Raw genomic sequence first — 42,275 nt, forward strand, 5'->3', positions numbered from 1 at the left:
CGAATTGAACTACTCGTTTGCGTGCAATCGATTTGAATATGCCCACCTTCGTTTGTATACTTCATCGCATTATCTAACAGTATGACCATCATTTGATGAATCCGCTCTCTATCCCCCATAAAAGATACACCACGTTCTACTTTTAGCATCATTTCTTTTTCTTGATAAGAAGCAATCTCCTTATATGGAGCTACTATTTCTTCTAACAATTTATCAAGTTCAAATGTTTTCTTATCCATCTCAATTTGATTAGAATCAGAACGTGCTAACAATAATAAATTACTAACGAGTTTCGATAACCGCCTACATTCTTTTGAAATTGTAGAAATATCCATCGCTTTTTCTTCTATCGTAGCGGATGGTGACTGGAATAAAACATCCGTTTTTGATTGAATAACTGCAAGTGGTGTCCTGAGTTCATGTGATGCATCAGAAACGAATTGCTGCTGTTTCTCCCATGAATTTTGAATAGGTACGAGTGCCCTACCAGCTAAGAAAAAGCCGATTCCTATTGCACATAAACTTCCTATGCTACAACCTATAATAAGAATTAAAAATAAAGTATTTAACATTCCTTCTTCCGCTGTTATATCTCGCACGATTTGAACTATTTCTCCATCTTTTTGAAGCGAAAATGCTCTAAAATATCGTCCTTGTACTTTGATATCTTGTAACTCCCCTATTTTTTCCGGAGAAAACTTTTCCAAATTCTCTTCAAAAATAGAACGGAATTTACGGTTATCGCCCTCTATTTTCACTATTTTCCCATTCCAAGTTATTCTAGTTACTCGCGGATCTCCAATTTGGATATTCTCCATACGTTTTCTTGGTGGTATTTTAACATCTAATTTTTCTCTATACTGAGCCATCATTTTTATAGATTGATCCACTTCATTATAAATACGCTTATATGTGTATGAATAAATAATACTACCTAATATACCTATTAATAGGATAAATACTAATGAATTCACTATAGTCAAACGAATGCGTGTCTTTTGAAACATACTTCCCTTTTTCATTGTTCTTTTAATATATATCCAATACCTCGAACGGTTTGAATATCTTTCTGATAACCGAATGGTTCTAATTTTTTACGCAAATGATGCACATACACTTCCACAATGGCTACTGTCGTATCTGAATCAAATCCCCAAACACGATCAAAAATTTGTTCACGCATTAAAATCTTCCCGCTATTTTGAATGAGATACTCTAGTAGCTCATATTGTTTCAATGTCAACTTAATACTTTGTCCATCTACTTGAACGTCTTTATCTTTTCCGAACAATTCAATCCCTTTATAACGAATCGTTTGCTGGGTTGTTAAACTACCACTTCTGCGTAGTAAAGCGCGAATTCTCGCTTTTAATTCAGGGGCCTGGAATGGCTTAACTATATAGTCATCTCCACCAAAATCCAATCCCTTCACCCGATCTTCTAAAGAATCTCTCGCTGTCAAAAACAGGACTGGTGTTTCAATCTTTTCATCACGTATTTTTTGAATTACTTCAAATCCGTCCATCCCTGGCATCATCACATCCAGCAAAATTGCATCATATATATTTTGAAGCGCTAAAAACAATCCATCTTCTCCATTTATTGCCGTATCTACTTCAAATTCATCACGCAAAATTTGTACGATAGACTCTAATAACGAGGCATTATCTTCTACTACAAGTAATCGCATGCTCTCACCTTCCATCAAATAGTTCAATTCTATTTATTATTACATTTCTTCTCTTCATAACAAAAGAATGTAGTTACATTACGTATTTTCATTTTTAACTATTTCCTTCTAAAATTTTGAAGTTTTATTATAAAAACTTTGTCTTAAATTTAGCTTAATAAAAAATTGAAAGAAATAAGATTCCTCTTATCTCTTTCAATTTTTTATTACATATACCTTTTTACTCGGCAACTCCAAACAATTTAGCTGACCACCATACACAGCCCCGCCATCAATTCCAATAATACGATTACTCCCAAAATACACTCCGCAATCCTCACTACCATGAAGCGTTTTTGTTTCCGTATGCCCAAATACAACAACCTTTTCACCACTATATCCATTATGAAATTCATTACGGATCCACATTAACGTATATGGTTCAGATTCAGAAACTCGTTTCATCGGTTCAACCCCAGCATGTACAAATATATACTCTTCTGTTTCAATGTAATGATCTAATTCTTGAATAAACTTTATATGTTCCTCTAATACACGAGATTGTAACATCGGTTTTTGGAAGTCTTTCTCATTAACCGCAATATCCTCTTCTACAAATCCATAGCTATATAATGTCTTATCTCCACCATTTCTTTTTACCCAATGGTTCCATGAACGTTCCTCATTTGTCGTTAACGCCTTAATCATCATATCTTCATGATTTCCTTTTAAAATGAGTGCTCCCTCTTCTTTCAATTCTCTTACCTTTTCAATTACAGCACGCGCATTTGGACCACGATCTACATAATCTCCCAGTAAGATTAATTGATCCTGTTTCGCATCATATTGAGCTTCTTCCAATAACTGTTCGAACTTTTCTATCTCTCCATGAATATCACTAATAACAAGAATTCTTTTCATATTATCCCCCCTCTTTCTAATTATAGTTCAAAACGACAGAAAGTTCAGAATTGAAATCCCGCATTAACGGGCAGTAAGCCCCCCACTGATTACAGTTTCACTTTATTACAAACTAAACTATTATCCTTACAACAATGTAAGTCTCTTGTCATCCAATTCGATAGTTGTAATTACTGTATTTCCTTATACTGAGAGTAAGAAATGAAACAAAAAATAAGGAGAGATGAGAGATGAAAAAAGTAATGGAAGTTGTAGTAGCGGTAGTAGAGGTTTTCGTAAATGGTAAACAAGTCGCAATGGAGTTAAATAAATAATGAAAAGGACAACATTCACTCTAGACCCTTTACTCATATAAAAGAGATAAGACTTCATCATTTCTTTGATCCCTTATCTCCCTATAGAGAAAGCCGTATCCCTTTTAAGGATACGGCTTTCTCTTATTTTTGACTCGTACGAGCTGAAATGCTAATTGCTCTATCTGTTGCTTTGGCAGCTTCATCTAACGCTTCTTTACTATTCTTCCCGTCATACATTGCTTCTAATGCTTTTACAACTGCATCTCTTGATTCTGGGAATACACTAATTAAAGCACCTTGTGTTGCCGGAGTTTGCTTCGTCGCTTGCAGTTGATCTACTGTTACTTTCAACTGCGGATATTTTTCATATTGCTCTTTTACTAATGGCTCATTATATGCATCTGGATTAATTGAGAAATAACCTGTTGCAGTATGCCATTTTGCTTGTACGTCTGGCTTCGTTAAATATTTCATAAAGTCCCAAGCACCTTGTTGCGTTTCTTCTGAAACCATATTCGTCATCCATAATGATGCTCCACCAATAACAACACCATTTTGTTTCGAATCCTCTGGATACGGAATATATGAAACACCTACATTAAACTTAGATGCATCAATTAAATCACGAACACCTGCTGAAGAATCTAAATACATAGCAACTTGTCCAGACTGGAACGCGGCACGAATATCATCCCAACTTGCTCCATACTTTCCAAGTGCGCCAGCTTTATTTAAATCATCTAACATTCCAAATACTTTCTGTCCTTCTTTACCGTTAAATACCGCCTTCTTTGCAGCATCTTTACGGCCGTTTTCGTTATCTACATATAAAGCACCTTGTGTCGCTAACAATTCTTCAAAGAACCAACCGTAGTTAAGCATGGAGAATCCATATTGTTTTACATTTCCGCCTTCTTTAATCGTTAACTTTTTCGCTGCTTCTTGTAATTCCGCATATGTTTTCGGAGCTTTCTCTGGATCTAAGCCCGCCTTTGCAAAAGCATCTTTATTATAAATTAATACTGGTGTAGATGAATTAAATGGCATAGAATACATTTTTCCATCAACTGAATAATAATTTGTAATTGCTTTTTCTAATTTTGACGTATCGTACTTATCTTTTTTTATCCAGCTATCAATTGGTGTGATTTTTTTGCTATCAATCATATATTTCGTTGTAATTTCACTCGATTGAACAAGAGCTGGTGCTTCTTTCGTTGCAGACATCGTTCTAAATTTTGTTAAAGACTCTTCATATGTTCCTTGGAACTCTGCCTTTATCTCGTATTTATTTTGTGACTTATTATAGTCTGCAACAAGACCATCTAGTACCCCTTGTGTTTTTCCACCCATCGCATGCCAGAAGCGAATTACAGTTTTATCACCATTTTTTTCAACTGGTGCTACTTTTGCCTGCGCTTCAGGTTTTCCCTCTGTTTTACTATTTGAACAAGCGGCACTAGATAATGCCATTGTTGCTGCCATTAATAGGGCAGCACCTTTTTTTACTAAACTCATTTTAAGCTCACCTTCTCTTAGTTATTTAATTGCACCTTTTGTTAATCCTTGTTGTAATTGCTTTTGTCCTAAAAATAGTAAAATCAATGTTGGAATAACGATAACCGTAACACCGGCCATTACGCTTCCCCAATCAGTTGCAACTTCTTGAGACTGAAGCTGCTTTACACCGATTTGCACTGTTCTTACTTTTTCATCAGTGGTCACTAAAAGTGGCCATAAATACATATTCCATGTTGTTAAAAAGCTATATACTCCAAGCGTAATAAAACTCGTTTTACAATACGGTATTACAACGCTGAATAAAAATCTTATATTTCCAATCCCTTCAATAAAAGCAGCTTCTTTCAGTTCATTCGGGAGTGTCATAAAATGTTGGCGTAACAAGAAAATACCGAAAGCTGTTGCAAAAAACGGCACTGTCATCCCAGCGAAACTATTGATCCAGCCAAAGTTTTGAATCGTTAAAAAGTTAGGTACCATCGTTGCTTCCCACGGAATAAGCATCGTTGAAATAAACAGGAAGAAAATTAAGTTTCTCCCTTTAAATTGAAGAAAAACAAAAGCATACGCCGCTAAGCTTGATACGATAAGTTGTCCAATCATAACGACTGTCGATACAATTAAACTGTTATATAAGTATGTAAAAAGTGGTACTTTTTGAAAAATATTAATGAAATTATCAAAAGTAAATTGAGTTGGAAATAACCTTCTCATTTGAATATCGTCTGGTGTCATAAAGCTTATTAAAAACGCATACAGTACAGGAAAAAATACCATTACTGCACTAATTATGAGCAGCATGTATAATAGGAAATTTTGCTTCCACTGTTTAACAATCATTTATAATGCACCTTTCTCTCAGCAAACTTAAATTGAAGTAATGTAGCAATGAAAATGAAAACAAATAATACCATCGCTTGTGCACTTGCTGTTCCAAATTGATGATTCACAAACGCCTCTTTGTAAATCGAGTACACAATTAAATTCGTTGCATCATTTGGTCCACCGTGCGTTAAAATATCAATTTGTCCAAAGCTTTGGAACGCACTAATTAATGTTACTGTTACAATAAAGAATAAAGTTGGCGATAGCATCGGTAATGTAACACGGCGAAGCTTATATAAATAACTAGCACCATCTATAGATGCACTCTCATATAAAGACGTATCAATATTTTGTAAACCACCTAATATAACTAAAAATGCAAAACCTGTATTCACCCAAACTGTTGTAACTGATACAGAGAATAGTGCCCAGTCCGGACTCGTTAACCATGCGATTGCAGGAAGGTTCATAGAGGCTAATATATTATTAAATAATCCTACACTTGGATGAAATAAAAATAGCCAAATCACTGCACTAGCAGCTACTGATATTCCCATCGTCGAAGAAAACAGAACTCGGAATAACCCAATACCTCTTACCTTTCCATTTGCAATCAATGCAAGAAACAAAGCAAATATAATACTCGTAGGAACTGTATATAAAACAAATAATAAAGTTGATTTTATACTTTTGTAGAAGGCTGGATCAGAGAATAAATATTGATAATTTTCTAAGCCAACGAAGAGATTAGCTTCTCCATGTATATCGGTTAAATAAAAACTATAATAAATCGTCCTAAACAATGGATAGAACAGAAAAATCGAAAATAGCAAAATAGATGGCGCCAAAAACAATAATCCTATTCTTAAATCTTTCGTTCTCTCCCATAATTTTTTCTTTTTTGACACCTTTGTTTGAACTGGTAACTTACTTACTTCGATCATTATTTCGCCACCACTTTCAACTCTTCTTCAGCTACCACTTTTAAGCGTTCATTCGTGTTTTCGTTAAAGAAGCATAACTTTTCTTGCGAGAATAATAATTTTACTTTGTCACCTTTGTTCAGGAGTAACTGTCCGATAACTTTCGCACTCCAAGTTGTTCCATTTACCGCAAAGTTCAATATAGATTCATTCCCTAATACTTCTACAGATTGCAACGTCACTTCTTGTCCCTCCTCAGACAGTGCAATATGCTCAGGGCGCATGCCTATGCGAATTGTTCCTTCTGGTAATTGCTTTAACTGTCTAATAGATAATGGAATTTGCAATTTCCCTATATGTAATACACCTTTTTCTTTATCCACTTCTCCATCATTTATATTCATAGAAGGAGAACCTATAAAGCTTGCAACAAATTCGTTTGCTGGTTCGTTATATATGTCAAGTGGTGTTCCAACTTGCTGTATACTTCCTTTATTTAAAACCATGATACGATCTCCCATAGTCATCGCTTCTATTTGATCGTGGGTAACGTAAATCATCGTAATTCCTAATCGCTGCTGAATTTCTCTAATTTCAATTCTCATTTGCGCACGTAATTTCGCATCTAAATTCGAAAGTGGTTCATCCATTAAACAGATTGGTGCTTGACTCACGATCGCCCTAGCAAGCGCAACACGCTGTCTTTGTCCGCCTGATAATTGACCTGGTTTCATTTTCACATACTCTTTCAGTCCTACCATTTCAATAGCTTCCATTAGTCGCTTTTGTCGCTCTTCTTTTTGTACTTTTCTTACCTTAAGTCCAAATAAAATATTTTCTTCTACAGATAAGTGTGGATATAATGCATAATTTTGAAATACCATTGATAGATTACGGTCTTTCGGCTCTAGATCATTTGCAACACGTTCATTAATAATTAAATCTCCCAAAGAAATCTCTTCTAAGCCAGCGATCATTCGTAATAATGTGCTTTTCCCGCATCCCGAAGGCCCAACTAAAACAAAAAATTCGCCCTTCTTAATATGAACCGATACGCCTTTAACCGCTGTCTCTTCTGCATTTTTATATACCTTTGAAACATTTTTCAATTCAATCACAAAGTTGCACTCCTTTTTTCTTCATGTATCCATACTTCATAATGACTTGTTGAAATCGCACTTGCTCCTGCACGAATTGCAATTTCCGCATCTTCTCGCGTTTGAATCAACCCGCCTGCAATAATAGGAAACTCTATTTCCTCTACTAGCTGTTTAATTATAGAAGGCATAATCCCCGGCATAATCTCTACTGCATTTGGTTTAGTCGTTTTACAATTTTCAATTGATTTAGTAAGAGATAAAGTATCTACAATAAAAATACGTTGAATTGTTTTCAATCCAATTTTATTAGCATTTCGAATTGTCGAACCCTTTGTTGAAATAATACCTTGTGCTCCGATAACATCTTGAATATACAAAAGCGCTTCCTCTGTATTCGTATTTAAACCTTGTATAAAATCACAATGAAGAAATACATCATGTCCATGTTTCTGCAATTCATATACACGCTCTGGTAATTCCAGCATTGAACCAGTCATAAGAAAAACTGTTTTCGGCAATTTTTTGTATGCTTTGTATCCTTTCCAATCCTTTATCATCGCAATATAAGGTTCTTTAAACATTCATTCCACCTAACTGTTCTATTTTTATCCAAACTAAAAACACCTACTTACATAGAACGCCTTTCTCCTTATTTGAACTCTAGGGAATAGAGCACACCTAAGAAAGTGGCACATTATATGTAAGTGGGTGTTCTCAAATATTCTCTACCCTAGTTATTTTGTTACCTTTACTATATTACGCATTTATTAAGTCAGTTTTGATAGATTGTTAATTAGGTGTTAATCGAATGTTAATATTCACCACATCATTTTTTACATTAATCTAGATATTAAAATATAAATAAATAGAACGAAACAATACTTAAAATTCAATCAATATGTAAATTCATTCCATAGTTAATGATTTTTAGTTTGCTTGCCACTGCTTGCAAACTAAAGTTATCCCAAGCGGTACTATAAAGTGGAATGCGCCTTTTCTCTTGTATTGATATGGCCCAGGCTGTAACAACATCAGTACCATATCCGTTCCCTTGAAACTCCGCTAAAGTTTCCACACTTGCCTCAGCAGCTACGGGCGTACTTCTGGCACTGCAACAAACAGAAACTACTTTTTCATTTTTTACAATTGCCAAATAAGGTTGCCTCCTTATTTACTCCATATACCATCCATTCATAATCTATTTTTCATGTTCAAAATAAAAATCCCATTCAAATACACATTACTGAATCCATCATACTAACTGATTTCTTCATTCTGTCTATCTAAATGGGATTATTTTTCGTTTTTTACTCTACTGGTTGTTGTGGCTGTACTACTTCATTCGCTCCAGCTACCCTCAACATATTTACAATATCTTTAAAACCTCTTTTTTCAGCGTATTGCAGTGGCGTCAGATGTTCCTTGTTAGCCATGTTTACATCTGCACCGTGATCAATAAGCAATTGAATTACTTTCTTATGGTTTTCACTACCATTTCCTAATACAATTGCTTCTAATAGCGCTGTTCCACCACGTTCATTTTTATAATTCACATCAATATCTGTATGCTCTAATAATTCTTTAACAACCTCTACATGGCCACGTTCAGATGCAGAAATAAGTGCTGTCCCACCTGACCTAGTCGTTTCTTTCGTATTAACTCCTGCATTAATTAATACTTTTACAATATCCGTATATCCTTCTCTACTTGCATAAAGAAGTGGATTACTTTTTTTCTCATCTTTAATTTCAATATTAGCACCTGCACCAATTAATGCTTTAACTGTCTCTACATGATTTTGGTACGTCGCTGCAAGGACAGGCGTTTCTCCGTTGTCACCTTCTACGTTTATATTCGCTCCATCCTGAATCAACTTCATAGCTGTCTCTGTGTCTCCAAGAGTAGCTGAAAGTAACAACTGTTTGTCCATTAAATTTATACTTTTCTCTTCTTTAGATTCTTCCTGTTCTTTATGCTTCTCTTTTTTCTTTTCATTTTTCACATGAACCGGTTTCGATTCTGGTTCTTCTTGCTTATCGCAAGCCACTACCGTCATTAAAAGTCCTAATAAAATACATAATAAAATTTTTTGTTTTCTCACAACTACAGCTCCTATGAAAGATAATGTTTTCTTAACCATTCCTCCATCACATACAATAACTCTTCTTGAGTACATTTATCCATAAGCCCTTTAGATTCCTTCTTTAATCGGATTATCTTAAGCTTATACTATGTTTCTCAACCTATTGAAATGATACGCCTGATGGCCCCATCATTAACATTATGAAGCAATTAGTTTAGCACGTTTTTACCGCATTTGTATACATTTCTAAAAAGTACATAAATGATTGCTTTAGGTTACTATATTCCATTGTAACCGTTCTGCTAAAAATTTTACACCTTTTCTATATTTGCACCTGAGTAATAATAGAAAAAGACAACTACATAGTTGTCTTTTTCTATTAATGATGTCCACCATGATTTCCTGCTTTCGGTTTCCCCATCATCTCTTTATTCATTTCCCATTTATGCTCTGCTAGCTCTTTATACGAAAGAACTTTCCCCTTATAGTTAGATACAAAGCTCTCTGCATCTTTTTTATTTTTAAATGAAATGACATTATAAGCCATCGGTGTCGTTATTGTTTTATCATATACGTAAGTAGCGTCTTCTAACAAAATCCAATCTTTCGAATCATAATCTCGGACAAATTTCTCTTTCGTCTTTTCATCTGAGTTGATCTCCATCCATTTATACATACAACCGATATCATCAAACTTTAACGCTTTTCCATTTTCTAAAATAATTTCTGTTGCAAATTGATTATCTGTTACCCCAATTTGGCAAATATCACATTTATCATGTTTCTCATCAATGGCAACAGCTGCTGTTTCCTTTTTCCCACACCCGACTACTGTAAATACGAAACATAAACATATAGCAAGTACGACATATTTTACTTTCATCAATATTCCTCCCTAGAAACCGTATACTCCACGAAAAGAATACCAAAAGGTTGTGTGAGATTTGTGAAAAAACAATGTGCTTTTTGTAATATAGGAAACAAAAAAAGATGTGTAGTTATTTCTACACATCTCTCATCACTCACAACCTGTAATTAATAAATCATCTTCTAATTTAACTAATAATGTATCCGCACTAATTTCCTGTCCAACTTCTACATTTACCAATCTTATATTTCCACTAATCCCGACTGCAATTTTTTTTAGCTCACCGTCATTTTTTCGGATCATCAGTAATTTTTCCCATTCATATACGTAAGAAGATTCATTAATAAAAATCTCCTCTACTTTTCCTTCATAAGAGCTATAAATCTCTTCTATTCTCGTTTTCATATAACATCTACTCCCTATTTCACACTTCACTATTTTCATCTTATTCTACCATTCTTACGAGGAGTGGCTTACTTTTTAAAAATTCAAATTAACTACCGTGAACAAAATGAACAAAATAAAAATTATGCTTCTAATGATGTTATTTTTCAAATTATTTACCATTTGAATAGCTGCTTTTATTATAAATAAAAAACCTTTTTCTGAATTTTTATTCTATTTTGAAAGCGCAATCATTCTTTTGAGGGGGAAATTACATGTTAGCACTACTTGGATTTGCGATGGTATTTGTCTTTATGTTTTTAATTATGACGAAACGTATGTCAGCACTAGTAGCCTTAATATTAATTCCGAGTGTTTTTGCAGTAATTGGCGGATTCTATGCCAATATGGGGCCTATGATGTTAGAGGGGATTCAAAAATTAGCACCTACTGGTATTATGCTTATGTTCGCTATTTTATATTTTGGGATTATGATTGATAGCGGTTTATTTGATCCTGTCATTAGTAAGATTTTAAAATTTGTAAAAGGAGATCCTTTAAAAATCGTTGTCGGAACGGCTATATTGACTATTATCGTTTCTCTAGATGGTGATGGTACAACAACATACATGATTACAGTTTCCGCAATGTATCCACTATATAAGCGCCTTGGAATGAACCCCCTCATATTAGCTGGAGTTGTTATGTTAGGGGCGGGGGTAACAAATCTTACACCTTGGGGTGGACCCACAGCTCGTGTTATGAGCGCACTTGGACTTGAGGCTTCCGAATTATTTACACCTCTTATTCCAGGAATGATTGCTGGTGCAATTTGGGTTGTTTTCGTTGCCTACTATCTTGGAAAAAAAGAAAGAAAACGTTTAGGAATTATGGATGTACAGTATTTAAAACAAATGCAAACAATGGATGAGCAAGCTGCAACTGTTGAAGCTGCAGCGCATAAACGCCCTAAACTTCTATGGATTAACTTTTTATTAACCGCTGCATTACTTGTTTGTCTCATACTAGAAGTTATGCCGTTACCTGTTTTATTTACAGTCGCTTTTGCTATTGCTGTTATGATTAACTATCCAAACTTAGAGCAACAGAAAGAACGTATTGCTTCTCATGCAGGGAATGTATTAGCAGTTGTTTCTCTCGTATTTGCTGCCGGTATTTTCACTGGTATTTTATCTGGAACAAAAATGGTAGATGTAATGGCTAACAGTGTAGTAACTCTTATACCAGATGCACTTGGACCACAACTACCAATTATTACAGCACTTCTCAGTATGCCATTCACATTTTTCATGTCTAATGATGCATTTTACTTCGGGGTATTACCTATTTTGACGAAAGCTGCTGCTACTTACGGAATTAGTGCAGCTGAAATGGGACGCGCTTCCTTACTTGGGCAACCCGTTCACTTATTAAGTCCTCTTGTCGCTTCCACTTATTTATTGGTCGGAATGGCCAAAGTTGATTTCGGTGAACATCAACGCTTCACTTTATTGTGGGCCGTTGGAACGACAATGGTTATGTTAATTACCGGAATTGTAATTGGGATTATTCCAATATAAGATGCAAAAAAACAGTAGAAGAAATAAAATCCTCTACTGTTTTTTATTATGAAGAAGCAAAAAAATACCGTCTCTCCGGTCTCCCAACACTTCCATATATTAGCTCTGCGTGGACTTTCTTCCCAGATATCAAATACTCTAAATAGCGCCTTGCCGTTGATCGGCTTACTCCAATCATTGAGCTTAACATTTCTGCTGTAATCCCTTCTTCATTAACTGTTAACATATGCTTTTTTACTTTCGCTAAAGTATAAGGATCTATCCCTTTCGGGGCATATTCTATTTGATCTCCCTTCACGCCTCTTTGAGACCATAAATATTCAATTTGTTCCGTAGATAATTGATTGTTCTTCTTTAACTGTATAATCTTTTTTTGATAGCCTTCTAGACTTGCTTTAAATCGATCAAACATTAGTGGCTTTACGATATAATCTGTTACTCCGCCCCGTAGGGCGTGCCTCACTACATCTGTTTCTGATGCCGCTGTAATCATAATAATATCTGTATCGTGCAAATGATTCCTAATATATGTGACAAGTTCCGTTCCTTGCATATCAGGTAAGTACACATCTAATAACACGAGCTGTGGCTTCACAAGCTCTAGCCATTCTTTCGCTTGTTCTCCAGTCGTTGCCGTTCCAATTACTTTAAATCCCTCAATTTTTTCAGTAAAACGACGATGAATGTCAGCAATCCGAATATCATCTTCTACAATTAATACTTCAATCTCCTCACCCATTACTATTCGCCTCTCTCTTTCGGTAGTGCAATAATAAATAACGCACCACCTAAATCCCCTTTTTCAATTGCAATACTTCCATTTAAATCTTCTACTAACTCTTTCACTTTTGCTAATCCATACCCTCGCTCTCCTCCTTCTTTCGTCGAAAAGCCTTTATAGAATATGCTAGTAATTATTTCATCATGAATCCCTTGCCCTGAATCTTCCACTTCAATTAATATTTCTTCTCCAATATCAGTTACAAACATCCTTACTTTCTTATCATTCTCTTCATTTTTTTCAATTGCTTCAAATGCATTCGTAATTAAATTTCCTAAAATAGAAACGACATAATTACTCTCAATATGTGGACTTAATTTGTCTAAACCACTTTCTCTATCTAGCATAAAATCAATCTTCAACTCTCGTGCTCTATTATAAAATCCAATTAAAATTCCACCTAGCCATGGATTTTGAATCCGCTTCATAATAAATTGAACAAAATCTTGATATACCGCTGTTTCCTTATGAATAAGCTCTAAAGCATCTTCGTATGATTCTAATTGGATAAGACCTGAAAGCGTATACAATAAATTGTTATATTCGTGCGTTTGCGCTCGTAATGCCTCTGTATATTGCTTCGTCTGAGATAATTCTGCTGTTAACTGATCCATTTCAGATTTCAAACGTAAGCTCGATACAACGCCAGTTACTTTATTCTTTACTTTAATAGGTAGACGGTTCGCAATAACAGCCTGTCCTTTTATATTTAATTGACGATCAAACTGTTCTTCACCAGTTTGAAGTACATCTAGTATCGTTGAATTAGGAATTACATTTAAAATAAATTCCCCAATAATATTTTGTTGCTTATCTAGCGAAAGAATATCATAAGCTGCTTGATTGACTAAACTAATCATGCCATTTTTATCGATTACAATAATCCCTTCACGTACAGATTGAATCACTGTACTATGCTCTTCATATAAAGATGAAATTTCTTCTGGTTCCATCCCGAACATCATTCTTTTTATACTTGCCGCTAAATATATAGAGCCAATTATCCCAATTAAAAGACCTATTATTGTAATCCAGAATACCCGCTTTCCATACACTTCTACTGCTCCATGAATATCAGCCATTGAAAACCCAACAGACACCACACCAATAATTTCATTTTCCTGGTTACGGACTGGGACTTTCCCACGCAACGAAGGGCCTAATGATCCATTAGCTTTAGAAACATAAGATTTCCCTTCTAATAAAACGCCTTTATTATCTCCGCCAACCATTTTTTCTCCTATTTTATCTCGCTCAGGATGTGCATAACGAATCCCCGCTTTGTTTCCAACTACAATAAAGTCAGCCTCTGTATCAATTCGAATTTTTTCTGCGATTGGCTGAATAATAGAAGCTGGATTTTCTTTTTGAAAAGCTTCCTGAATTTCTGGTATCGCGGCAACTGTTTTCGCAACATGCAAAGCCCGTTTACCAATTTGCTCTTCTACCGTTTCAGATAATATGTAATAAAATAAATAACTCGTTAGCATAAGTACAACTAAAATAAGTGTACTAATAGTTAATGTAATTCTCGGTTGGAGTTTTAATTTTTTAAATTTCAAAACCATTCCCCTAACATGATTAAAGATAGAATTTAAAGAAAATACAGTTTTTTATTATCATAACACGGTTACTATATATTTCTTTCTTTTTTATCTTCATAAAAAAAGAAACGAAGCATAAGTACTACTTCGTTTCTTAACAGTTTATTATTATATTTTAAACTTACCAATCATCTCTTGTAATTCTTCTGCCATTTGTGATAAATGGACTGCTGCTGCATTTATTTCATCTACTGAAGCTAATTGTTCCTCAGAGGAACCAGCAATATTTTGAACACTTGCGGCATTTTCTTCAATCGTAGCTGCAATTTCATTAATAGATGCACTTACTTGTTTTGCATCTACCGTCATTTGTTTTGCTACATCTACCATGCTATCAATTTGTACAACTGTATCATTTGTAGACTTCAATATTTCGACAAAGCTTTGCTTCGTTTCATTTGCAACTACAAGTCCTGATTGTACTTCTGCTCCAACTTGATTCATAGAGCTTACTGTTTCTTTTATATCAAATTGAATCTCTTTCACTAGTTTCCCAATTTCCGTAGAAGACTGTCCTGATTGTTCCGCTAGCTTTCGCACTTCATCTGCTACAATTGCAAATCCTCTACCTTGCTCTCCAGCTCTCGCAGCCTCAATTGCCGCATTTAACGCTAATAAATTTGTCTGTTCTGCAATATGTTGAATTACTTCAAGGATTGCTCCAATTTGTTTCGACTTATCGTCTAACAAACCAATGATTTTGTCTGACTGTGAAACAGACTCATGAATTAATTGCATTTGATTCACAGTTTGTTCAACTAACTTCCCACCATTTTCAGCTTTTTTCTTCGTATACATAGAGGCTGTAGATACTAATGAAGAACTATCTGCAACACGCTGAATTCCTTCTGTAACTTCTTCTAACAATGTTGCTCCTTCTTCAACTTCTTTCGTTTGTATTTCTGCACCACTTGATACTTGCTCTATAGCCTGTGTAATTTGTTCCGTTGCTTCGCTTGTCTGCTTCATACTAGCTGTTAATTCTTCTGAAGATGCCGCTACATGACTTGCTGAAGTGTTTATATTGGAAATGACACTTTGTAACGATGCAGCCATCTCGTTAAAACTTTCTCCTAGCTGTCCAATTTCATCTTTAGAATGAACTGTAATTGATTCTGTTAAATCACCTTCACTAATCTTCTTCGATGATATGACAAGTTGTTTTAACGGTTTAATAATAGACGCAATTATGAAGTAAATTACAATCCCACCGATTATTAGTGAAATTCCAAGAACAGTTATTGTTTTATAGAAAATAGGTTCAGCCGCTTCGATAATTTCTTTGGAAGGCATAATTCCTGCTATTTTCCATCCAGTTTTCTTATTCGTTTTAAAAGTGATATTGCGATCTTCACCATCTAATGAATAATGAAAATCCCCAGCTTCCTGTTTATACAATTCTTTACTAAGTTTCTCTTCTAATTTCTCTCCTGGCTTCATTTTCGGGTGCGCTACTACATTTTTATCTTGATCAAATATCGCTACATATCCTTCCTTACCAATATTAACCATCTTAGAAGTAGTAACGATATCATTAATGATTAAGTCAATCCCAAGAACTCCACTTTTATCCTCGTTTTGTTTTGCTAGTGTAATAACAATATTTCCTGTCGTTTTTGACTTATATGGAGCAGTTACAATTACTTCTCCGCTTTTCTTCACTGCCTCTTTATACCAATCTCTTTCTGTAGGATTATATCCATCTGGCATCTGAATAGCTGGTGATTGAATGAACTGTCCATTACTAGATCCTGTATAGATTGCTTCCATTTCTGGATGCAGTTTATTGTATTCTTCTAGTTTATTTTGTATGTTTTGAATTTGATCTGCTTGGTAACTTGATTGTGTAAATAATTTCGTAAAATAAGTTGCATCTATTTTTTTACTATCCAATTCCTTATTAATTACATTATCCAAAATTTTTATATTATCTTTCGCCGAGTTTAAAATTGTTTCATTAAAATTCGTCTTCGCCTGTTGATAAGACGTCCAACCAATTACAATACTTGGAAGAATTAAAATAATAATAAATGATACAAGTAACTTTGTTTTTAAACTACTACTCCTTAATTTCCCTTGAAACATACTTCTACCCCTCCATACCGTTTTAAATGTAATTAATTAACATTTAATCTTTCTATAAAAATAATACGATTTAAATGTATCAATGAGACTCTCTATCTTTTTATACATCTAAAGAATTGATACATATCTTTTTCATTCTATATAAATTAAATAATTAAAACAATGTATAAAAATGTATATTATTCGAAATATTATAATTCATAGGAGAACCTCTAGTATTTCACTTACTAGAGGTTCTTTCCACCTTACTATTCTTTATCTTTATCTTTTTCTACTTCTTTTTTCTCATCTTCTACTACAGATACAATAGGTTTATCGCTTGATAATTGTTGTACCGCTCCTTTTCCTGCAAATCCTTCTAATAGCTCTTTTAAGTCAATGCCAGAAGAAGCTTTTAACGTTTCTTGCATCGTTGCCATTAAATCAGTCGCATAACCCGCAACTTTTCCGGCCCCGCTATTTTTACCACCGCCGCCTGTATCGACAACTGTGATTTTATCAATATTACTAAGCGGACTTGCAAGTTCCTTCGCATAACTTGGAAGCATTTTAAGAACCATATCCATAATTGCCGCTTGACCATATAATTCAAATGCTTCTGCGATTTTTTGTTTTGCTTCTGCTTCTGCTAAACCTTTTAATCTAATAACATCTGCCTCTGCTGTACCTTGCGCTTTTTGTACTTCCGCTTTCGCTTGACCTTGTGCTTTTTCAATTTCCGCCTTCGCTAAACCTTCCACACGTACTTCTTCCGCACGAGCTCTCGCTTCAGCTTCAATCTTATATTGATCCGCATCTGCCTTTTTAATTTGTTTTACTTTTTCTGCTTCTGCTGATTGCTCAACAGCATAGCGATCTGCATCTGCTTTTTTCTTAACTTCTGCATCGTATTGCTTTTCACGACGCGCAATCTCTTTTTCTTCTAACTCGATTTGCTTTTCACGCTCAATGATTTTAACGCGCATTTGCTCTTCTGTAACACCTTGTTGTGCTTTCGCTTGTTGTAATTCGTAAGAAAGATCAGCGTCTGCACGTGCTTGTTCTTGTTCCCTCTTATAGGACTGTACTTTTAATTCTTTATGTTTTTCAGCTTCAGCGATTTGTGCATCACGTTGATATTCTGCTTCTTTTGCCTCTTTTTCAGCACGTGCTTTTTCAATACGTGCTTCTTTTTCACGCTCTGCGTTCGCAATTGTTGCATCACGCTTAACTGTCGCAATTTGGGGCTGACCAAGCGCATCTAAGTATCCGTTTTTATCCATTATTTCTTTAATTGTGAAAGAAACAATGCGAAGTCCCATCTTCTTTAAATCTGTAGAAGCTACTTCATGTACCTTTTGAGCAAATTGCTCTCTATTACTATACGCATCTTCTACTGTCATAGAAGATAAGATAGCACGGAGATGCCCTTCTAAAACTTCTTTTGCTTCTATTTTTAACTCTTCTGTTTCTTTTCCTAAATATTGTTCAGCTGCTGTGGAAACTTCTTCAATTGTTGATCCCACTTTAATAATAGAAACACCGTTTACTGTGATCGGTACACCTTGTTTCGTATACGTATCACGTGTACCAACTTCTAATTTATAATTTAATAAGCTTAAAGGCTCTGCTCTTTGCATAATTGGAACTACGAAAGTACCGCCCCCGCGAATAATCTTAATCTTCTTTCCATCATCAGTGGTAACTACATTCTTTCCTCCACCAAGCCAGTTCCCTGTAACAATTAACGCTTCATCCGGACCAACCGTACGATACTTCGTAATAAATACTAAAATGAGTAGAATTAAAATTGCGAGTAAAACTCCACCGATAATTAATGGAATCGTCATGTAAATTCCCCCTTATAATTTTGGTTTCTTTAAAGAATAAGCGATGTTTTGTACAAGTAAAACACCATCTTGGACTCCCTCGATAATAACCTCTGTTCCTTGCGAAATATCTTTTTTTCCAACAGTTTTAGCTGGGATTGCATTACTTCCAAATTGGGATGAAATTAATACTTCACCAAATCCTTCTGTAGGAATTGTCGTAATGACTTCTCCTTTGCAACCGATAAATTCATCCATACGTTGCATCGTATTTTGTTCTGCTTCTGCAATCGGTTTTAAAATTAGTATTTTCATGATGAAAACACCGATAAAAGATATAGCAAATGCAGCCCCGAAAATAGTAATACTATTAAAGGAGAATAAGTACTCTCCTATATAACTAAGCCCACATAACATGGCGAAAAAACTAAGTAATAAAGTAACAACGGATACAGATCCGCCCCCAAAACTAAATATCGATTCAAATATATCTCCAAAAAAGATATAAATAACAGTGAGTATAGTAGCAATAATAAATCCGTATAAATAAATTGTTTCAAGTGGATAACCAAACAAAGCCATTTCTTATCCCCCTCTCTTAAACAATCCCCTTTTTTGTTATGTGTATGCCCCACCTCTTTCAAAGATTATTGTTCTTAATTTTCAGTCATTTACCTTTTAAATAAAAGCCTGTAAGACAGGCCTCTAAAAAAGAACAGGAGAAACCTATTGTGACAGGCTCCTCCTAGAAAATAACCGATATATTATATATCTATATAATATACTATTTTCCACAAAAAGTAAAGTTAAACATACATTGGAAAAGCACTTATTTTACTGACAATTTGTATGTTCCATCGCCATTATCATATTTATATACATACAAGTAATACTTACCTGGTTTTGCATTAAATTTTGCTTCTATATGATTCCCATTAGCTTGACCGTAAGCCGCATAATTTTGCATATCTGATTCATGGTGAAGTACCCATGTCATCCCAATTCCATACTCATTTAAAACAGAAATGTCGATATCTTTCGCTGATGCTACATTAAATGTATAAACATCAGTGTGGTCCCCGCCAATAAGACTACCTTTTATAGTACTATTTAGCCCGATACGATTTGCTTCCTCTGGACGATTATTTGGTTCTGATTCTGTTAAACTTCCATCTTTAATCGTAACAGTTGTTTCGCTTCTGCTCTCTTTTCCCTTATCATCTTTTACTCTTAACGATACTTTATAAGAACCTTCTCTTTCATATACATGTACTGGATTCACTTCTGCACTTGTGCTTCCATCTCCAAATTCCCATAAATAAGAAGCAATTTTTCCATCTTCATCGTTTGAGCCATCACTTTTAAATTGAATTCCCTCTTTTACAAGACCACTATAAGGGCCATTTATATTAACCGTTGGAGCTTTATTTTCTCCATCATCTTTTGCGATTCCATGGAAGACTACATCATATTCAAATTCATTTGAGCTATTCACACGATAATTGACGAAGTATGCTGTAACAGTTTTGTAGCCACTCCATTCTTTTTGCGCCAATTGTTCTAAAGATTCATTTACTCTTTTACTCATTTCTTTCCAATCTTCTGATTCACCTTTTGTGACACTACCTGTATACGTACCTTCTAATGTAAATGTATTAAAGAATTGAGAATTATGTTTTGTCATTTTTGTATCTTTCATAGGCAACGTATCACTAATTTCTTTCTTCACCGCTGCTAATGACTTCGTTTCATGTTCAGCTAAATAATCATCGGCTACTTCTGGTACAGTGTATGTATCTTGATTATCAATTAACTGCTGCATATACTCTTGATACTCTTTATTTAACTTAGGATCTTTACTTAGATTTTCACGATATGCATCATAATTTTTCACGTCATTCGCACGAATCAAATCTTGAATTTTATCAAATGTTTCAAACTGATGCGTATATAAGTAAGACTGCAATGCGAACGAGTAATTATAGAAATCCCAAGAACCGTATTTAGCAAATAGTGTACGCTCTGCTGTATAACGGCTTGCAGGATCAGATGATAATCCGCTAATTATACTCTTTCTTGGTACAACGTTATTCGTACGAGTAGATCCTGCGAAAAACTCTGCATTTCCTTCTTGGAACCAAGTTAACCTTTCATTTTGATACATATCTCCTCTTCCAAATAGACCTGGTACTTCATATCTACCTTGCAGGTAATGAGTAAATTCATGACGGAATAACTCTTCTAAACTATAAATACTTTGCTCTGGTGTACGCTCATATGTAAAGAATGTACCTGTCTCTTCAATATAAATTCCACCGTTGTTTGTTTCATATCCATACAATTGTCTATTTAACTGATATTCATCTGGACTATTATAAATTACGATCGTTAATACATCATCCGCATTTCCTGGCTCTAACGCTTTGTCATTTCCAATTACACGGTGATACTGTGCCTTTACTTCCTTCGCAGCCCAATATAGTCTCTTAATTTTTTCTTCTGATACTTTATCTCCTGTTTTGAACACAATTGATCCATCATCGAATGTATACGTTTTTGGTAAGTATTGCTCTTTTCCTTCTTTACGTATTTTCTCTAAATCTACTGTATTCCCGCTATAATCTTTACCATTATAATTTGTTGTAATTTGTTCTACCGCAACAAAATACGGTTCACTTAAGCGCGGGTACATATGCATCGCTTGTGTAACAACCTCTAATCCTTTATTTGGATTGCTATGAAACTTCCCTAAACGGCTAGCAAAATAAATGCCATTATTAACGAGCCATTTATTTTCTGGCGTTACTTCATTTAGAAGAGCAATACGATTTATTTCATTAATAAACCCATCTACTTTTCCATACCACATCGTTTCATTCGCTTCTTTACGAGCCTCAGTTAAGTACGACTGTATATCATAGTCAATACCTTGCATAATATCGTATATTGCTTGTCCCTTCATTCGATCATTTACATAAGTAGTATAATTATCATTGTATTGCTTTAAAATATTCGATGCGTATTGAACCGTTTCAACATCGCTTGAAGCATTACTAATTAATTTACCGTATGCAGATACGACTGTATCTTGTTCAACTGTACCAAGCTTAAAGTTTGGATTTTTTGCGATTGCTTTTAAAGCAGGTAAACATTTATCCTGGAAGCTTCTTTCATTTAAGTCGCTTAATTCACTATTATAAAATGCAAGATAAAAAGCTGAACGCAACACTTCAGTAAACGTTTGAATTCCTTTTGAATCATCTTTCGTAAATGTACTACCTCTATGAGCTAATTCATCTATAATGACTTGCATTTTTCCTTTATCTTTATAAAAAGCCTTTGCATCTTCATTAAACTGGAATAAGTCTGTAATTTGGTGCCACTTAATACTGCCTAACGTTTCAACTAATTCTTGATCATTCATTTTGTTTAAATCAGCCATTGAATAGTTTTCTTTAACTTGCTTTACTGCAGTTTTCTTCGTAATAGATGCTGGTCGCTGTGAAAAATCTCCTAATTTTAAACGTTCTTGAAATGATAAAGTTTCATCAACTTTTGAAATATGTCCAACTTCATCTACCGACTTTTCAATTCCAACCGGTTTCGTTTTCAACACGTTATACGGTACTTTTTCTTCCGCTGCTGCATGAGTTTGAAGTGCCCCTAACGATAAAGCCATTGTACTAATGCTAAGCATCACTTTATTGATCTTTGATTTCTTGTTCATATCCTTGCCCCCTATTTTAATATTCCATTCAAGAATTTAACATAAAATCTGGATGTAACAATATAAAATGCAATATTTCATATTATTTCTTCCTATAATTTGTACATATCGTGAACACATTGCTCTTTACCTCCCTAAAACAAATTACATCCTTTCACGTTATAAAAAGGGAATTTTTTGACAATTAAAAACTTAATTATTATGATTATTATAATTGTTAACTTTATTAAATAAGGGTGGGATTCTATGATAAAAAAAGAAAACAGTGTATTTTATATCTCCTTCTTGCTAACAACATTATTCATTATATGGGGAATTACCCCAGCAAGTTGGATACAAGGCTACGATTTACAAAGTGTTACATCTTCTTTAAACTCATTTATCCTCAATAAATTTGGGTGGTTTTACTCTCTACTTATGACTACAATGATTATTTTGGCTGCTTATTTATCATTTTCTAAGTACGGTTCTATTCGTCTTAGTAAAGATGGAGAAAAGCCAAAATATAATTATCCATCTTGGCTATCCATGTTGTTTGGGGCAGGAATGGGAATTGGACTCCTCTTTTATGGAATCGCTGAACCGATTTCACATTTTACAGATCCATTAACAGGAAAAGCAGGTACAGAAGAAAGCGCCAAACTCGCTATGCAATATTCATTTTTCCACTGGGGACTCTTTCCGTGGTCACTATACGCAATGGTCGCTTTAACAATTGCATATTTCACATTCCGCAAACAAAAAGGTAGCACTATCGGGGCTACAGTTACTCCATTATTTAATCGATCGAAAAATTCTCGTATCGGAAAAACAGTTGATATTTTAGCTGTTTTAGCCACAGTGTTTGGCATTGTACCATCTGTTGGGATTGGTGCTCAACAAATTGCTGGAGGATTAAGCTATTTATTCCCTTCCATTCATAACACTTTACTTACCCAGCTCGTACTTATAGCTATCTTCGCTGTTTTATATTTAACAAGTGCACAAACTGGCTTAGATCGTGGGATTAAATATTTGAGTAACTTGAATTTCTCTCTTGCAGGTATTTTACTCATCTCTTTCTTACTTTTAGGGCCAACCGTATTTATTATGAAATATTTCACATCTACACTCGGTTCTTATATTGGAGCTTTGCCTAGTATGGGATTAAATTTAGGAGCATTTAATGAAAAATCTTCTTCTTGGATTGAAAACTGGACTATTTTCTATTGGGGATGGTGGATTTCTTGGTCTCCATTCGTCGGCACATTTATCGCACGTATTTCTAAAGGGCGTACAATAAAAGAATTTATTTTTGGAGTTGTATTAGTCCCAACTCTTATCTGTACATTTTGGTTTGCAGTATTTGGTGGTACCGCAATTCATATGGAAATGTTCCAATCGCTTGGAATAGCTGATGAAATTGCAAAAAATGGTACAGAGATTGGATTATTTGCTGTTATTTCACATCTACCATTCTCTACATTTTTAACGATTATCGGGTTAATTTTAGTAGCCACATTTTTCGTTACTTCTGCTGATTCAGCAACATTTGTTGTTTCCATGCAAACGAGTAACGGAAGCTTATCACCGAAAAATAGTTTAAAACTTATATGGGGATTAACAATCGCGATCATTGCAGCTCTTTTATTACAAGCTGGAGGATTAAATGCACTACAAATTGCAGCTATAATCGCAGCACTACCATTTTCTATCGTAGTCGTTCTTATGGTTACTTCGCTCTTTAAAGAGCTGCGAAAAGAAGATGTTAATTCGCAAACGAAAGAAGTATCTCAAAAAATAAAAAAAGTTATGTAACAATTGGCACCTCAAATTACTTTTAAATCCGTAATAAAACCCATTCATATGAAATATCATTTTCATATGAATGGGTTTTTCACTCTATTATATAGTGTTGTAAACATGCTTTTTCCTCAAAACCTACTTTCTTGTACAATTTCATCGCACGATCATTATTCGTATTCAAACATAGTACTGTCTCTCTCATCCCTTGGAAGGAGAAAATATACTGAATTGCCCCTTGTAATATCCGCTCTCCGACACCTTTTCTTCTACTATTTTCAGCGGTTGCAATAAATTCAATATTCGCTTCTTGAAACTCTGGATTCACTTCCACATATACATAACCTTCTAACTTATCATTCTTCATACTTACAAATAATTTATTCGTATTACTTAAACGTTCAATAATTTCGTTTCCGTCATAATACGTATTAGAAAATATATGATTGTGTAAAGCGATAAACTGCTCAAACACTTGTGGTAAAGCCTCTTCTACATTACATATAATACGGTGCTCCACAATATTATTTAAAACGAGAATACTATGTCGACCTTGTTCTTTTGCATGTAAATTCCTCATTAAACGGGCACAATTATTATTTTCCACATGATAAAAACCATAAAATCTCTCAATATGAAAAGGCACCTTTTCTATAAGTTCCTTCCACATATGTAAAGCAACTTCTTCCCAATTCTCTGCGATAATAAACGGTCCCCATATCTCTGCACATTTCTTTACTTCATCCACATCAAATCCTAATAAACCTATTAAATTATTATTCTCATAAGTAGCAACAAAAGATTGTTCCCAGCCTATATCTGAAAAATCATGAATAATTGTCTGTAACAACTCCTCTTTCTCATCTCCACAATAGCCAACATGATGAGTAGCATCTTTATTCATATTCGCAATAAATGCTGCCACCTCTTCAATTTTCAAAATAGAACTGACATACATAACCTCTCCTCCTTCACTAATATATTCACACCTTTTCCATTTATATCCTTCTAAAAAAGACATCACCATAAGCATATTTCAAAATGAAATCGCCATGATAATGTCTTCTCAAAAACTCATATAATCATCTTACGTTATAATAAGATAAAACGTTTTTTATTTCTTAAATAATCTCTTTCTAAATACAAACATACTCAGTGCTGAAAGAACTAACGCTATGCCTGAAAGTAATGTTGATGTATTCTCTTGTCCACCTGTTGCTCCTAATGATTTCTTACTTTCTTCTTGCTTATTAACAGCTGGTTTATTTTCTTTCACAACTTGATTATTCACGTTTTGTTCTTGGACTACTGCTGATTGATTTACCGCGTCTTTTGAACCTTCAATTTCTTTTCCTGTTTCTTTTACCTCCGCTTTCGATCCTTCAACTCCTGTTGTTGGCTCGTCCACTTCCTCTTTCGCTTCTTCAACTTCTTTCGTTGGCTCTTTTACTTCCTCTTTCACTTCTTTTGTTGGCTCTTTTACTTCTTCTTTCGCTTCTTCAACTTCTTTTGTTGGTTCTTTCACTTCTTCTTTTGTTTCTTCAACTTCTTTTACCGGCTCTTTTTCTTCTTCTTTCTCTTTTTCTTCTTCTTTCGCTTCTTCAACTTCTTTTACCGGTTCTTTCACTTCTTCTTTTGTTTCTTCAATTTCTTTTACCGGCTCTTTTTCTTCTTCTTTTTCCACTATATTCTGTATAACTGTTCCGTTAAACCTTATGCTAATTTCATCAGAATCTAAATCAAATTTATACACCTTTTCACCTGGGGTACTCCATTTTATTACTCCGTTATTAAACGTCCCTCCCTCACTTACCAATTGAATATTTTCAATACTTTCTCCTTCTAAATCATATACAGGAACTTGAATTTCTTCGTTTATTTTTGCATCATTTAAAATGATATTTTGTCTTCCAACATCAATTGTAAACCACTGACCTAATTGTATTAACGGCCTTACATCACGAATCTCATTTCCAGCTAAATTTAAGCTAAATAAGTTTAGCATGGAACCAATAACCGTTACATCTTTAATATGATTGTCCGCAAGATTTAACCACTGTAAATTTTCCAATGAAGATAGTGGTGTTATATCTTCAATTTGATTATGAGATACATTCACATTATTCAATTGTTTCAAGTTTGAGATGAACTCAATATTTTTCAGGCCTACTCCTTCTAAAGTGAGTTTTTCTAAGTTCGTCATGTACTCTAAACCTGTTATATTTTTTATCTCATTTCCATTTTCTTTAAGTATCTCTAATTTTTTAATCTGTAATAAATCTTTTTTTGTAATAGAAGCGTTTAAATTCTCTCTACCTAAATTCTCTTTATTAATATGTTGTTGTAAAGTTTTATCGAGAATTACATTTTCCTTTTGTTCATTATCCTCTTTTATTGTTTCCTTGATTTCGTCTAATCTTTCAACAACATTTTGAATTACTGTTCCATTAAACTTAATACGATTCTCTTCTGGCTTTATATCCAACGTAAATTCGTATGTTTTTTCACCAGTAGTCCCCCATTTAACAGAACCATTATTAACTATCCCATCTTCACTCTTCAATTGAATAGTATCAAGTGGCTCTCCTTGTAAATTATAGGTAGGTATTTTAACTTCCTTATCTTTTTCTACATTATCTAAAAAGATTTTTTGTCTTTGAATATCGATATATATTCTTTTTCCTAGCTCTTGAACAGGTCTAACATCACGAATTTCATTTGAACCTAGCTTTAAATCATATAAGTCTGTTAAGTGACTAAGTGGCGTTATATCTGAAATATAGTTTTCTTCTAAATTAAGTGATTGTACAGTAGATAATCTTGATAAAGGTTCGATGTTTTCTAATTCATTTTTAGCAAGATCTAACTCTACTAATTTTTTCATTGATGTAATATGTTCAATATTCGTAAGTCCATTGTTACTTAAAGATAAGTTTTTTACATTTTTCAATTGCTCAATTCCAGCAAGGTTATCATTACTAATTTGATTATTTGCCACAGTCAAAGTCCTTAAAGATTTCACTGTAAATAATGGTTTAATATCTTTTATATAATTACTATTTAAATCTAGCATTTTAATCTTCTTCATTTGGCTTAATGGGCTTAAATCTGAGATTTTATTGTTTCTCAAAGTTAAAAACTCAATATGCTCTAACTCAGCCAAAGGTCCAATATCTTCAAGTTCACCATAGGTTATACTTAATGATTTTAATTGTCTCAATTCCGAGATAAATTTTATATTTTTTAACTTAACTTCTTCCAACTTTAAGTTTTCTAAGTTCGTCATATATTCTAGACCGCTTACGTCTTGTATTCCTTTATTTTTAGCTTCAACGACTATTAAAGATTTAACTTTTAATAAATCTTCCTTAGTTATTGGGGTATCTAGATTTTCTCTATTCAAATTATATTTATTAATATGCCTTTGTAGTTGCTTATCTACTATTACATTTCCAATTTCATCTTGTTGATCCACTTTATCCTCTTTATTTTCCTTTTGTTTTTCTGGAACATTGTTCTCTAAATTCAATGTATTTACTTCAAACTGTACTTGGTACTTATTGTCATAGGCCATTGTTGGAATATAAATATGCATTCGCATATTATACCTTTTTCCTAATTCCCCTACTTCAAACTGAATCACTTTCGTTCCATTTTTCTTTTTATCTTCTGATATTACTTTCACATCATGAAACACACCTGGAGTATGAATATCCTCTGTTTTCAAGTATTGAAAGAAATCACTATCACTTAACGTTGCTGTTACAATTTTCTTTCCATTCTCAATTGTTAGTTTCGGATCCTTTATATAAACAGCTGCCATAGACTCTTCATTCGTTTTATCTTTATACGCTTTAATAACAGCGTCATATGTACCATCTTCTAAACCTTGTCCCGTTTTATTCGTCTCAATTGCTACTGCCGCTAAAGCAGGTGTTGAATAAACAGCAAACGGAAGTGATAACGTCGCCACTATAATCATTGCATTTATACGTTTTCTTTTATTTTGTTTCAACTTTACATCTCCTCTGAAATATATAATTCGAAATGTAATCATTTCTCGAATAAATGATAATGATTTTCATTATCATTGTCAACTGAAAAAATAAAAAGTTTACAAAAAAAGAACCTCTTTAAAAGAGGTTATGCCATTTTCTCACCTGATTCTTCTCTAAAAAAGCTTTTCATCGCATGAAATACGTCTGCTTTTTGCTTTAAAATATAGTATCTAAAGTTTTCATCTTTAATATTTTTATAGGCTGACATGAGTGTACTGTGGCGGTTATACTGGTTCACTTCCCCATATCCAAACATATTACATTTCTTCATTAATTCTTCCACAAGCTTTACACATCTAGCATTATCTGATGTTAAATTATCACCATCTGAAAAATGGAATGGATAAATATTATAGCGGTCTGGTGAATATTTATTATCGATTAGCTCGAGTGCTTTTTTGTATACGGAGGAGCAGATTGTTCCACCGCTTTCTCCTTTTGAAAAAAATTCTTCTTCTGTAACGACTTTCGCTTCTGTATGATGAGCAATAAATTCAATATCAACTGTTTCATACTTTGTGCGTAAAAATCTTGTCATCCAGAAAAAGAAACTACGTGCCATATACTTCTCCCACATTCCCATCGATCCACTCGTATCCATCATCGCTAACACAACAGCCTTTGAATCTGGCTTTAATACTTCATTCCAAGTACGGAACTTTAAATCTTCTTGATGAATTGGATGGAAAGATGCTTTACCACGCATCGCATTTCGTTTATATGCGGATATCATTGTTCGTTTCTTATCGATATTTCCCCATAATCCTGTTTTTCTAATGTCATTAAATTCAACATGTTCAATCCGGTTTTCATCTATTTCTTTTCTCTTTAAATTAGGCAGCTCTAACTCTCTAAAAAACGCTTGCTCTAATTCTAAAATAGAGACTTCAGCTTCATAGTAATCTTCCCCAGCTGCATCTCCTGCTCCTTGCCCTTTTCCTGGCCCTTTTTGTTTTTGACCACCTGATCCATCTCTCGCAACGACATCACCAACTTTGCTGTCACCGTTTCCTTGCCCAACATGTTTATTTTTATCATAATTGTATCTAATCTTATATTCATCTAGAGAACGAATTGGTATTTTTACAACATCCTTGCCATTAGACATAACTATACTTTCTTCTGTTACAAGATCGGGTAAATTATTCTTAATTGCCTCTTGTACTTTTTCTTGATGGCGCTGTTGGTCGTCATATCCTTTGCGATGGAGGGACCAGTTTTCCTGTGAAATCGTATAATTTGGTTGATTTTCTTCGCCCATTCCTTTCCCTCCTTACTGTAATTGTCTTCCTGTATGAACAGCAAGCTACAAATTTTGTTCTGTAATGTGCAAGCTAGAATATTTGAAAGGTAACTGCCCATAGAAAATCATCCCATAAACATTTATAACGTTTTTCATACAATACCCCGAGCATCCTAAACAAAATTTTGCCACTCACATAATAGAAAGAAATATTCAGCCACTGATAAGAAAGAAACACAATGCATTGTTGCACACATTTTTACTTTGCAACATATTGTATTGTGTTGGCTTTTTTCGTATGAATGGTTGGTTACTCTATCATATGCATATTGTAAAAATAATTGACAATAAATTCATGAAATTGCATCTTAATTTATTACATTTGGACAAGGTATGACACTTTACACACATATGAACGGATAATAAAACGCTGTCCCGCAAAATACAAGAGACAGCGTTTTGTTATCAAACTATCGGTTTAACAAGCTACCTACATAGCGTAGTAATTCATTTGCTGAAGAAGAATTATAGCCATGCTCATCAATTAAACGTGCAACAACATCATTGATTTTCTTAAGCTGATTTTCGTCCGGTGTTTTCGTTGATGTTGTAATTTTCACTATATCTTTTAAATCAGCAAATAGTTTTTTCTGAATCGCTTCACGAAGACGTTCATGTGAATTATAATCAAAGCGTTTTCCTTTACGGGCATAAGCAGAAATGCGAATTAAAATCTCTTCACGGAATGCTTTCTTAGCATTTTCTGAAATTCCAATTTGCTCTTCAATTGAGCGCATTAGTTTTTCATCTGGACTCATTTCTTCCCCTGTTAACGGATCACGTAATTTCGATTTATTGCAGTACGCCTCGACGTTATCTAAGTAATTATCCATAAGCGTCTTAGCTGATTCTTCATATGAATAAACAAACGCTTTTTGTACTTCTTTCTTCGCGATTTCATCGTATTCTTTTCTCGCTAATGAGATGAAATTCATATAACGTTCACGGTCTTCATTACTAATCGATGGATGCTGATCCAACCCATCTTTTAAAGATCTAAGTACATCTAACGCGTTAATAGATGGTACCTCTTTTCGAATGATTGTAGACGAAATTCGGTTAATGACATAACGAGGATCAATACCCTTCATACCTTCATCTTGATATTCGCGTTGTAATTCTTCTACATCAATCGCATTATAACCTTCTACCGTTTCTCCATCATACAAACGCATCTTTTTAATTAAATCAATATCCGGACGCTTCGGATCTTTTAAACGAGTTAAAATAGTGAACATTGCTGCAACGCGAAGTGTATGTGGTGCAATGTGAACATTCGACACATCACTTTCACGAATCATTTTTTCATAAATATGTTCTTCTTCACTTACTCGTAAATTATAAGGAACTGGCATTACAATAATTCTTGAGTGTAATGCTTCATTTTTCTTATTTGCTATAAATGAGCGATACTCTGTTTCATTCGTATGCGCTACAATTAATTCATCTGCTGAAATAAGCGCAAATCTTCCCGCTTTGAAATTCCCTTCTTGCGTAAGCGATAATAAGTGCCATAAAAACTTCTCATCGCATTTTAACATCTCTTGGAACTCCATCATTCCTCGGTTTGCCTTATTTAATTCTCCATCAAATCGATACGCACGGGGATCTGATTCTGAACCATATTCTGCAATCGTAGAAAAGTCCAGACTACCTGTTAAATCTGCAATATCCTGTGATTTTGGATCAGACGGGCTAAATGTACCAATCCCTGTACGGCGATCTTCAGAGAAGAAAATACGCTCTACAACTACATCCTCAATTCTTGATCCGTATTCTTGCTCTAAACGCATGACATTTAGTGGTGATAAATTCCCTTCAATTCTAACTCCATACTCATCAAAGAAATCATCTCGTAAATGATGTGGAATTAAATGCAGTGGATCCTCATGCATTGGGCATCCTTTAATTGCAAAAATTGCTCCGCGATCTGTTCTTGAATATGTTTCTAATCCTCGTTTCAACATCGTAACTAACGTTGATTTCCCTCCACTAACAGGACCCATTAATAATAAAATTCTTTTTCTAACATCTAATCGTTTTGCAGATGGATGAAAATATTCCTCTACAAGACGTTCTAGAGCATCCTCTAATCCAAAGAGCTGATTACTAAAGAAGTTATACTTTCTTCTACCATCAACTTCTTCAATTCCGGCATCTTTTATCATATTGTAAATGCGAGAGTGTGCTGTTTGAGCCACCCATGGTCTTTCTTTCACAAGCTCCAAATACTCCGCAAACGTACCTTCCCATTGTAAACGTTCTTCTGCTGCTCGATGCTGTTCAATCTTTTTTAGAATATCCATTATAGCTCCTCCCCCATCTCCTTGTTCAATCGGATTATTATAAAAGGTATGCTAGGATGTCCTTAAACATTCTTTAAATCAAAACGAAATATATAATAGCACGCTAAAATTCTCTCCAAAATTCAAAGAAAATTCTGTATAATATAGGTATTAACGTTTTTACACTGCTATTCATTATAAATAAATTCTTTTCTTCTAAGAACCTTACATACATTTTGGGTAATAAATAAAACTCGTGAACCGAAAAAAGTAAGGAGGATATTAGTATGAAATTATTATTAATTTTAGGTGTATCACTCACATTTCTTACAGCGATTTTTACATCCGGTTACAATGACAAACCAGGTACACATAAAAAATGATGTGCTTTTAGCACATCATTTTTTATGCATTATTTATAATACATATTTTCCATATCATATTTGGATAGTGGTCGGCTATAATAATAACCTTGTACAAGCTTCACATTCTTTTCTTTCAAAAACTGTATTTGCTCCTTTTTTTCTACTCCCTCTGCAATTACATTCAATTCTAAAGTATGAGCTAAATGAATAATTGCAGCTGTAATATTCGTATCACGTTCATCTATATGTATACCTTCCATAAAAGAACGATCAATTTTTAAAGTATCAATTGGATATGTTTTTAAGTAACTTAAAGATGAATAGCCTGTTCCAAAATCATCTAAATGAATCTTTAAATTTTCTTCTTTTAATTGTAGTAACACTCTCTTCGATATATCTTTATGTATAAGAGCTCCTTCTGTAACCTCTATCGCTAATAAATGAGCTGGTACATTGTACTTATTTAAAGCCCGTGTAATCATCTCTATTAATGTAATAGAGCGAAAGTGTCTAGCTGAAATATTAACTGCAATTGGGACCACTTCATATCCTTTATTTAACCATTCGCGCAGTTGCTGACACACTTGATTTACTACCCATTCATCGAGCTTAATAATAAATCCTGTTCTTTCTGCCAACGGAATAAATTGGTTTGGAGAAACAAATCCTAATTCCTTATTCTCCCACCTTATTAAAGCTTCCATACTAGCTATTTTTTTCGTCTCAATATTAATTTGTGGCTGATAATATAAGAAAAATTCATTTTTTTCTATAGCACGATGTAACTGGTTTTCTATTATAAACCTTTGTTCACGCTCACAGTCTAATCCACTACAATAAAAATGATAATGTCCTTTTCCTTTGTCTTTTGCTTTTTCTAAGGCAGCATCGACTCTCTGAAATAGTATTTTTTCATCTTCTCCATCTGCTGGAGCCATTACAATTCCAATTGACGCACTTAAATATACATCTTCTTTCTCAATTACAAAATATTCACTAATATTTTTCAGTATGCTTTTTGCAACTTCCTCTACACATTCTTTCGTTATATTTTCTATCAACATAACAAATTGATCATCGTGTTCTCTAAATAAGTGCATACCTTCTATTTTTAGATTGCTTAAACATTCTGTCACTTTTTGTAATACTTTATCTCCCTCTTTATGACCAAATGTATCATTAATACGATGAAACTCATCTAAATCTATAAATACAAGCGCAAAATTTATACTCTCTTTTAAAAAAGTATTTAACTTATTTGTACATGAAATTCTATTCATTAATCCTGTTAACTGGTCATAGTAAGCTAAATATTCTGTTCGCATTTCGTTTAATACTTGCCTTGTAACATCTCTCGTAACAATATACACTCCAACAATTTCACCGTTCACAATAATCGGGATAGTTCTCAAAGAAATATATAGCTCGTACCTTTCTTTATGAACATATTTCTTTGAAACAATTTGTTTTGCTTTTCCTTGCATCGATCCCTTAAATATAATTTGAAAATCTTTTTCATATTCTTTATTAATAAATTCAAAAATAAATTTATTATTTAATTCCTCATACCGGTATCCAAATATTTCATACGTTGCCGGATTTGCATATGTAACTCTCCCTATAGAATCTATAGATATAATTGAGTCATTATTATATTCCAGTAACGACTTAAATAACATTTGTTTTTCCTCTATCTCTGTCTTCTCCTCAATTTGAGCTGTAATATCTCTTGTAATACAAATAACAAATTGACATATTCCTTCTTCATCGCAGACAGGATTAAGTGAAGATTCATAATGTATCTCACCTTTTGGTAATTTGACTACATCACAAAAAGTGTGTGCTTTCGCTTCTCTCACTACTTTTTCATATTGCCTTTGCAATATCCCCGCTATATCTTTCGGTAATACTTCTGCAAAAGTTTTTCCATAGCACTCTTCGCTTAACCTAGCATAATCCATTCCTATTTTATTCACATACATATATTTAAACGTTTCATCATCAATAACTTTCAATATAAATACTAAATCTTGAATAGCATGTAATAACCCTTGTCTAATTAAATCCATATCTATCATACTTAAAAAGGTATTTTGATTACTATATTCTTCCTTCATATTTATCTCAACCCGTCTTATCTATTTTTAATCATATATCCCATTCTATATGATTATGTCCTCTCTTTTAAACGTATGATCACATATTATTTTTATTTTATAAAAAAAAGTCGCCATATGGCGACTTTTAATAAACGATTTCTAAATCTAATCCAGGGTAATTTTGTTGACGGAATGCTTCATAAATTAAAATTGCTGCTGTATTAGATAAATTTAATGAACGTACTTTATCTGTCATTGGAATACGTAAACAATGATCAAAGTTTTCTTCGATTACATTAGCTGGTAAGCCGTTTGTTTCTCTTCCAAATACAAAATAGTAATCCTTCTCGCGCTTGCTATAGTCAAACGCTGTATGAGCTTTCTCGCCATACTTCGTTAAATAGAAGAATTCACCATCTTTATTTTTTTCATAAAATTCTTCAATTGAATCATAATACGTAATTTTCACGTGCTGCCAATAATCTAATCCGGCACGCTTTAACATTTTATCATCCGTTGAAAATCCAAGCGGTCTAATCAAATGTAATTCTGTTCCAGTTGCTGCACAAGTACGAGCAATATTTCCTGTATTTGCTGGAATTTCTGGCTGATATAAAACAACATGTACTCCCACGCGATATTCACCTCTGTTTTTTGTCTACTACGTATTATACCACTTGAGCGAAAAATCTCTACCCATTAATAATATGAAAGAATTTATATTTCATTTGTGGTGTATATTTACTAGAGTCTTCATAGTTCCAATAACGTCGACGGCTATTTGCTGAATGTGCATTTACAAGCGGCATACCATCTGCATCTTTTGCTACTACAATCGTCGTATGATTCCATCTTCCGTCATCCTCGAAATCATAAGCAATTACATCTCCAAGAATAAGTTCTTCTGGCCTCTCTACCGCCTCTGCTCGAAGTCCTGTTGTAGCACCTGACAAATACCAATAAAAAGAATGTGCAACAGCCCAGCTCCAACTCCACTGATTCTCCCTTTGCCACCATCCTTTACGAATATTAGGATATCCGTTCATAGGTACTTCTCCAGTATGAAGACATTGAGAAATGAAATTCGTACAATTATCAGGGAAATTACGATACATAGGATTTCGGTCATCCCACCAACGCTCTGCATATTTCACTGCCTCTAAACGATTATAATGATAAGAACCGTACTTCTCTTTCGTAATTTCCCTTTCTAATGTCTCACCCATTCTAATTTCTTCTGACACTTCAATATCATAATCGCCTATAATCCGACTATTATTTAAACAAACTCTTCGTTTTAATTGTTCCTCTTCAATATAAAATAATTCTTTATGCTTAATTAAATATTTAAAATGTATTTGATAATCAATTTCTTGATGGTCATTACTATTTAATTGTCTAATGAAAGAAACATCCGCAATTGCTTTCACTATATGTGCACTACGCCTTTGAAACAATTGTTTCTTTCTCTGTGCCATTTGTAGTAAATCCTCAGCAATACCATCCACGTCTGTTCGTTTCTCTGTGATATATGCTAAAAACTGTTGTACTTGCTTTTCAATATTCATTTTTACAGCCATTTCGTTTCCCTCCCATATTACAATATGAAAAAGGGAAATATTATCTACTCTTTTTTCTGTGCTAACAATTCAAGCCCGCGATTCATTTCATGAAGTACTTCTTCATCTTTCTCACGTTCCATCGCTTTCTCAATCGCTTCGCCTACTCCATCTCCCCCAATTTTCCCAAGTGCCCATGCTGCCGTTCCGCGCAATACCGGTCTTGGGTCATCTTTCATAACACCAATTAAATCAGGAATTGCCGATGCTTCTTTAAAATGTGCTAATGCTAAAATCGCATTTCTTTGCAGTGGCTTTTTCCCTCTCCATGACCCTGACATAATCCCATATTTCTCTTTAAAATCACGATTACTAATTGTTAAAAGTGGCGTTAATAATGGTTTAACTAGCTCAGGATCCGGCTCCATCTCAGGATGATTATGAAAATCCATTCCTTTGTTTTTCGGGCAAACAGTCTGACACGTATCACATCCATATATACGATTTCCTATTTTATCGCGATATTCTTCAGGTAGGAATCCTTTCGTCTGTGTTAAAAACGCAATACACTTCTTCGAATCTAACTGTCCCCCCTGTATTAAAGCACCTGTAGGACAAATATCGATACATTTCGTACAGCCCCCGCATTGATCTTCTATCGGCTTATCTGGCGGGAATGGAACATTTGTAATCATTTCCCCTAAGTATACGTACGAACCGAATTCAGGTGTAATAATAGCACAGTTTTTCCCACTCCAGCCAATGCCTGCACGCTCTGATACAGCTCGATCACTTAATTCACCTGTATCAACCATGGACTTCACTTCTATATCTGGAAGTTTTTCAATTAAATATGCTTCTAATTTTTGCAAACGATCTCGTAAAACAAGATGATAATCTTGTCCCCAAGAAGCACGGCAAAAAATTCCACGGCGTTCTCCACGCTTACTTAATGGTGCATTTTTTAATTTTGAAGGATATGCTAAAGCAATCGCAATAATTGATTTAGCACCCGGTAATAAAAGTTGCGGATTCGTTCTCTTCTCTATATCAGGCTCTTCAAATCCAGATTGATAATTTAATTGTTGTTGCTGGATTAAGCGCTGCTTTAATTCCTCAAAAGGAGAAGCACTCGCAAAGCCTATTTTATCTATGCCAATTGTTTTACTATACGCAATTACATCTTGCTTTAATTGTTCAAAATCCACTCTTAATCGCCTCCTCAGATGAATCCATCATCCCTTATATAACGACTTTATTGGTTAGTAATTCACTTTTGGAATACTATTATTTACTTCTATTTTCGCATGTAATTATATTTTTCAAACATTAAAAAACGCAATGCCTCGTTTATCTCGGAAACGAAACACTGCGTTGATCACAATTTATAGAAAAACATTTAATAAAATTTGGAGCGGGTGAAGAGAATCGAACTCTCGACCAGAGCTTGGAAGGCTCTTGTTTTACCACTAAACTACACCCGCAAATATGAATTACATATAAGATATTAGAATAACTTATGTAAAGTAGTATAGCATGTTAAAAAAATAGAGGCAAGAATTTTATCGAAAAAAGTCGAAAAAGTGATGAGAGACCTCATCACTTTTTCAATTCTTTATCAATGGCCTTCTTCATACTATCGAAATCAGGGTTTGCAAGATTTCCGTTTACATATACTGAAGGAGCACCTTGAACTTTTAATTTTTGAGCACGATCTGAATCTTTACGTACTTTTTCTGTAATTTCTTTACTGTGTAAATCTTTCTTAAATTGCTCTACATCAACTTTTGGAAGTTTCTCTTTCACAATGCTAAGAAGCAAATCTTCTGTAATCCATTCTTCCGTATCTTTCTTTTGATTTTGATAAATCTCATCATAGAAAATCCAGAATGAATCTTTATCTTGTTTATAAATTGCTTCACCAGCTGCTGCACCTAAATCCGAGTCTTTTCCGATAAATGGGAAGTTAATAAAATATAACTGCACTTTGCCTTTATCAATATACTCTTCTTTTAATCGAGGTAATACTGTTACATCCCAAGTACGACAAGCAGGACATTTAAAGTCTCCAAATTCAACTACCTTAACTGGAGCATCATCTTTCCCTAAAGATTGTTGCGTGGAATAAGCAAACATCTCATTCCCTTTATCTTTTTTGTCATTTATGATGCTATACGCAATTGTTCCAATTACAATCAATACTGCGATAGAAAAAACTATACCAAGAGCCATGAGTTTATTTGATTTCATATACATTCCTCTTTAAATTCATATTCTGTATACAGCATTGTACACAATACACATAATATCAACACTTATATACGTCACGCAATGAACACGCTCACATAAATTACAAAAACACAATAATTGTGACGATATTGTGTCACAATTTGTCACAATTTATTCAAAAAAAGAAGCTCCTCTGTAGGAACTTCTCTTAACTTACTGCTTTTTTACGCGCACTATTTAACATCGACTGCTCTATTTTTATATCATGACGAATTACTAATTTCTCACTAACTGCTTGAACATACTCATCATGGCTTATATAGCCTTCTTTCTCCATTAGTCTCAACACAACATTTCGTCTCTCTACTGCTTTATCATAATTTTGGGCAGGTGAGTAATAAGCAGGTGCTTTTACTACAGCAGCCATCATTGCACTTTCCGCCAACGTTAATTGGTTCACCTTTTTACCGAAGTAAAGGTTTGCTGCTTTTTCAATTCCCCATGCTCCTTCACCATAATAAATGTTACTTACATATAATTTTAAAATTTCATCCTTCGTAAATGTGCGTTCAATTTTTTTCGTATAAAAAATCTCTTTCCACTTACGAGAAAATGTACGCTCATTAGTTAAAAAAGCATTTTTAGAGAGCTGCTGTGTAATCGTGCTTCCTCCTTGCACGACACCACCAGCCTTTATATTCTCAACAGAGGCCCTAATAATTGCTATATAATCTAAACCGTTATGATGATAAAATCTTTTATCTTCTGTCGCAATAAATGCATGTGTTAATGATTCTGGCACCTCTAAATTAGCCGGTACATGTAATTTACTAATGTCACTTTTCTCAATCATTACATTTCCAATGAATAATAACGTACAACTTAACAATAATAATAATATAATGGCTTTATAAAAAAGTTTAGTCATTGGATTTAATGCAACTTTTTGATGATAGTTCACCCTAGATAATACTCGTTCTTTCATCTTGAACACCTCTTTTCCACACAGCATATAACTCTTACTTTAAGAATACATTGTTGTAAAAAAATATCCCATCGATTTCTCTTACACGTACCTTACATCATTGTAAGGTATAAAGTGAAACTTTAATCAGCCCTCACCAATCACGTTCCCGGCAAATAGCGGGGTAAAAAAGTATTGTATCACAGACCTTTTTTATCTACTATTCATCTGAAATATTGAATATAGATTATAGATTATATTCAATCACGAATAACCAATAACAGAGTAAGCCTTAAGGCTATTATATTTTCACTTTATACTTTAATTATATCATCTACAAATATATGTACTTTTGAGTATCTAGTAATCTTAATGTATATAACATATACATTATACAGAACAAACGTTCTATAAATCAATACTAACACTATTATTATTTTGACCTTTTTCTTAAACGGTATACAAAAAAGAGTAGTGATTTGAATGTATCTCAAATCAGCTACTCTTTTCTTTACAATCTTCCTATTAAATTATATGGCTGTACTTCCCACGTTTCATACGGAATACAATGTGTTGCACTCATTGCATCAAGCGTTCTGGATTTCATATGAGGACGAGTTATATACTCATCTATGTTCTCTTCATTTAAATCAACAAATTTAGCCTCTTGTATTTCTTCAGGTTGAATTTTTATTTCGCCACTCACATATGCTACTTTAAAAACAACAGCTAGAATGTGCATAGAGGCATTATAATAAACCCCGGTAATTCCGATAGGCTTCACTGTTAACCCTGTTTCCTCTTTTATTTCCCTACAGACAGCTTGATCGAGTGCTTCTCCTTCTTCTACCTGTCCTCCTGGCATTTCCCACGTATCAGCTCGCCAGTGTACCTTTGTTAATAACACTTCATTTTTCTCATTTGTTAAATAACCTGCTACGGCAACTATATGCTTTGGTGTCTTATGTTCCATACTAAGCCTCCTAGAAATAATGGTTATTTCATATATCCCTATAAGCATATTCCCTATCTACACCAAAATACCTTTAATAATTCATCACCTTAATTAACTTCATAAAAAAAGCCCCTATTCGTTAAACGAAAAGGGGCTTTCATCGTATTACTCTCCTAAGTCTACGTTGTGGTAAACTTGTTGTACATCTTCTAAATCTTCTAATGCATCAACCATTTTCTCAAATTGTACTTGAGCATCTTCAGGAAGTGTAACATCACTTTGTGCAAGCATTGTTAATTCTGCAACTGTAAATTCTTCAACACCAGCACCTTTAAGTGCAGATTGTACTGAATGGAATTGATCTGGTTCAGCATACACGATAACAGCATCTTCTTCTTCTAGAATGTCACGTGCATCTACATCTGCTTCCATTAAAATTTCAAGAACTTCATCTGATGTTTTACCTTCAAGGCCGATAACAGCTGTCGCATCAAACATGTAAGCTACAGAACCGTTTACACCCATGTTACCACTGTTTTTGCTAAATGCAGCTCGTACATCTGCTGCAGTACGGTTTACGTTATTTGTAAGTGTATCTACAATAACCATAGCTCCATTTGGTCCAAATCCTTCATAACGAAGCTCGTCATAATTTTCCTCTGAACCGCCTTTTGCTTTTTCAACTGCACGATCAATAATTGTTCTTGGTACATTGTATGTTTTCGCACGTTCTAATACGACTCTAAGCGCTTGATTTGATTCTGGATCTGGCTCGCCTTGTTTTGCCGCCACATAAATTTCACGTCCAAATTTCGCGTATATACGGCTTGTATTTGCATCTTTTGATGCTTTTTTGTCTTTAATATTGTTCCATTTACGGCCCATACTTTCCACTCTCTTTCTCGTTTTAAATCTACATAAAAATATTAATATGAAATATAATGTGTGTCCAACACATTTTTAAAAGAAATATAAAAAGTTCATTTTTGATTCATATTACAGACATAATATAAATCACTATCATTTTGTTCTTTCGACAAGTTATATTATACATGAATTCCTAAGTTTATTACGAATTTTAGCATCACATAATATAATTTAACAAAAAAGACTCTAACATTTCTATTAGAGTCTTTTTATATTGCAGATACCGATTTCCATAATATCCCCATAATTACTTTCTATTGTTGTACAATAAAAATAGGAAAAAATTTGAAGAAAAGGTAAAGGGGGAATTATGACACATTCAAATGAGAAAAAATTACATGCTTTTAAAGGAATAGGAGAGGAGTTAAACCCAACTATCTATCAAGTAAGATTCATGAAATTAGATGAACCAATCCAATTTGAGGCGTTTCCTGAATTGAAGGAATTAAGGGACTGGTTGAGTACTTCAACGCACATGTGGTCGTGCCACTCAACTATGTACAAATACAACAGAGAAAAGTTTGAAAAGAAGTTTTTAGAAATTACGAAATTAAAAGCTGATCATGTACTAATATCTACTGGTGGTGTCGGATTTAACTTCATGTCACCCGGGTGGAGAAATTCTCTCTAGAGTGCTCGAAGGGCATATTATAGAATACCGCAATTAAAAGGATAAAATTGAATGTTTGTTTTTATCCTTTTAATGTTTCGCAGTTTACTCACCGTACACTTTTTGTGCTTATTTTGTCATGTAATGAAAAGAAAACACAAAAAAACTCTATACTAATTGTATAGAGTTTTTTTAAGACGTTCATGATACCGATGGTCGGGGTCGAACCGACACTCCCGAAGGAACACGATTTTGAGTCGTGCGCGTCTGCCAATTCCGCCACATCGGCACAAAAGAAAAGGCGGCAACCGGATTTGAACCGGTGATAAAGGTTTTGCAGACCTCTGCCTTACCACTTGGCTATGCCGCCATATTAAATTTTATTGGAGCGGAAGACGGGATTCGAACCCGCGACCCCAACCTTGGCAAGGTTGTATTCTACCACTGAACTACTTCCGCAAAAATGGCTGGGCTAGCTGGATTCGAACCAGCGCATGACGGAGTCAAAGTCCGTTGCCTTACCGCTTGGCTATAGCCCATCGAATTCTTACTTAATTATATGTAAGTATCAATTAAATTATTTGTAATTTTTAAAATAAAAATGGGGCGACTGATGGGAATCGAACCCACGAATGCCGGAGCCACAATCCGGTGCGTTAACCACTTCGCCACAACCGCCATGTTGTGTAAATATATTTGGCAGGGGCAGTAGGAATCGAACCCACACTGGAGGTTTTGGAGACCTCAGTTCTACCTTTAAACTATGCCCCTATGTAAATGGTGGAGGGGGGCAGATTCGAACTGCCGAACCCGAAGGAGCGGATTTACAGTCCGCCGCGTTTAGCCACTTCGCTACCCCTCCGAAACTTACATGGTGCCGGCTAGAGGACTTGAACCCCCAACCTACTGATTACAAGTCAGTTGCTCTACCAATTGAGCTAAGCCGGCGTATTTTATTGAAAT

32 protein-coding genes, 9 tRNA genes and 2 pseudogenes (1 of these 43 only partly in view) are annotated in these 42,275 nt (G+C 34.2%); 3 read left to right on the forward strand and 40 right to left on the reverse strand.

The genetic code is table 11. The annotated features are described in order from the left end of the window. The 12 genes and pseudogenes from OXT04_RS24815 to OXT04_RS24870 all read right to left on the reverse strand — a co-directional run. A protein-coding gene (locus OXT04_RS24815) for a sensor histidine kinase (RefSeq protein ID WP_080017751.1) crosses the window boundary here: on the reverse strand, positions 1 to 1,022 show its 5' portion. The gene continues 229 nt to the left of window position 1, outside the view; 1,022 of the gene's 1,251 nt are visible here — the first part of the coding sequence; it begins with the start codon at positions 1,020 to 1,022; its stop codon lies off the left edge, out of view. Beyond that, a complete protein-coding gene (locus OXT04_RS24820) occupies positions 1,019 to 1,690 on the reverse strand; it encodes a response regulator transcription factor (protein ID WP_001238623.1) in 672 nt (223 codons plus the stop codon). The genes OXT04_RS24815 and OXT04_RS24820 overlap by 4 nt, the downstream gene beginning before the upstream one ends. A 195-nt stretch (positions 1,691 to 1,885) precedes the next feature. After that, a complete protein-coding gene (locus OXT04_RS24825) occupies positions 1,886 to 2,590 on the reverse strand; it encodes a metallophosphoesterase family protein (protein WP_000821970.1) in 705 nt (234 codons plus the stop codon). 437 nt (positions 2,591 to 3,027) lie between these two features. Continuing rightward, positions 3,028 to 4,404 (reverse strand): ABC transporter substrate-binding protein, encoded by a 1,377-nt coding sequence (locus tag OXT04_RS24830; RefSeq protein WP_000060580.1) that lies wholly within the window; start codon positions 4,402 to 4,404, stop codon positions 3,028 to 3,030. A 21-nt stretch (positions 4,405 to 4,425) separates the two neighbouring features. Next, positions 4,426 to 5,247, reverse strand: a complete 822-nt coding sequence (locus tag OXT04_RS24835) for a carbohydrate ABC transporter permease (protein WP_000635946.1) — start codon at positions 5,245 to 5,247, stop codon at positions 4,426 to 4,428. Then, positions 5,244 to 6,176 (reverse strand): carbohydrate ABC transporter permease, encoded by a 933-nt coding sequence (locus tag OXT04_RS24840; RefSeq protein WP_000573796.1) that lies wholly within the window; start codon positions 6,174 to 6,176, stop codon positions 5,244 to 5,246. Before OXT04_RS24840 ends, OXT04_RS24835 begins: the two co-directional genes overlap by 4 nt. Next, positions 6,176 to 7,273, reverse strand: a complete 1,098-nt coding sequence (locus tag OXT04_RS24845) for an ABC transporter ATP-binding protein (RefSeq protein ID WP_098854724.1) — start codon at positions 7,271 to 7,273, stop codon at positions 6,176 to 6,178. Before OXT04_RS24845 ends, OXT04_RS24840 begins: the two co-directional genes overlap by 1 nt. Continuing rightward, positions 7,270 to 7,836, reverse strand: coding sequence for a glycerol-3-phosphate responsive antiterminator (locus OXT04_RS24850; protein WP_000472002.1), 567 nt, complete (start codon positions 7,834 to 7,836; stop codon positions 7,270 to 7,272). The genes OXT04_RS24845 and OXT04_RS24850 overlap by 4 nt, the downstream gene beginning before the upstream one ends. A gap of 308 nt (positions 7,837 to 8,144) precedes the next feature. Further along, positions 8,145 to 8,420 (reverse strand): annotated as a pseudogene (locus OXT04_RS24855) (GNAT family N-acetyltransferase); the annotation flags it as partial. Positions 8,421 to 8,562: 142 nt separating this feature from the next. Beyond that, the gene (locus OXT04_RS24860; protein WP_000287336.1) at positions 8,563 to 9,432 is read right to left on the reverse strand and encodes an ankyrin repeat domain-containing protein; all 870 of its coding nucleotides are present in this window, start codon (positions 9,430 to 9,432) and stop codon (positions 8,563 to 8,565) included. Between the two features lie 286 nt (positions 9,433 to 9,718). After that, entirely contained in the window at positions 9,719 to 10,222 is a 504-nt protein-coding gene (locus OXT04_RS24865; protein ID WP_000865664.1) for a nitrous oxide reductase accessory protein NosL, read from the reverse strand. 135 nt (positions 10,223 to 10,357) lie between these two features. Continuing rightward, positions 10,358 to 10,612, reverse strand: a complete 255-nt coding sequence (locus OXT04_RS24870) for a hypothetical protein (RefSeq protein ID WP_000857376.1) — start codon at positions 10,610 to 10,612, stop codon at positions 10,358 to 10,360. Between the two features lie 254 nt (positions 10,613 to 10,866). Here OXT04_RS24870 and OXT04_RS24875 point away from each other — a divergent pair, with 254 nt between their 5' ends. Continuing rightward, complete coding sequence (locus OXT04_RS24875) at positions 10,867 to 12,171, forward strand: CitMHS family transporter (RefSeq protein WP_098854725.1); 1,305 nt, start codon at positions 10,867 to 10,869, stop codon at positions 12,169 to 12,171. Between the two features lie 46 nt (positions 12,172 to 12,217). Here OXT04_RS24875 and OXT04_RS24880 read toward each other — a convergent pair whose 3' ends face one another. The 7 genes and pseudogenes from OXT04_RS24880 to colA form a co-directional block, all read right to left on the reverse strand. After that, positions 12,218 to 12,910, reverse strand: coding sequence for a response regulator (locus tag OXT04_RS24880; RefSeq protein WP_098854726.1), 693 nt, complete (start codon positions 12,908 to 12,910; stop codon positions 12,218 to 12,220). Positions 12,911 to 12,912: 2 nt separating this feature from the next. After that, complete coding sequence (locus OXT04_RS24885; protein ID WP_098854727.1) at positions 12,913 to 14,520, reverse strand: ATP-binding protein; 1,608 nt, start codon at positions 14,518 to 14,520, stop codon at positions 12,913 to 12,915. Between the two features lie 144 nt (positions 14,521 to 14,664). Beyond that, positions 14,665 to 15,612 (reverse strand): methyl-accepting chemotaxis protein, encoded by a 948-nt coding sequence (locus OXT04_RS29980; RefSeq protein ID WP_372584488.1) that lies wholly within the window; start codon positions 15,610 to 15,612, stop codon positions 14,665 to 14,667. Beyond that, a pseudogene (locus tag OXT04_RS29985) lies at positions 15,607 to 16,641 on the reverse strand (HAMP domain-containing protein); the annotation flags it as partial. The gene OXT04_RS29980 and the pseudogene OXT04_RS29985, both read right to left, overlap by 6 nt. Before the next feature lie 248 nt (positions 16,642 to 16,889). Next, a complete protein-coding gene (locus tag OXT04_RS24895; protein WP_098014254.1) occupies positions 16,890 to 18,470 on the reverse strand; it encodes a flotillin lipid rafts scaffold protein FloT in 1,581 nt (526 codons plus the stop codon). 12 nt (positions 18,471 to 18,482) lie between these two features. Beyond that, positions 18,483 to 19,031 (reverse strand): NfeD family protein, encoded by a 549-nt coding sequence (locus tag OXT04_RS24900; protein ID WP_001173146.1) that lies wholly within the window; start codon positions 19,029 to 19,031, stop codon positions 18,483 to 18,485. A 247-nt stretch (positions 19,032 to 19,278) separates the two neighbouring features. Then, the gene (colA, locus tag OXT04_RS24905) at positions 19,279 to 22,176 is read right to left on the reverse strand and encodes a collagenase ColA (RefSeq protein WP_267418328.1); all 2,898 of its coding nucleotides are present in this window, start codon (positions 22,174 to 22,176) and stop codon (positions 19,279 to 19,281) included. Between the two features lie 246 nt (positions 22,177 to 22,422). Here colA and opuD point away from each other — a divergent pair, with 246 nt between their 5' ends. Next, complete coding sequence (gene opuD, locus OXT04_RS24910) at positions 22,423 to 23,973, forward strand: glycine betaine transporter OpuD (RefSeq protein ID WP_267418329.1); 1,551 nt, start codon at positions 22,423 to 22,425, stop codon at positions 23,971 to 23,973. A gap of 79 nt (positions 23,974 to 24,052) precedes the next feature. Here opuD and OXT04_RS24915 read toward each other — a convergent pair whose 3' ends face one another. The 13 genes from OXT04_RS24915 to OXT04_RS24975 all read right to left on the reverse strand — a co-directional run bounded on the left by OXT04_RS24915 (position 24,053) and on the right by OXT04_RS24975 (position 40,660). Beyond that, positions 24,053 to 24,916, reverse strand: a complete 864-nt coding sequence (locus OXT04_RS24915; protein ID WP_267418330.1) for a GNAT family N-acetyltransferase — start codon at positions 24,914 to 24,916, stop codon at positions 24,053 to 24,055. A 156-nt stretch (positions 24,917 to 25,072) separates the two neighbouring features. Then, positions 25,073 to 27,973, reverse strand: a complete 2,901-nt coding sequence (locus tag OXT04_RS24920; RefSeq protein ID WP_267418331.1) for an NEAT domain-containing protein — start codon at positions 27,971 to 27,973, stop codon at positions 25,073 to 25,075. A gap of 128 nt (positions 27,974 to 28,101) precedes the next feature. Continuing rightward, on the reverse strand, positions 28,102 to 29,277 hold the full coding sequence (yhbH, locus tag OXT04_RS24925; RefSeq protein WP_000503516.1) for a sporulation protein YhbH: 1,176 nt from the start codon (positions 29,275 to 29,277) through the stop codon (positions 28,102 to 28,104). Between the two features lie 452 nt (positions 29,278 to 29,729). Next, positions 29,730 to 31,625 carry a PrkA family serine protein kinase gene (locus OXT04_RS24930; protein WP_000353273.1) on the reverse strand — a complete coding sequence of 632 codons (1,896 nt, stop codon included), beginning with the start codon at positions 31,623 to 31,625 and terminating at the stop codon, positions 29,730 to 29,732. Positions 31,626 to 32,016: 391 nt separating this feature from the next. Beyond that, complete coding sequence (locus tag OXT04_RS24935; protein WP_267418333.1) at positions 32,017 to 34,086, reverse strand: sensor domain-containing protein; 2,070 nt, start codon at positions 34,084 to 34,086, stop codon at positions 32,017 to 32,019. A gap of 127 nt (positions 34,087 to 34,213) precedes the next feature. Then, complete coding sequence (gene trmL / locus OXT04_RS24940) at positions 34,214 to 34,702, reverse strand: tRNA (uridine(34)/cytosine(34)/5-carboxymethylaminomethyluridine(34)-2'-O)-methyltransferase TrmL (protein ID WP_000538147.1); 489 nt, start codon at positions 34,700 to 34,702, stop codon at positions 34,214 to 34,216. 58 nt (positions 34,703 to 34,760) lie between these two features. After that, complete coding sequence (locus OXT04_RS24945) at positions 34,761 to 35,648, reverse strand: amidase domain-containing protein (protein WP_098854539.1); 888 nt, start codon at positions 35,646 to 35,648, stop codon at positions 34,761 to 34,763. A gap of 44 nt (positions 35,649 to 35,692) precedes the next feature. Then, positions 35,693 to 36,835: a tRNA epoxyqueuosine(34) reductase QueG gene (gene queG / locus OXT04_RS24950; RefSeq protein WP_000345209.1), complete on the reverse strand. Its 1,143-nt coding sequence runs from the start codon at positions 36,833 to 36,835 to the stop codon at positions 35,693 to 35,695. Between the two features lie 202 nt (positions 36,836 to 37,037). Beyond that, a tRNA-Gly gene (locus OXT04_RS24955) sits at positions 37,038 to 37,111 on the reverse strand. Positions 37,112 to 37,226: 115 nt separating this feature from the next. Continuing rightward, positions 37,227 to 37,877, reverse strand: a complete 651-nt coding sequence (locus OXT04_RS24960) for a DsbA family protein (RefSeq protein WP_000841308.1) — start codon at positions 37,875 to 37,877, stop codon at positions 37,227 to 37,229. 187 nt (positions 37,878 to 38,064) lie between these two features. Then, positions 38,065 to 38,841, reverse strand: coding sequence for a transglycosylase domain-containing protein (locus OXT04_RS24965; RefSeq protein WP_000664716.1), 777 nt, complete (start codon positions 38,839 to 38,841; stop codon positions 38,065 to 38,067). 490 nt (positions 38,842 to 39,331) lie between these two features. Beyond that, a complete protein-coding gene (locus OXT04_RS24970) occupies positions 39,332 to 39,793 on the reverse strand; it encodes an NUDIX hydrolase (RefSeq protein ID WP_072941029.1) in 462 nt (153 codons plus the stop codon). 147 nt (positions 39,794 to 39,940) lie between these two features. After that, positions 39,941 to 40,660 (reverse strand): YebC/PmpR family DNA-binding transcriptional regulator, encoded by a 720-nt coding sequence (locus OXT04_RS24975; protein WP_000532949.1) that lies wholly within the window; start codon positions 40,658 to 40,660, stop codon positions 39,941 to 39,943. Positions 40,661 to 41,012: 352 nt separating this feature from the next. Between OXT04_RS24975 and OXT04_RS24980 the strand changes: the two genes are divergently transcribed. Then, a complete protein-coding gene (locus OXT04_RS24980) occupies positions 41,013 to 41,333 on the forward strand; it encodes a DUF3884 family protein (protein WP_098854540.1) in 321 nt (106 codons plus the stop codon). Between the two features lie 186 nt (positions 41,334 to 41,519). Here the strand turns inward: OXT04_RS24980 and OXT04_RS24985 are convergent. The 8 genes from OXT04_RS24985 to OXT04_RS25020 form a co-directional block, all read right to left on the reverse strand. Then, positions 41,520 to 41,601, reverse strand: a tRNA-Leu gene (locus OXT04_RS24985). Positions 41,602 to 41,611: 10 nt separating this feature from the next. After that, positions 41,612 to 41,682: transfer RNA gene (locus OXT04_RS24990), tRNA-Cys, on the reverse strand. Between the two features lie 14 nt (positions 41,683 to 41,696). Next, positions 41,697 to 41,771 (reverse strand) — tRNA-Gly (locus tag OXT04_RS24995). A 5-nt stretch (positions 41,772 to 41,776) separates the two neighbouring features. Continuing rightward, positions 41,777 to 41,851: transfer RNA gene (locus OXT04_RS25000), tRNA-Gln, on the reverse strand. Positions 41,852 to 41,914: 63 nt separating this feature from the next. Continuing rightward, a tRNA-His gene (locus tag OXT04_RS25005) sits at positions 41,915 to 41,990 on the reverse strand. Positions 41,991 to 42,009: 19 nt separating this feature from the next. Then, positions 42,010 to 42,083: transfer RNA gene (locus OXT04_RS25010), tRNA-Trp, on the reverse strand. A gap of 7 nt (positions 42,084 to 42,090) precedes the next feature. Continuing rightward, positions 42,091 to 42,174: transfer RNA gene (locus OXT04_RS25015), tRNA-Tyr, on the reverse strand. A 10-nt stretch (positions 42,175 to 42,184) separates the two neighbouring features. After that, positions 42,185 to 42,260, reverse strand: a tRNA-Thr gene (locus tag OXT04_RS25020). Positions 42,261 to 42,275 lie beyond the last annotated feature (15 nt).

This window comes from Bacillus sp. GC_Bacil_1 (assembly GCF_026540675.1).
In the GTDB taxonomy this organism is placed as follows: domain Bacteria; phylum Bacillota; class Bacilli; order Bacillales; family Bacillaceae_G; genus Bacillus_A; species Bacillus_A cereus.

What these genes read in the sequence shown, in the direction of transcription:
- OXT04_RS24820 (WP_001238623.1), bottom strand. Translation starts at nt 1,690, where the DNA reads ATGCGATTACTTGTAGTAGAAGATAATGCCTCGTTATTAGAGTCTATC.
- yhbH (WP_000503516.1), bottom strand. Translation starts at nt 29,277, where the DNA reads ATGGGCGAAGAAAATCAACCAAATTATACGATTTCACAGGAAAACTGG.
- OXT04_RS24835 (WP_000635946.1), bottom strand. Translation starts at nt 5,247, where the DNA reads ATGATTGTTAAACAGTGGAAGCAAAATTTCCTATTATACATGCTGCTC.
- OXT04_RS24965 (WP_000664716.1), bottom strand. Translation starts at nt 38,841, where the DNA reads ATGAAAGAACGAGTATTATCTAGGGTGAACTATCATCAAAAAGTTGCA.
- OXT04_RS24895 (WP_098014254.1), bottom strand. Translation starts at nt 18,470, where the DNA reads ATGACGATTCCATTAATTATCGGTGGAGTTTTACTCGCAATTTTAATT.
- OXT04_RS24870 (WP_000857376.1), bottom strand. Translation starts at nt 10,612, where the DNA reads ATGAAAACGAGAATAGAAGAGATTTATAGCTCTTATGAAGGAAAAGTA.
- OXT04_RS24975 (WP_000532949.1), bottom strand. Translation starts at nt 40,660, where the DNA reads ATGGGCCGTAAATGGAACAATATTAAAGACAAAAAAGCATCAAAAGAT.
- OXT04_RS24945 (WP_098854539.1), bottom strand. Translation starts at nt 35,648, where the DNA reads ATGGCTGTAAAAATGAATATTGAAAAGCAAGTACAACAGTTTTTAGCA.
- OXT04_RS24970 (WP_072941029.1), bottom strand. Translation starts at nt 39,793, where the DNA reads ATGGAACATAAGACACCAAAGCATATAGTTGCCGTAGCAGGTTATTTA.
- OXT04_RS24930 (WP_000353273.1), bottom strand. Translation starts at nt 31,625, where the DNA reads ATGGATATTCTAAAAAAGATTGAACAGCATCGAGCAGCAGAAGAACGT.
- OXT04_RS24960 (WP_000841308.1), bottom strand. Translation starts at nt 37,877, where the DNA reads ATGAAATCAAATAAACTCATGGCTCTTGGTATAGTTTTTTCTATCGCA.
- OXT04_RS24850 (WP_000472002.1), bottom strand. Translation starts at nt 7,836, where the DNA reads ATGTTTAAAGAACCTTATATTGCGATGATAAAGGATTGGAAAGGATAC.
- OXT04_RS24830 (WP_000060580.1), bottom strand. Translation starts at nt 4,404, where the DNA reads ATGAGTTTAGTAAAAAAAGGTGCTGCCCTATTAATGGCAGCAACAATG.
- OXT04_RS24860 (WP_000287336.1), bottom strand. Translation starts at nt 9,432, where the DNA reads ATGTACTCAAGAAGAGTTATTGTATGTGATGGAGGAATGGTTAAGAAA.
- OXT04_RS24865 (WP_000865664.1), bottom strand. Translation starts at nt 10,222, where the DNA reads ATGAAAGTAAAATATGTCGTACTTGCTATATGTTTATGTTTCGTATTT.
- OXT04_RS24825 (WP_000821970.1), bottom strand. Translation starts at nt 2,590, where the DNA reads ATGAAAAGAATTCTTGTTATTAGTGATATTCATGGAGAGATAGAAAAG.
- OXT04_RS24980 (WP_098854540.1), top strand. Translation starts at nt 41,013, where the DNA reads ATGACACATTCAAATGAGAAAAAATTACATGCTTTTAAAGGAATAGGA.
- OXT04_RS24840 (WP_000573796.1), bottom strand. Translation starts at nt 6,176, where the DNA reads ATGATCGAAGTAAGTAAGTTACCAGTTCAAACAAAGGTGTCAAAAAAG.
- OXT04_RS24935 (WP_267418333.1), bottom strand. Translation starts at nt 34,086, where the DNA reads ATGAAGGAAGAATATAGTAATCAAAATACCTTTTTAAGTATGATAGAT.
- OXT04_RS24885 (WP_098854727.1), bottom strand. Translation starts at nt 14,520, where the DNA reads ATGGTTTTGAAATTTAAAAAATTAAAACTCCAACCGAGAATTACATTA.
- OXT04_RS29980 (WP_372584488.1), bottom strand. Translation starts at nt 15,612, where the DNA reads ATGGCTGCATCGTTACAAAGTGTCATTTCCAATATAAACACTTCAGCA.
- OXT04_RS24900 (WP_001173146.1), bottom strand. Translation starts at nt 19,031, where the DNA reads ATGGCTTTGTTTGGTTATCCACTTGAAACAATTTATTTATACGGATTT.
- OXT04_RS24875 (WP_098854725.1), top strand. Translation starts at nt 10,867, where the DNA reads ATGTTAGCACTACTTGGATTTGCGATGGTATTTGTCTTTATGTTTTTA.
- OXT04_RS24880 (WP_098854726.1), bottom strand. Translation starts at nt 12,910, where the DNA reads ATGGGTGAGGAGATTGAAGTATTAATTGTAGAAGATGATATTCGGATT.
- colA (WP_267418328.1), bottom strand. Translation starts at nt 22,176, where the DNA reads ATGAACAAGAAATCAAAGATCAATAAAGTGATGCTTAGCATTAGTACA.
- OXT04_RS24915 (WP_267418330.1), bottom strand. Translation starts at nt 24,916, where the DNA reads ATGTATGTCAGTTCTATTTTGAAAATTGAAGAGGTGGCAGCATTTATT.
- opuD (WP_267418329.1), top strand. Translation starts at nt 22,423, where the DNA reads ATGATAAAAAAAGAAAACAGTGTATTTTATATCTCCTTCTTGCTAACA.